Here is a 57,671-nt window from a genome sequence, read left to right as displayed (position 1 = left end):
GGCTGGGCGGCAATACGGGCCAGTATTTCCTGCGCTGGCTGGGTTGGGATGCGTTCGTCATCTCGAGCGATATGGCCGCGGCGTTGCGCGACGCCGGCCTAGACATCGCCGAAAGCCCGACTTCGAAGAAGGACCTGGACAAGATCCAGAGGCAAATCAACCAATGGGCAGCGGAGACGCATCTGCCGCGCCGGCATATTTCACGCATCCTGGCGATGTCGATCGGCGAGAACCATTCGCCGCAAGCGCTGCGCGAATATATGGGCGACGACTGATACCTGGTCGTATCGCCACGATTGAAGTACGTTGATCGGTCCGTACACGGTTGACGTATGTCAATCGGTCCGAATTGGTCCAAACGAACGCCATTGCCCGGGCAATTTTGCCGCGCTAAGTCAGCAGGCATGACCAAGAAGCTCGACATCCTGCGCATAGCCGTCGCCCAGCTCAATCCGACTGTCGGCGACATATCAGGCAATCTCGCCAAGGCCCGCGAGGCGAGGGCGGATGCCGCGCGTCAAGGCGCCGATCTCGTGCTCTATACCGAGCTTTTCCTCGCCGGCTACCCGCCGGAGGATCTGGTGCTGAAGCCGGCCTTTTTGAAAGCCTGCGAAAAGGCGGCACAGGATTTTGTCGCCGACACCGCGGATGGAGGTCCCGGCGTCATCATCGGCACGCCGTTGAAGCGCAAGAGCGGCACGCACAATTCGATCGTCTTCGCCGATGGCGGCAAGATCATCGCCGAGCGTTACAAGCTCGATCTGCCGAACTACGGCGAGTTCGACGAGAAGCGCGTGTTCCAGGCCGGACCCGAGATCCAGGGGCCGGTCAATTTCCGCGGCGTGCGCATCGGAGTTCCGATCTGCGAGGACATCTGGGGCGATGTCGATATCTGCGAGTCGCTGGCCGAAAGCGGCGCGGAAATCCTGTTGGTGCCGAACGGCTCGCCCTATTACCGGGCCAAGATCGATGTCCGCCACCAGGTCGTCATCCGCCAGGTCATCGAATGCGGGCTGCCGATGATCTATGCCAACCAGCTTGGCGGCCAGGATGAGCTGATCTTCGACGGCGCGTCGTTTGCCATTGGCGCCGACAAGACGCTTGCCTTCCAGATGAGCCAGTTCGAGGAAGCGGTCGACGTCACTACATGGAAACGCCAGGGCGATCACTGGGTCTGTTCCGAAGGGCCGATGTCGAAAATCCCGGACCGGGAGGAGGCCGACTATCGCGCCTGCATGTTGGGTCTGCGCGACTACGTAAACAAGAACGGCTTCAAGAATGTGGTGCTTGGTCTGTCCGGCGGCATCGATTCGGCGATCTGCGCGGCGCTCGCCGTCGATGCGCTCGGCGAGGAACGCCTGCGCGCCGTCATGATGCCCTATCGTTATACCTCGAAGGACTCGCTGAAGGATGCCGAGGATTGCGCCCGGGCGCTCGGCTGCCGCTACGACGTCGTGCCGATCTTCGAGCCGGTCGAAGGGTTTCTGCACGCGCTGACGCAGATGTTCGAAGGCACCAAGGAAGGCATCACCGAAGAGAATCTGCAGAGCCGTGCGCGCGGCACCATCCTGATGGCGATCTCCAACAAGTTCGGCTCGATGGTCGTCACCACGGGCAACAAGAGCGAGATGTCGGTTGGCTACGCCACGCTCTATGGCGACATGAATGGCGGCTTCAATCCGATCAAGGATCTTTACAAGATGCAGGTCTACGCGCTGTCGCGCTGGCGCAACAGCCACGTGCCGCCGGGCGCGCTTGGTCCCTCGGGCGAGGTGATCCCGAAAAACATCATCGACAAGGCGCCATCGGCGGAATTGCGCGAGAACCAGACCGACCAGGATTCGCTGCCGCCCTATCCGGTGCTGGACGATATCCTCGAATGCCTGGTTGAGAACGAGATGGGCGTCGACGACATCGTCGCGCGCGGCCATGACCGGGCGACAGTGACGCGCATCGAGCACCTGCTCTACATCGCAGAATACAAGCGACGGCAGGCGGCGCCGGGCGTGAAGATCACCAAAAAGAATTTTGGCCGCGACCGCCGCTATCCCATCACCAATCGTTTCAGGGATCGCAGCTAAGTACCGAAAGCGCGCGGCGGTTCGGCCGGAGACAGCCATGCCCGATTGTGAAATCAGCTTCGACATGTCACGGATCGATTTCCGTGCGACATCGGACCTGTTGATGGCAAGCTATTGGGGCGCCGGACGCAGTGACGAAGTCCATCGCCGCGCCTTTGCCAATTCGCTTTGCGTCGGCGCCTATGTCGATGGCAGGCAAGTCGGCTTCGGGCGCGCGATCACCGATCGCACGGTGTTCGCCTATCTCGCCGATATCATCGTCTGGCCGGAGAATCGCGGGCAAGGCATAGGAAGCCGGCTTGTTCAGGCCCTGATCGACCATCCGGAGGTCAGGACCGTTTTCCATTGGAGCCTGTCGACCAGCGATGCCCATGGCATGTATGAAAAGCTCGGGTTCAAGCCATCAACCGATGGCCGCTACATGCGCTTCGATCGCGTTCCTGAATGAGGCGCGGCTTGCCCGCCATTGTTGCAAAATAATCGCAGTGGTTGGACCAGATACGCTTTTGGCGTCAGCCCGTCTTGGCCATTTATCGGAGCGTCTCTATAAGGACCCCTCCGCAATTGTCTTGCGGGAGGTCCGAATGGCAGTATTTCACATGGTAATGCGAGGCCGCGAAGCCTAGGTCTCATCCGGCGCTCAGCGAAGGTTTGCCCTTCGTGCTGATGCCGGATCGAGCACAGGCTTATGCCGATGCCGGTCGCCGCCCGATTATGGGCGAGACGCCAAATATGCCACTCCGCTTTCCGGGCACTCATTGGCCCCTTGCGCGGCTTCTTCAATTTTCGACCTACTGGGATCGGGCTCGTTTGTGCCCGAATGACATCATGGCTCGTTTTAAGATCGATTTGCGCGCGAGCGCCTTTCGCAGCGTTCTTGGCTTCACGCTTACCCATTGGCGGCGCCAGCCGTGGCGGCTCTCGCTCATCATGGGCAGCTTCCTGCTGTCGACGCTGGCCGATGTGCTGACGCCGCTCTATTCCGGCCGGCTGGTCGACGCCGTCGCCAGCAGCGCTGGCGCCGACGCGATTGCCTGGAATGCCGCGCTGATGGCGTTCTCGATGCTGATGGCGCTCGCGCTGGCCGGCGTTGTGTTGCGCAACCTGGCGTTCATGGGGATCGTCGAGCTGACGTTGAAGATGATGGCCGACATCGCCGCCGATGCTTTCCATCGCGTCCAGCGCTTTTCCACCGACTGGCATGCCAACAGCTTTGCCGGCTCGACCGTGCGCAAGGTGACGCGCGGCATGTGGGCGCTCGACCTGCTCAACGACACCATCCTCATCGCGTTGCTGCCGTCGATCGTCATGCTGGTCGGCTCGACGTTGCTGCTCGGCTGGTTCTGGCCTTTGATGGGTGCGGTCGTTGCTGCCGGTTCGGTGCTGTTCATCACGGTGACGGCGCTGCTGTCACTTGGTTATGTCGCGCCGGCGGCAAGGCTCGCCAACACCTGGGATACCCGCCTCGGCGGCTCTCTGGCCGACGCGGTCAGCTGCAATGCCGTGGTCAAGGGCTTTGGCGCTGAGGAGCGCGAAGAACGCCGCCTCGCCAAGGTCGTCGCCAAATGGCGTGCGCGCACACGGCGCACCTGGGTGCGCGGCACCATCAACGGCACCACGCAAGGGGTGCTGCTGCTGGTCATGCGCGCCGCGGTGATTGGCCTGGCGCTGATGCTGTGGTCGTGGGGGCAGGCGAGCGCCGGCGACGTTGCCTTCGTGCTGACCTCGCTTTTCGTGCTGCAGGGCTATCTCAGGGATATCGGCACGCATATCCGCAATCTGCAGCGCTCCATCAACGATATGGAAGAGCTGGTCGATTTCCAGTCCGAACCGCTCGGCATCGAGGACCGGCCAGGTGCCGAGCCGATCCGGATCACCGAAGGACGGATCAGCTTTGACAACGTCACCTTTCACTATGGCCATCACCGATCGGCGCTTTACCGCGACTTTTCGGTCGATATCGCGCCGGGTGAGCGCGTCGGGCTGGTCGGCCATTCGGGGTCGGGCAAGACCACCTTCGTCAAGCTTATCCAGCGGCTCTATGACGTGAATGCGGGGCAAATCCTGGTCGACGGCCAGGACATCTCGCAGGTGGCGCAAGCCTCGCTGCGCGGGCAGATCGCCATCGTTCAGCAGGAGCCGATCCTGTTCCACCGGTCGCTGGCCGAAAACATCGCCTATGCCAGGCCGAGTGCGACGCAGGAGGAGATCGAGCATGCCGCGAAGCTGGCGAGTGCGCACGATTTCATCACCAACCTGCCGAAGGGCTACGGTACGCTGGTCGGCGAACGCGGCGTGAAACTGTCGGGCGGCGAGCGGCAGCGCGTGGCGATCGCGCGCGCTTTCCTTGCCGATGCGCGCATTCTGATCCTCGATGAGGCGACATCGAGCCTCGATTCGGAATCGGAGGTGCTGATCCAGCAGGCGATGGAGCGGCTGATGGTCGGCCGCACGACACTGGTCATCGCGCACCGGCTTTCGACGGTGAGGGCACTGGACCGGCTGCTGGTCTTCGATCGCGGCAACATCGTCGAGGAGGGCTCGCATGACGAACTGATCCGGCTGAAAGGCGGCATCTACCGCCGCCTGTTCGAGCGCCAGGCGTTGGAACTGACCAAGGGACTTGTGAGCTGAATTGAGGCGGCCTCCCGCTTCGGCCGGAGGCCGCCTCTGTCCGGCACGGTCAGCCCAGCGGGCTGGAGCAGGGCATGCGATCGCAGGGCCGCGGCCAACCCGCCGATCAGCGCCGTGATGCTGGCCGACTTGATTTGCCTGTGAAGTCCTGTCCGGATAGTAAGTCTTGAGACCTCTGTTCATCATACCGACCGAGATACGTTGTTTCTACCAATGGTTGATATATATCCGATGGAGAGCAACCTACGGACGTTCTTCACGATGCATCTTTCTGCGAATGCCGAGGAAAAGTTGGCTGCGCCGTCAGTGCTGGAATCTCAGCATGGCTCGGTTCGTCCGCTCGCTGCCGAAGATCTCGAGCGCGTCGCCGCACTCTTCCTGATGAAGTTTCGCCGGCGGCGGCGTCACCTCCTCGATCGCGCAATCGCCGAGACGGCCGCGTATATGAGAGAGATTTATCTCGACCCTGCCGGCCACTCCGGTGAAAGCAACGCTCTTGTCCAGATCAACCGGCAGGGTCGTCTGGGTGGATTCCTCGGCGTTCTGAAAGCCCGCTACGAGATCAATGGAGCGCCATTGAATGCGGCGATCATCGGGCCGCTCATGGCCGACCCCGGCACCGATGACGGCTCGGCCGGACCGCAATTGCTGCGTGCCTTGCATCAAGGCGAATTCGATCTGCAGCTGACCGATTCAGCCAACCGGACATCCTTGGCCTTCGCGCGCCCGATGAAGTATCAACTCCTGCCGGTGCATTGTCTGGGATGGACATATGTTTTCCGGCCGGCGGGAATGGCCGCCGCCGCACTGCACCGTAAATGGCCTGGCCTACCTCACCTCATACTCGACCCCTTTGCGCGAGCATTCGATGCTCTTGCGAAAAGAAGGTTCGAGCTCCCCGTCCAGCATTCATCGTCGCATCGCACCCACCGTGAGCCGATCGATGCCGTGCAATTTGCCGAGAAGCTGCCGACCCTCCTGTCTGGTTACGCCCTTCGGCCAAGTTGGAAGGATGGGGAATTGCCACGGCTGCTTGCGCTGGCGGCCGAGAAGCGGGCCGACGGCCCCCTTCATTTCGGTGGGACCTACGACGAAACGGGCAAAATGCTCGGTTGTTATGCCTTCTACGGTCAAGCCGGCGACATGGCGAACCTGTTGCAAATCCAGGCATTCGGATCGCACTGGGGCGCGACACTGGATGCGCTTGTCGCCGCCGCATGGGAGATGGGCTGCGTCGGCATCACCGGACAGACGCAGACCAAATTCATCCCCCAGCTCTTTGGCTACAAGAATGTCTTCTTCCGCTATGCCGGGGGAACGATGGTCCGCTCGCGGATCGCCGAGGTCACGGAAGCGGTCCGCTCCGGCGACATCTTTATCGGTGGATTGGTGGGCGACCGCTGGACCCGCCTCAGTTCCGATGATTTCGGCCGCTGATCGCCTTCAACCGGTCGTCGGCCCCAGCGGCTGGCAGCGCTCGGTTACAAAGGCCGTCTCCGGACTGCGCGCCTCCTGAGGCGTCCACCGCCCGGTCTTTTCATTCCAGCCGCCATGTTCTATGTCTGCCGGGCAGCGCGGGGGCGCGTCTTGTCAATCGTAAAAGCATCCGGTACGCCCCGCTCATGACAGTTACCGTTCGTTTCGCCCCTTCGCCGACCGGCCGCATCCATATCGGCAATGCGCGCACGGCTCTGTTCAACTGGCTGTTCGCCATGAACAACAAGGGTCGCTTCATACAGCGCTTCGACGACACCGACATTGCGCGCTCGAAGCAGGAGTTTTCCGACGCCATCCTCTACGACCTGCATTGGCTGGGCATTTTTCCCGACGCCACCGAGTACCAGTCGCGGCGCTTCGAAGTCTATGACGCGGCGGTCGAGAGGCTGAAGACGGCAGGCGTTCTCTATGCCTGCTACGAAACGCCGGAGGAACTCGATCTCAGGCGCAAGGTGCGCCGCACGCGCGGCCTGCCGCCGGTCTATGGCCGCGAGGCGCTGACGCTGACGCAAGAGCAGATCGACGAGTACCAGGCCGATGGCCGCCGGCCGCACTGGCGGTTTCTCCTCCCCAATTTCTCAGGCGATTCACAACAGCCGGAACGCACCGAAATCCACTGGAACGACCTGGTGCGCGGCGAGGAAACCGTCGATCTCGCTTCGCTTTCCGATCCGGTCCTGATACGCGAAGACGGCACCTATCTCTACACGCTGCCTTCTGTCGTCGACGACATCGAGATGGGCGTCAGCCATATCATCCGCGGCGACGACCACGTCACCAACACCGGCGTGCAGATCGCCCTGTTCCAGGCGCTGGCTGCCGAGCCGCCAGTGTTCGGCCACCATAATCTCCTGACCACCGCATCGGGCGAGGGCTTGTCGAAGCGCACCGGCGCACTCTCCATCGAGAGCCTGCGCGAGGACGGCATCGAGCCGATGGCCGTCGCATCATTGGCCGTGCTGGTCGGCACTTCGGAGAATGTCGCGGCGGTGCCGACGATGGGCGAACTCGCCGAACGCTTCGATCCGGCGGCGACATCGAAATCCGCCGCCAAGTTCGATCCGGACGAGCTGTTCGTGCTCAACCGGTCGCTGCTGCACCACATGCCGTTCGCCGAGGCACAGGACCGGCTGATCGTGCTTGGCGTCTCCGGCGAGCAGGCCGAACCGTTCTGGCTGGCGGTGCGCGGCAATCTCGACCGGCTGGCCGATGCGGTCAACTGGTGGCGTATCCTGCGCGAAGGACCGCAGGAGAAGCCGGAATTTTCCGATGACGACCGCGATTTCCTTCGACAGGCCTTCGATCTGCTGCCGGAGGAACCTTGGACCGCGACGATCTGGAAGGACTGGACGGGCAACATCAGGGAAGCGACCGGCCGCAAGGGCAAGGCGTTGTTCATGCCGCTCAGGACAGCCCTTACCGGACTGCCTTCGGGGCCGGAGCTTGCAGATCTATTGCCGCTGATGGGTCGGGAAGGAACGTTGGCCCGACGACCCTGACCTTCCGCTGTTCCGGCGGCAAGGCTGATATCGGCGACGTCACCGGCTTGGCGGAAACCCGCTTGATCGTCTCGCGGTCGAGCCCGCCTTCCTGATTGGCCAGCGTTTCGGGATCGGCACCTGGATCCGGTTTGGAGATCGGCACCGGAATGAACGGTGCGGAGTCCGTCTCGGGTTGCAATTGTTCCGGATTCGGCGGGTTGCCGGCGATGATCTGAAAACCCTGCGCGGCGGCGTTGCAGCCGCAAGCCGGCGGCCGCGATGGCTGCTTGTAGAGATAGGCGGTCGGCAATTCGCTGTAGGGCCGGCCGGTGACAGATGACGTCATCGAGGCCGAATCCTCGCCCATGCCGCGCGAGTAGAAAACCTGCATTTCGGTGCCGGGGCAGCTCGATTCGCAATTCTTCTGGTCACGTTCGAAATCGCCAGCCGAGGCTGAGTTCGACATCGGGAAGAAGTAGCCGTCGCAGGTGCGCACACAGGAGGTGTGGAACTCACCGCCGACGCTCGGAAAATCGGGTATGCCGGGCTGGTTGAGCACCCGGCGGACGCTGCGCTCCTCGCCAGGATCGTCAAGCTGGTCAGGTGGATCTGGCGTATCGAGCTGCTGGCTGTTGCCGCCGAAAAGCTGATCGAACAGGTTTGCGCTGCCGCCGTCGCGGTTGGCTTCCTGCAAAGGCGTCCGCCGAGGCGCTACGATGTCGTCGCGGCAGCCATTGGCGTCAAGCGCCGCCAGGATGCGTCCGCGGTCGCGGCGAGAGCCGCCGCTGGCCAGCCGCTCGCGCTTGTTCTGCAAGGCGTCGAGATTGGCATTCATGCGGTCGATCGTGGCGTTGAGCCCGGCGCATTGATTGAGGTTGCGGCCAAACAGCGAAAAACCGCACCCGGCCCGGCTCGCTTGGCTGCGAGCCTTCGAAATCTGCTCATGCTGCCTGGCAATTGCGGAATCGTATTTCCGGATCAGCGCCGGACCGCCACCGCCGCCGCGCGAGGACGCGGCAAGATCGGCTTCCAGCTGGCGGCAGACCCGCGAAGCAGCCTGTGGCTCGGCCACCCCCCAGGTTGCGGACAACAGGAGGCCAAGCAGCACGGCAGCATGCGCCTGCTTCTTCCCTCCGCTTGCCATCCGCCCAAACTCCGCCTGCCAAATCCCGACTGTTAGCCCCGCAAGGCTACCGTGTTCGCGGTTAACTGCAGTTTACCGCGAAATCCGCGTTCAGCCCAGATTGACGACCGCCTGTGCCTTGTGGGCGGCTTCGACCACGGCAAGCGCCGTCATGTTGACGACGCCGCGCGAGGTGACCGACGGGGTCAATATATGCGCCGGCATGTCGGTGCCGAGCAGGATCGGCCCGACGTGTAGCGCATCCGTCATGGTTCTGAGCGCCGTCAGCGTGATGTTGGCCGAATCGAGGTTGGGGAACACCAGCAAATTGGCTTCGCCCTTCAGCCTCGAATGGGGATACACGCGCTGGCGCAGGTGCTCCGACAGAGCAGTGTCCGCATGCATCTCGCCATCGCATTCAAGGTCAGGCGCGATGCGCGCCAGGATCGCCGCTGCTTGCCGCATCTTCAGGGCACTGGGCGAATCGCGCGAGCCGAAATCGGAATGCGACAAGAGCGCTGCCTTAGGCTCGATGCCGAAGCGCTGGATTTCTTCCGCCGCCAGCACGGTCATTTCGGCGATTTCTTCCGCCGTCGGGTCGACGGAGACGTGGGTGTCGGTCAGGAAGATGATGCCGCGCTGCGAGATCAGCATGGAAAGCGTCGACAGGTCGTGGTCCTTGATGCCGGCGCGGGGGCCGATGATCAAGGTGACGTTGCGCAGGTGCCGCTCGAAGCGCCCTTCTAGCCCACAGACCATGGCGTCGGCATCGCCGCGTTTCAGCGCAAGTGCTGCGATCACCGTGTTGTCGGTGCGGACCATGGTGCGCGCGGCTTCCGTCGTGACGCCACGCCGGCCGGCGAGTTCGATCAAAAGGTCGACATAATGGCGATAGCGCGGATCGTCTTCCGGGTTGATCAGGCCGAAATCGACACCAGGCTTGATGCGCAAGCCGTAGCGCTTCAGGCGCACCTCGATGACGTGCGGGCGACCGATCAGGATCGGCTCGGCGATGCCTTCCTCGAGCACCACCTGGGCAGCGCGCAGCACGCGCTCATCCTCGCCGTCGGCATAGATGACGCGCTTGGCGCTCGACGCCTTGGCGGATGAGAACACCGGCTTCATCACCAGGCCGGAGCGGAAGACGAAGCGGTTCAGCTTGTCGATATAGGCGGCGAAGTCGGTGATCGGCCGCGTCGCGACGCCGGTGTCGCAGGCTGCCTTGGCGACCGCGGGCGCTATGCGCAGGATCAGGCGCGGATCGAAGGGCGAAGGGATCAGGAATTCAGGGCCGAAGATCGGCGTCTCGCCGGAATAGGCGCGTGCCGCGACGTCGGATGGCTCTTCGCGTGCTAGCGCTGCGATCGCCCGCACCGCCGCCATCTTCATCTCCTCGTTGATAGCGCTGGCACCACAGTCGAGCGCGCCGCGAAAGATGTAAGGAAAACAAAGTACGTTGTTGACCTGATTGGGAAAATCAGACCTGCCTGTGCAGATCATCGCATCGGGACGCGCCGCACGCGCCGTTTCCGGCATGATCTCGGGATTGGGGTTGGCCAGCGCCAGGATCAGCGGTTTTGGCGCCATGTGCTCAAGCAGTTCCGGCTTCAGCACGCCTGCCGCCGACAAGCCGAGGAAGACATCGGCGCCCGATATGACGTCGGCCAGCGTGCGCGCCTCGGTGTCCTTTACATAAGGGTCTTTCCAGCGATCCATCTCATCAGTGCGGCCCTTGTAGGCAACGCCGAAACGGTCGGTGACCCAGATGTTTTCGACTTTGGCGCCGAGCGAGACCAGGAGGTTGAGACAGGCAAGGGCGGCAGCCCCGGCGCCGGAGGTGACGATCTTGATGTCCGATATGGTTTTTCCGGCGAATTCCAGCCCGTTGAGCACGGCGGCGGCGACAATGATGGCGGTGCCGTGCTGGTCGTCGTGAAAGACCGGTATGGCCATGCGGGCCTTCAACTGCTCCTCGACCTCGAAACATTCCGGCGCCTTGATGTCCTCGAGGTTGATGCCGCCGAAGGTCGGCTCCAGGGCCGAGATCGTCTCGACCATGCGCTCGATACCGGGCGCGTCGATCTCTATGTCGAAGACATCGATGCCGGCAAACTTCTTGAACAGGACGGCCTTGCCTTCCATGACCGGTTTGGAGGCCAGCGGGCCGATATTGCCGAGGCCGAGAACGGCCGATCCGTTGGTGACGACGCCGACCAGATTGGCGCGCGCGGTATAATCGGCGGCGGTCGCCGGGTCGTCGCGGATTTCCAGGCAAGGGGCGGCGACGCCAGGCGAATAGGCGAGCGCGAGGTCGCGCTGATTGCCGAGCGGCTTGGTCGCCTGGATCTCGAGTTTTCCCGGCCTTGGGTGCTTGTGGAAGTAGAGGGCGGCTTCGTCGAGGTCCGAACGTGCCGTCTTTTTGCTCTCGCCTTCCATGCGGCCGCTCCCTCGAAATCTGGCTGGAGATTCCCTTTTAGCATGCAGCCGTGGTTTTTCGCGACGCTAATTGACGCGCCGAGAGCTTTACCCGGCGGCGCGTCGAAAGCCACAATTAATCAGATGCTTATGTTGATTTTCTGACAGACGATTCCTGCAGTTTCACGGACAAGTTGATCAGAATGCGCTGACGTAGAGACCACCATCGATCGGTATGTTCTGCCCGGTCAGATAGCCGGCATGGACCGAGCACAGGAAGGCGCAGATCTGGCCGAATTCCTCCGGCGTACCGAGCCGCTTGGCCGGAACGTCGGCGCTGATGCGGGTCTTGCGCGCGGCTGCGGCCTCAGGGCTTTCGACACTGCCGGCTTCATGCGGGCCGCGCAGCCGGTCGGTGTCGAGCTTGCCCGGCAAAAGACTGTTGATGGTCACGTTGCGGTCGACAACCGTTCTGGCCACGCCGGCAAGGAACGAGGTCAGGCCGGCGCGCGCGCCGGACGACAGGTCGAGGCCGGGGATGGGCACATAGACCGACAGCGAGGTGATGTTGACGATGCGGCCGAAGCCGCGTGCCGCCATGCCGTCCAGCACGGCCTGCACGAGCTCGATCGGCGTCACCATGTTCTGGGTGACGCCTTCGAGGATCTTTTCGCGATCAAGCGTGCGGAAATCGCGAAGCGGCGGGCCGCCATTGTTGTTGACGAGGATGTCCGGCTCGGGGCAAGCCGCGAGCAGCGCCTTCTGCACCTCCGGCTTCGAGACGTCGCCGACGACTTCCGTCACCGTGACGCCATAGCGCTCGCGCAACTCAGCGGCGGTTTTCGCCACCAGTTCGGCGTTGCGCCCGTTGACCACGACATCGCAGCCGGCCTCGGCCAGCGCCATGGCGCAACCGCGCCCAAGTCCCTTGCTCGAAGCGCAGACGATGGCCTTCTTTCCGCGGATACCAAGATCCATGACGATTTCTCCTGTGATTTGGCCGGCAAGCTAGTCCTTCGGCTGGACCAATCGCAACCGTCATACGGTTGTTGCATGAATCGGGGCATAGGCTCGCGAAAGCAACGGTGAAATCGCGATGTCCGGCCAAGAGCCCCGCACTTTCCGCAGCATGTTCATCTCCGACGTCCATCTGGGCTCGAAGGCGGCCAAGGCCGAGTTCCTGATCGATTTCCTTCGATATCACGATGCCGATATCATCTATCTGGTGGGTGACATCGTTGACGGTTGGCGGCTGCGGCGGAGCTGGCATTGGCCGCAAAGCCACAATGACGTCGTGCAGAAACTGCTGCGCAAGGCGCGCAAGGGCGCCAGCATCACCTACATCGCCGGCAACCATGACGAGTTCGCCCGCCAGTTCCAGGGCGTGCATTTCGGCGGCATCGTCGTTGCCGATCGCGCCATCCACGAGACCGCCGACGGCAAACGCCTGCTCGTCATCCACGGCGACCAGTTCGATACCGTCGTCCACAATGCGCGCTGGCTCGCCTATCTCGGCGACCACGCCTATGACGCGGCCATGCTGGTCAATCGCGTGGTGACGCGGCTGCGGCAACTGCTCGGCCTGCCGTATTGGTCGTTTTCGTCCTGGGCCAAGCACAACGTCAAGAAGGCGGTGAACTTCATCGGCTCGTTCCAGACCATGCTTGCGGACGAGGCGCGCCGTTCGCATGTCGACGGCGTCATCTGCGGCCACATCCATCATGCCGTCATCGAGAATTTCGGCGATGTCCAGTACATCAACACCGGCGACTGGGTGGAAAGCTGCACGGCGGTGGTCGAGCATTTTGACGGCCGCATGGAAATTCTGACCTGGGCGAAGGTGCTGCCAGAGTCGCTGGACGAGCCCTTTATCCCGCTGCTCATCGAAGATCGGGTAGGGCAGGCAGCATAGTCCGAAGTCTTTTCGGGCTTCGGAATCAATCGATTAGTCCAAACGGTTTCGCCCGGTTTTCGTCCATGTTAAGGGATCGACACGCGTTGCCGTCCGGTCGAATACAGCGCGATTGGATCGATTCATGGCCCTGCCGCAGCTCTCGCCCGAACAACTCGTCAAGCCGCGCCATTTCGAACTGCGCATGAGCCTGATCTTCGCGACGCTGTACGTGCCGCTCGGAACGCATTTGCCTTATTTTCCCCTGTGGCTGCAGGCCAAGGGTTTTCACGCCGAGCAGATCGCCGTCATTCTGGCGGCGCCGATGTTCCTGCGCGTGGTGACGACGCCGTTACTGACCGCGCTGGCCGACCGTGCCAGGGACCGCGCCGATGTCTATGTCGCGCTGATGGCTGCATCACTGCTCTTGTCGGCAGGCTATTTCCTGCCGCCGACCTATGCGATGGTGCTGGCGGTCTCATTGGCGCTGACCATTGTCTGGACGCCGCATTCGCCGATCGCCGATTCGCTGGCGCTTTCGGGTGTCCGCCGCTTCGGTTCGAACTACACAAGCATGCGCAAATGGGGCTCGATCTCCTATCTCTGCGCCAATGTCGCCGGCGGCTTCATTCTGTCGGCAACCGGTTCGCAGGCCGTTCCGGTTGTCATTCTGGCGGCGTTTGCCGCGGCCCTTGCCGCCGGGCTGCTGGCGCCGCGTCTAGGCCGTCCGCGGCGCGCCTCACCGCTGTCGGCCGCCGACATCCAGCATTCGGCGCCGAAGCTTCTCAACCCGTATTTCCTGTATTTTTCCGTCGGCGTCGGCGTCATCACCGCCAGCCACGCATTCCTCTACGGTTTCGTCTCCATCTATTGGAAATCGATCGGCATCAGTGATTCGGTTGTCGGTCTCTTATGGGCTTGGGGTGTGGTGTCGGAAGTCTGCATGTTCATGATGTTCACCCGCTTTTTTGACCGGTTCTCCGTCGTGTCGATCATGGCGATGGCGGGGATCGGCTCCATCGTGCGCTGGATCGCCTTTCCGCTGGTCTGGCCGCTCGGCCTCGGCATTCCCGGTTTCTTCGGTGTCCAGTCGCTGCACTCGGTCTCGGTGGCGCTTGGGCTGATCGGCCTACAGAAGATGATCGGCGAAACCGTCTCCGAGGAGCGGACAGGTGCCGCGCAAGGCATTGCCTATTTCTCCAACGGCTTCTTCATGGCGGTGGTGACGCTGGCGTCCGGCCCGCTCTACGACCGTCTCGGCGTGGACGGCTTCTTTGCCATGATCCCGATCGCCTTGATCGGGCTGGTGCTCATCGGGCTTGCTGCGCGCTCAGCCCCACAGCGCCACATCGGGCGGTGACACCAGCGATCCCTGGTAGATAAGGCCCGGTACCCGGTCGCGGGCAAGCAGCAGCGGACCGTCGAGGTCGACGAAATCGGCATGCTGGGCAAGCAGCACCGCTGGCGCCATCGCCAGTGACGTGCCGACCATGCAGCCGACCATCACGCCGAAACCGAGTTCGCGGGCGCGATCGCGCAGCACCAGTGCCGCTGTCAGGCCGCCCGACTTGTCGAGCTTGATGTTGACGGCATCGTAAAGACCGACAAGCGCTTCGAGATTCCCAGCCTCGTGCACGCTTTCATCGGCGCAGATCGGCACGGGATGGGCGATATGGCGCAGGATCTCGTCACGACCGGCCGGCAGCGGCTGCTCGATCAGCGCGATGCCTTGTTCGGCGGCAAAGGCGAGGTTCGCAACGATGTTGTCGTCGCTCCAGCCCTCATTGGCGTCGAGGATGATGCGGCTGTCTGGCGCTGCCTGCCTGACCGCGCGGATGCGGGCAATGTCGTTGTCGCCGCCGATCTTGACCTTGAGCAGCGGCCGCGCGGCATTGGCGCGGGCCTGCGCCGCCATCGCCTCCGGCTCGCCCAGCGACAGCGTGTAGGCGGTTTCGAGCGCCTGCAAGGGAAGAGCACCTATCGCGACTGCTACCGAGGTTCCGCTGAGCTTTGCCTCCAGATCCCACAGGGCGCAGTCTATGGCGTTGCGGGCGGCTCCGGCCGGCATCGCATCGAGCAAGGCGGTCCGGCCGATGCCACCGGCGATCCGGCCACGCATGGCCTCGATCGCGTCGCGCACGCCCTCCATGGTCTCGCCATAGCGCTTGTAGGGGACACATTCGCCGCGGCCGAAGTGGCCGCCGTCGCCGATCGTGCAGGAGATCACCTCGGCTTCGGTCTTGGAACCGCGCGAAATGGTGAAGGTTCCGGCGATGGGAAAACGCTCGGCCTCGACCGAAATGACACGCGCCATATTTTTCTGCTCCTGCTATGCGACAAGCGTTGTCGGCAAATCGACAGGTCAGACCCGTCAGGCTAAACAGGACGCCATGTTGACCATCGGCAAGCGCGACGCAAGCGGCACGACCGCAGGGGAGGCTGACCACGAACCGCGCGTGGCGATCGGCGAGGAGGATGGCGTTCTTGGCTGCGCTTTCTCCGGAATCTGGACCACAAGGACCGTCGCGGTCATCGACGCCGACATGCGCAAGATCGAAAAGCGAAGCGGCTTCAAAACCTTGGCGCTCGATGTTTCCAAGATCGAGAAGATGGACACCGCCGGCGCCTGGCTGATCGACCGGCTGGTCAGCGCCTTCGAGAAGAAGGGCGTCGAGATCCAGATGCAAGGCCAGAGCGAGATCGCTTCGATCCTGCTCGAAGCTGTCGGCGAGGCCGTGCGGCGCGAGCCCGAATCCGGCCCGGCGCGACCGCCCAACATCGTCATTCGCGCGCTGGAGGCGGTTGGCCGCCGGGTCTACGAGATGCGCGACGATTTTCTCGCCTCGATGAACATCCTCGGCGCCACCATCCGTGGCGCGCAGATGAAGCTCGGCCGTGGCCATGCCGTCAACCCGGCGGCGATTTTCAACCAGATCGACCGCATGGGCGTCGGCGCCATTCCGGTGGTGGTGCTGATGTCGGCGATCGTCGGCGCCATCGTTGCCCAGCAAGGCGCCTATCAGCTCAGCTATTTCGGCGCCGATATCTTCGTCGTCGATCTGGTCGGCGTGCTGATCCTGCGCGAGCTTGGCGTGCTGATGACGGCAATCATGATCGCCGGCCGCTCCGGCAGCGCGATCACCGCCGAGATCGGCTCGATGAAGATGCGCGAGGAGGTCGACGCGCTGAAAGTCATCGGGCTCAATCCCATCGGTGTCCTGGTCTTTCCGCGCCTAGTGGCGCTGGTCATCGCCTTGCCGTGCCTGACCATTATCGCCAATTTCGCCGCGCTCGGCGGCGGCATACTGGCTGCCTGGCTCTATTCCGACATCCCGCCGGCCGCCTTCATCGACCGCCTGCGCGTCGCCATCGATCTCAGCACCATCTTTGCCGGCCTGATCAAGGCGCCGTTCATGGCCATGATCATCGGCACGATTGCCTCGGTCGAAGGCATGAAGGTCGGCGGCAGCGCCGAATCGCTCGGCCAGCATGTTACCGCTTCGGTTGTGAAGTCGATCTTCGTCGTCATCATCCTCGACGGACTTTTCGCCATGTTCTACGCAGCGATCGAGTTCTGAGATGAAGCTGCGAAACAGGAAAAGGGCAGGCGCATTGGCTGATGACGCGGGCGAGGGCGACATCGTGCTATCCGCGCACGACATCAGCGTGTCCTTCGCCGACAAGCTTATCCTCGACAGACTGTCGCTCGACATAAGGCGCGGCGAAATCCTTGGATTTGTCGGCGCCTCGGGTGCCGGCAAATCCGTTCTGCTGCGCACCATTCTCGGCCTGACGCGCAAGCAGTCGGGTACGATCAAGCTGTTCGGCGTCGATATCGAGAAAGCTGATGATGCCGAGCGTCTGCGCATCGACATGCGGCTTGGCGTGCTGTTCCAGCACGGCGCGCTGTTCTCGGCGCTGACAGTGCTGGAAAACGTCCAGGTGCCGATGCGCGAATATCTCGACCTGCCGCGAAAGCTGATGGACGAACTGGCGATGCTCAAGATCGAGCTGGTCGGACTGCCGCCCGATGCGGCGCAGAAATTCCCGTCCGAACTGTCCGGCGGCATGATCAAGCGCGCCGCGCTGGCCCGCGCGCTGGCGCTCGATCCCGACATCGTCTTCCTCGACGAGCCGACATCGGGCCTCGATCCGATCAGCGCGGCGGAGTTCGACGAGCTGGTGGTCAAACTGCGCGATACGATGGATCTGACCGTCTACATGGTGACGCATGATCTCGACACGCTGTTCACCGCTTGCGACCGGGTGGCCGTGCTCGGCAAGAAGAAAGTGCTGGTCGAAGGCACCATCGACGACATGCTGAAGAGCGAGGAACCGTGGGTAAAGTCCTATTTCCGCGGAAAACGCGCCCGGCAACTTGATCTTGCGGCGCGCGCATAGCCATAAGTGAGACAATGGAAACCAGAGCCAACTACGTCATTGTCGGCATCTTCACGCTGGCCGCGATCCTGGCGGCGTTTGCCTTCGTCTACTGGACGGCGGCGATCGGCGACAAGGGCGAGACGACGTTGCTGCGCGTGCGCATTCCGGGCTCGGCGTCCGGGCTTGGCCGCGGCAGTTTCGTGCTGTTCAACGGCGTCAAGGTCGGCGACGTCAAGCGCGTCTATATCGACGTCGACAATCCGACGGTTGCCATCGCCGATACCGAGATCGACCGCATGACGCCGATCACCAAATCGACGCAAGCCGATATCGGGCTTGCCGGTCTGACCGGGCAGGCCAATATCGAACTCAAGGGCGCCGATCCCAAGGAGGTAAAACTCCTCGACCAGGCGGAAAAGGAAGGTAAGGTCGCCGAGATCGTCGCCAACCCGTCGGCGGTGACCAACCTCTTGCAGACGGCGCAGAATATCTTCACCCGCGCCGACAAGGTGCTGACCGAGCTCGAAGGCTTCACCAAGGACGTTCGCGGGCCGCTGACGCAGACCGTCCAGAATGTCCAGACCTTCTCCGATGCGCTGGCCAAGAATTCGGACGGGATCGACAAGTTCCTGTCCGCCGCCAGCACGCTGGCGGATGAGCTGAAAGGCGTTTCCGGCAAACTCGACGGCACGCTGAAAGCAGCCGAAGGCCTTCTCAACGCCGTCGACAAGGACAAGATCAAGAGCATCGTCGCCAATGTCGACGCGGTAACCGGTAACCTCAAGGAGACGTCGAAGCAGCTCGACGGCGTGATCAAGAACGTCGATACAGCCGTGGGGTCGGTCAACGATTTCGCCAAACGGACGCAAGGCACGCTGGCCAAGGTCGACAACGTGCTCGACGGTATCGATCCCGCACAAGTGCGCTCGGCGCTCGCCAACATCCAAAAGGCCAGCGAGAGCGCCGACAAGGCCGCCGCCGACATTGCGGAGGTGACCCACAAGTTCGCCAACCGGGCCGACGACATCGACCAGACGATCAAGGATGCAAAGCAGCTCGCGCAACGGCTCAACGATGCCTCGGTGCGCGTCGATGGCATTCTTGCCAAGGTCGATACCTTGCTCGGGTCGGGCCAGGCCGACGGCGTGATGGCGGATGCCAGGGCGACGCTGAAGTCGTTCAAGCAGGTTGCCGACACGCTGAATGCCCGCCTTGGCGTCATCACCGACAATCTGGCGCGCTTCTCGGGACAGGGGCTTTCGAATGTCGAGGCTTTGGTGCAGGACAGCCGCCGTTCGATCAGCCGCATCGAAGAGGCGGTCACCGATCTCAGCCGCAATCCGCAGCGCATCCTTTCGGGTGGCGACGGCGAGGTTCGGCAATTCGATGGCAGGGCGCGGCGTTGACTTCGGCGACGGCGCGCCCCAGAAACATGAGCCGCGAAGACGGGTCGATCTTACGATCCGGGGACAACGGGGATCGCGCGTGAAGTCTGTGTGGGTGAAAACGGGCGGGTTGACTTCGGCTGCGGCACTGCTTGCCTTGACGCTGGCCGGCTGCGCGGCGTTGGGCGGCAAGCCCGCGCCGCTCGATACGTTCGAGCTGTCAGCGCCTTCGGTCGACGCGCAGGGCCATAGCCGCCGGCAGATCCTGATCGCGCAGCCGTCGGCGCTCAAGGCGCTGGACAGCCAGAACATCGTCATCAAACCGTCGGATCGCTCGATCCAGTATCTCAAGGGCGCGCAATGGGCCGACCGGCTGCCGCTGATCGTGCAGGCGCGGCTGGCCGAGACGTTCCAGCGCTCGGGCAGCTTTGCCGGCGTCGGCAAGCCGGGCGAGGGCCTGGCGATCGACTATCAGGTGATCGTCGAAATCCGGTCCTTCGAGGTGCGTGTCGACGGCGGCGAGCATGCCGAGGTCGACCTGTTCGTGCGCATCCTGAACGATCGCAACGGCGAGGTCCGTGCCTCCAAGAGCTTCACCGCAGCCGCACCCGTCTCGGGCAGCGGCAATCCTGCCTATGTCAGCGCGCTCGACAAGGCGTTCGGCGACGCCGCCGGGCAGATCGTGAGCTGGACGGATTCGGTGATCTGAGCGCGGGGGCGCCGGAATCCCACAAAGCTTCATCCCTCCAGGCTTCTCTACCTACAAGCGGTCGAAGATTTCCGGGCGGAGCTTTCCGGTCTTCATCAGGTGCTGCAGGGTATAGGTCACGGAAAGTGCGTCATCGAGCGCGTCGTGCCCCTGCAATGGCGGGTGCTCGACGCCGTAGTAATCCGCAAGCTTGTTGCTCGGCGTTCTCGCCAGATCCTCGATCGGCATTCCGGCCGCGATCAGCAGCTTGACGGCATTGTCAAACCGGGTGGCCGGGATCGGAGGCTGAATGCCCGCGACATAGCAGCTGATGGCGATCATGTTCAATTCGTCCTTGCCCCAGGACCAGAATCGCGACCCGTCGGAAAAGCGATCGACGTCGGCGAGCGCATCTCCTAGCGCCACGCCTTCGGTCTCCAGATCTTCCTCGGTGATGCCGGTCAGTTTGGCGAAGAACGGGTCGAGGGCGTATCTCTGACCAAACCGGTCGACCGGTCTGACATAGGCCTTGTGTGTGCCGAGCAGGGGAAAGTCACCTTCAAGTCCAAGCCTGACCGCGCCAATCTGTGCGATGACGGGGTCGGGGTCGTGGGCCGCGCACCAAAATCTGCGTTGGGAGCCCTCAAGGCAAAGAAACTCACAGTCGAAGATGATTGCCGTCTTCACAGTCAGCATCCTCATGAAGCAGGACAACGTTTCGCCGACAGTCTTGCGGGTGTCGCGAAATCGGATTTTGGCGTCGAGACGTTTCTCGAATGCAAGAGGCGGGGCCGTGGCCCCGCCTCTTCAGTTCCGTCGTATGCCGGCTAGTGCAGGCGACCGCTGGCGTGGGCTAGCATTGTGTAGACCTTGCCGGTGTCCGACGTCAGGTAGGTCTGCGCCATGATGTTGTCACGGTCGTTGCGCGAGACATCCTTGAGCAGCTTCTCGAAATCGTCGCAGTAGCGGTCGACGGCGGCGCGGAACTCGGCCTCGGCCTGATACTTGCGACGAATCTCGTCGAACGTCTGCTGTCCCTTCAGCGTATAGAGCCGCCGCGTGAACACGTCACGTTCGCCACGCCGGTAGCGGTTCCACAGCTCGATCGAAGCATCGTGGTCGATGGCTCGCGCGATATCGACGGAGAGCGAGTTCAGCGATTCCACGACATGCAGGGGCGAGCGCTGGGCAGGGGTAGCGCGCTGCGCTTCCACGGGGGCCGTAGGGGCTGCCGACCTGAGGTCCTCATCGTTCGATGCCGCGGTAAGCAGATCGCGCACCCATCCGCCCTGAGGCGTGCGGGCGCTGGCATCGCCGCGCGGACGCGGTGCCGCCTCGGCAGGACGCTCAAGGTCGAGCGTGCCTCGCAATGCAGGGCCGCCCAAGGGCGCCTGAGGCGTGCGCAGGTCCGGCTGCGGTGCCGGTGCGCGGCGCGGCGGCTCGGCAGCGCGTGCGGCCGGCGCTTGCGGCGCCGGGCGCAGGTTGCGTGGTTCTGATCCGTCACCGCCGCCGCGGCCGGACTTGGCCACGATGTCCGAAAGCTCCTTGAGGGCGTTGATCTGCTCGGAAACGGCGCGGCGGATGGCCGAGGTCGATTCCTTTGCCTCTTCGGGCATTTCGATGACGCCCTTCTTGAGCTCGGCCCGGGTCAGGTCGAGTTCGCTTTTGATCGAGCCCGCGGTGCGCCGCATCTCTTCGGTCGCATCGGCGAAGCGCTTGGTTGCCGAATCGACGACGTCGGTGATGGCGTTGCGGATCTTGTCGGCCGATTCCATCGTCTTGCCTTCGGCGTTCTGCAGCGTCTGGCCGACGAGATTTTCGAAGGAGCGCATGACCCTTTCGAGATCTTCCGACTTCTTGACCAGGCCGACGGCAAGGTCCTCAAGTGACGACTGCCGTTCGAGCGTGTGTTCGAGGTTGCTCTGGGCCGAGCTCAACAGGTCCGAAGCGCTGGAGAGCAGGCGGCTGTGCTCGTCGAACTTGGTGGCGATCGACGCCACCTCGCGCAAGGTGGACGACGACAGTTCCGTCAGCCTTGTCGTGTTCGAATCGACCAGTCGCGCCGAGCTGGCGAAGGTCTGCGCCGCTTTCTCGGTGGTGGCGGCGAAGCTTTGCGTGCTGCCGCTCAGGCGTTCATCTACCTGGCCGAGATTGACCGCGGCCTGCTCGATCAGCTGGCCGAGCTGCGAACTGGACTTGGTCATCCGGCCGATGAGATCGGCGACGCTGTCGGACAGCGACGAGCGGGCGCCCTCGACCGCCGACAAGGTTTCGGCGGTGCGGTTCGCGAGTGCGTCGACAAGCGCGGCATTCTCGCTGCGCAGCTTCTCGGTGGCGCGTTCGGTGACCTCTTCCATGCTCTTTTCCAGGTCCGAGCCGCCCTGGGCGAAACGCTCGACCAAGGGCCGTGCGGTTTCGTCGAGGATCTTCGACATTTCGGCCGAACGTGCGGCGAGCATGGTGTTGAGTTCGCGGGTGTTGGCGCCGATCGTCTTGGCGGCATCGTTGGTGCTCTGGCCGATATGCTGGCCAACCGCCGTGAAGGTCTCGGCGATCACATTGGCGCGCGAGACGAGTTGCGCCTCGGCATTCGACACCTGTTCGTTAAGCTTCTGGCCCATCGTCTCGGCCGTGAAGGCGAGGCGGTTCTCGACGCCTGAGACCTGCTCTTCGACACGGGCGGCCGCGGCCGCCGCGCTCGAGGCGAGCCGCTCGTCGGCGCCGGCAAGCGCCTGCTCGATTTCGCGGGCGTGCACGGCCATTTCCTGGCCAGTCCGCCTGGCGCGTTCGGCGACCCTTTGCTCGGTATCGGCAAAGGCACCGACGATGGTCTCGGCATGCTCGCCGATCGTGGTGGTGCTGCTGGCGATGCGCGACACCAGACGTTGATCCGCGTCGTCGAAGATACGGCCGATTTCCGAGGCACGGCTCGACAGCGCTTCCGAACCTTCGGCAATGCGCGAGACGAGCTGCTGGTCGGCGGCATCGAAGATGCGGCCAAGGTCCGATGCGCGTGCGGCAAGCGCTTCGGCAGATTCGCCGATGCGCATACCGAGCCGCTGGTCGGCGCCTTCGAAGTTGCGCAGGATGTCGCCGGCGCGGGCGGCCAGCGACTGGGCCGTTTCGATGGCGCGGGCGACCAGCTTCTGGTCGGCGGCATCGAACGTGCCGGCAATCTCGCTTGCACGAGCTGCCAGATGGTCGGCGGTGTCCTGAGCCCGCGCGGTCAGCTGATCGGCGGTTTCCTGGGCGCGGGCGGCGAGCTTCTGGTCCGCCGCTTCGAAGGTGCCGGCGATCTCACTTGCGCGAGCAGCCAGCTGATCGGCGGTTTCGTGGGCGCGGGCCAGCAGCGAGCTGGACGTGTCGTCCGCACGGGCAAGCAAGGCGCTCGACGTATCTTCCGCACGGGCGTGCAGGCGACGGTCTGCATCCTCGAAGGTGCGGGCGATGTCTTCGGCCCGCGCCAGCAGGGCGGCGGAGGTCTGCTCGGCGCGCTCGGCGATCTTGCGGTCGGCGTCGCTGAACGCGGCACCGGCCTGCTCGTGCAGGGTGCTGGTGACTTCCAGCACCTTCTCGCGCAGGGCGCCGGCGACAAACACGGCGCTCTTCTCGAGCACGGCGCGGACGTTGTCGACGCCTGTCGAGAGCGCACGCTCCATGGTGCCGGCGCGCTCCTCGATGATGCCGGTCTGACGGCTGAACGCCTGCTCGATCTTCTCGACGTCTCCCGCAATCGCGGCAGAGATGTCCGAGCTTCTGGCGGCGATCTGGTCGATGTGGCCGGAGAGTGAGCGGTCGACGTCCTTGCGGGTTTCGGCGAGCTTGCCGAGATCGTCTTCCAGCGCGCGGGTCAGCATATTGCGACCTTCGGACAGCTTGCCGACATGTCCGGCGATGACGTCGTCGATATCGCTGCGGCTTTCGGTCAGCTTCTGCAGGTCAGCTTCGAGGGCGCGTTTGAGAATGTCGCGGCCCTCGGCCAGTTTCTCGACCTGGCCGGCGACCAGGCCGTCGATGCTGGAGCGGCTTTCGGCCAGCTTGGCCAGATCGGCTTCCAGCGCGCGCTTGAGAACGTCGCGGCCTTCGGCGAGCTTCTCGACCTGGCCGGCGACCAGCCCATCGATGCTGGAGCGGCTCTCGGCCAGCTTGGCGAGATCGTCCTCGAGCGCCTTCGACAGGGTCGAGCGCTCCTGGACAAGCCTTTCCGCGTGGCTGTTGACGAGGCCACCGACGTTTTCCAGATCGGCCTCAAGTGACCTCGACAGTGTTGAACGATCCTGGGCGAGCCGTTCGGAATGGCTGTTGACCAGGCCGTTGACGCTTTCGAGATCGGCCTCGAGCGCCCGGGCGAACTGTGCCCGGTCATCGACCAGCTTCTGCGACTGATCGGCAATGGTCCCCTTGATCGCATTGAGGTCGGATTCCAGAGCGCGCCGCAGGATGTCGCGACCCTCGGAAAGCTTCTCGACCTGACCGGCGACGAGCCCGTCGATGCTGGAACGGCTGTCGGCCAGCTTGGCGAGATCTTCCTCAAGGGCCCTCGACAGGGCGGAGCGGTCCTGGACGAGCTTGTTCATGTGATCGGCGATGACGCTGTTCACATTCTGCAGATCGGCTTCCAGGACCCGGGAAAGCTGACCGCGATCCTCGGCCAGCTTTTCCGACTGGCTCGATATAACGCCCTTGATCGTGTTCAGGTCGGATTCCAGCGCGCGCTTGAGAATGTCGCGGCCTTCGGCCAGCTTCTCGACCTGACCGGCGACCAGACCGTCGATGCTCGAACGGCTTTCGGCCAGCTTGGCAAGGTCGGCTTCAAGGGTCTGCGACAGCAGGCTGCGGTCTTCGGCGAGGCGTCCTGAATGCCCTTCGATCAGGCCGCGTATGCCGGACAGATCATTGTCGAGCGAATGGGAAAGCTGCGTGCGGTCCTCTGCCAGTTTGGCGGAATGGGTTTCGATGAGGCTCTTGATGCCGACGATGTCGTTTTCCAACGCCTTGGCGAGCACGGCGCGGCCTTCGGCGATCTTTTCCACCTGACCGGCGACCAGACCGTCGATGTCGGCGCGGCTGTCGGACAGTTTGCCGAGATCGGCTTCCAAAGCGCGCGACAGGATGTTGCGGCCCTCGGCGAGTTTTCCGACATGGCCTGCGACCATTTCATCAATGATCGTACGAGCTTGCACCAGTTTCCCGGAGTCTTCGTTCAAGGCAGTGGAGAGCCTGTTGCGACCTTCTTCCAGCCTTTCGAGATGGCTGCCGAGCGATGCATCGATGGCCGCCCGTGATTCATTGACCTTGCGCAGATCCTCTTCGAGAGCACGCGAGATCAGGCTGCGGCCTTCGGCCAGCTTCTGTACCTGGTTGGTCACCGCCGCATCGATGCCGGCGCGGCCCTCGGCGAACTTCGCCAGGTCGGCCTCCATGGCCGCGGCCATGCGCTCGCGGCTTTCGGACAGTTTCCTGCTGTGGTTCTCGACAGCTTCCTCGATGCCGACGCGGGCGTCGGCGAGCCGCTGGATGTCGCTGTCGAACGAACGCGACACGACGTGGCGGGCGGCTTCCATGCGCCCGGCGAAGTCGCTGGCGCGGGCTTCGAGCATGGAGGAGGTCGAGGTGACGATGTCGGCCATGTCGGCGCCGATCTGGGTCTTGCCCTGATCGATCATCGCCGACAGCGTGTCCTTGCTCTCGGCGAAGGTGTGCGCGATTTCACGGGCGCGCTCGACCAGCGTTTCGTTGATCTGGCGGGCGCGGGCCTCGAGTGCCGCATTGAGCTTCTGCGTTCCGGTGTCGAGCGCCTCGGCGCGGGTCTGGAACTCGCTGATCAGTGCCTGGCCGCGTTCGGCGAGCGTGCGCTCGATGCCGTTGAGGCTGGCCTCGAATTCGGAATTGAGGGTGCGCGCGGCACCGCCGAGCAGCGACACCATGCCGGTGGTGCGATCGTCCAGCAGATCGGTCAAGGACCGCGTCAGGCCGTCCGTGGTGTCCGTCAGCTTGGCAATGCGGGTGTCGAGCAGGCTGGCGAAGGCCTCGCCCGAGGTCGACAGCCGGTCGGTGATCGAATCGAGCCGGCCTTCGACCGAATCGAAGATCGACATCGAGCTTTCGTTGATGCGATCGATGAGCGTGTCGCCGGAATTGGTGATCGTCATCGACAATTTGGTCGATGCATTGAGGATCGAGTCGCGGATGATGTCGGAGGCGGCGCCGATCTCGTCCTTCAGCGTCTCATGCGCGCCGGTGATCGAGGCGCGAACGCGCTCGGCATGGGTGACGACCGCTTCGCGCTCGCTGCCGAGCCCGTCGACCAGCGAACGGATGCGGGATTCATTCTCGGAATAGGAGCGTTCGATCTGGTTGACTTCGCTGTGGACCAGCGTTTCCAGTTCGACGGCGCGGGCAAGCGTGCGTTCGATGCCTTCGCCCATGGCCGCGACCTCGCGACGAACGGCCTGGCCGATCATCATGACGCGATCCTGGGCTAGGTTTTCCGGTTCGGTCAGGCGGAAGGCCACTTCGGTCATCGACTGTGCGGCGATGCGCATTTCCTGGGCGCGGCGAATCATGGCGGCGAAGGCCCAGAACAGAATGACGGGCACGATGGCCGCGACGGCGAGGCCGATCAGTTCCGGACGGGCAAGGAACTGGTCGAGCGTACGGATTCTCCAGATGCTCGGTCCGAAAAGCAGATTGGCCAAACCGCCGGCGCCGGCGAACCAGGCGAGCGAAACGAAGGCGACGACCCAGTAAATGGTGTTCGAGGCACGCCTGTTGAGGCTGTGCAGGAGCGTCTTGTAATCCTTCTGGCGATCGTCATTGGCCGGCGCGAAACCCGCGGGCTGGGCGCCATTGCGTGTTTCCACGGGGCGCAACTCGGCAGGCTTGGCTTTTGGCGCGGGTTTTGCGGCCTGGTTCTGATTGACCACGGGCTCCGGGTTCTGTTCCGGCTTATGATTGCGTCCCTCGCGCGCCAGCTCGTCGGCCGCCTGGGATATCTGAGCTTCCAGATCCTCCATCGAAGCCGCGATGTCGAGGTCGCCGCTGCCGATCTCGTTGCTGAGGTCGAGATCGAGCGCCTTTTCCAGTTCCCTGGCCACGTCGCTGTCGAGAGTTCTCGTCGTCGTTGGTTTCTTTGCCATGCCTTCGCTACCCTGTACTAGCTGCCGCGGGCTTATAATTCTGTTTGTCTTGCCCCGCGCAGGAGGCTGAAAATGGACCCCTCGTATCGTAATGACACAGGGGGGTAAAGAAAACATGCATTCCGCGGGATACGTAAAACTTTAAATATAAGGTTAACGGAACTGTGATTTGGGCGCCGCTTTGGCAACATTTTTCCCGGCCATTCATTAACCCGTTGTCCATTGGATTCGCCTAGGTTTTTGGGCGAATCGAAGAAACGGAGTTCGAGTTTATGCGTGGCGAAAGCGGCATTGCCTTCTCAATGCCCGGGGGCGACGTATCCGGACCAAGGCGGTCACGGCCGGTCGATTTGGCACACCTTGCCCGCCAGACGATGGGCGACCGCAGCCTTGAGCAAGAGGTGCTGGCGCTGTTTGTACAGCAGGCGCTGTCCGTGCGCGACAGAATAGTCGACGCCGACATCAAGGACCGGCTTCTGCTCGCCCATGGATTAAAGGGTTCGGCACGGGGCGTCGGCGCCTTTGCCATCGCCGATTGCGCCACCGAGATCGAGCACCGGCCGGAAGACGGCCAGACGCTCAAGCGGCTTGGCACGCTGATCGACGAAGTGCGCGATTTCATCGCCGCCATCAACCGCTGAATCCGCGCCGAACCCGATTTGCGGAAAAACGTCATCGGGCGGCGCTTTCATGCGGCAGTTGACTTGTCAGCCGGAGTGATTATCTCGGCTGGAACTCCCTTCAGGTGACAAATGACCAAGCTGACTTTCATTGCCCATGACGGCACGCATTTCGACATGGACGCCGAGAACGGCTCTACGGTCATGGAGAACGCGATCCGCAACGCCGTGCCCGGGATCGAGGCCGAATGCGGCGGTGCCTGCGCCTGTGCCACCTGTCACGTCTATGTCGACGAAGCCTGGACGGCTGAAGTCGGCGAGCCGGAAGCGATGGAAGAGGACATGCTGGACTTCGCCTACGACGTCCAGCCCAACTCGCGCCTGTCATGCCAGATCAAGGTCCGCGATGCGCTTGACGGCCTGGTCGTACGGGTGCCTGCCCGCCAGGGATAAGCGGTATCTTTGCCAACTGATTTTTCCCGCTGTGGCTTGGCAGCGGAGCGATGGTCATGCAGTGTCCTGCTGTTTCACTACAGCGCCGCGCGTCCTCTTGGAGGCGCAAAGGACGCTGTAGCACTTTTATTTGCGCATGATCCTTTCCGAAAATCGATCCGATTTTCGGGGTCATGCGCAGTGAGGCACAGGCATGACCGACATCACCAGGACAGACGTGCTTATTGTCGGGGCAGGGCCGGTTGGCCTGTTTGCCGTGTTCGAGCTCGGCCTGTTCGACATGAAGTGCCACCTGATCGACATTCTTGATCGGCCGGGCGGCCAGTGCGCGGAGCTCTATCCGGAAAAGCCGATCTACGACATTCCAGGCTGGCCTTCGATCTCGGCGCAGGGGCTGGTCGACAAATTGCTCGAACAGATCGCGCCGTTCAAGCCTGATTTCAGCTACAACCGAATGGTTTCCAGCCTGGAAAAACTGGAGGACGGCAGTTTTCGCGTCACCACCGACGAAAATGAGGTGTTCGAGGCCAAGGTGGTGGTGATTGCCGCCGGCGGCGGCTCTTTCCAGCCCAAGCGTCCGCCGATCCCCGGCATAGAGCCCTATGAAGGCAAGAGTGTCTTCTATTCGGTGCGCCGGATGGAGGATTTTCGAGGCCACGACCTCGTCATTGTCGGCGGCGGTGACTCGGCACTCGACTGGACGCTGAACCTGCAGCCGGTGGCAAAGAGCGTGACGCTGGTGCACCGGCGGCCCGAGTTCCGTGCCGCCCCCGACAGCGTCAACAAGATGTATGCCATGCAGGAAATGAAGCAGCTGGAGTTCCAGGTCGGGCAGGTGACCGGATTGACCGGTGCCGACGGCCAACTGTCATCGGCCACCATCAAGGGACCGGACGGGGATGTCGAGGTGCCTTGCACGCGCATGCTGCCGTTCTTCGGCCTGACCATGAAGCTCGGACCGATCGCGGAGTGGGGCCTCAACCTTCACGAGAACCTTATTCCGGTCGATACCGAGAAGTTCCAGACATCGGTGCCCGGTATCTTCGCGGTCGGCGACATCAACTGGTATCCGGGCAAGCTGAAGCTGATCCTGTCGGGCTTCCACGAAGTGGCGCTGATGGCGCAGGCCGCCAAGCGCATCATCAGCCCCGGCGAGCGCATCGTTTTCCAGTACACGACCTCATCGACCAGCCTGCAGAAGAAGCTCGGCGTCTCCGGCTGAAGCTTACTCGGCGAGGATCGGCGCCGCATTGTCGGCGTAACCGCGAAGCTCCTTTTCGGGCATCAGCGTCAGCGTGATCAGCCCCAGCAGCAATGTAGCGGCGGCGACGGCAAAGATCATCACGAACGGCTCGACCGTCGCGCTATGGCCCACGATCCGCATGCCTTCACCGGCAAGCGGCAAGCCGTAACCCAGAGCGACCGCGCCGAGCATCGCGACACCAAGCGCACTGCCAAGCGACCGCAGGAATGTCAGCACGCCCGTCGCGACGCCGAGATGCACGCGATCGACGGCGTTTTGCACCGACACGGTGGTGACCGGAAACGTCGTTCCGGTTCCAAACCCGATGCAGATCGTCAAGACCTCTACCTCCAGCAGCGTTGCATATCCTGCGACGACGGCCAGCAGGCAGAGGCACAGCATGCTGAAGACGACGCCCACCATTGCAATGCGCTTGTAGTGGGTGAAATGCGGTATCATGCGCCCGCTGAATGCCGCGCCGCCGACGGTCCCCAGCAAAAGCCCAAGCATCGCGATGCCCGACTCTGCTGCTGACAGGCCAAGCACCGTCTGAAGATAGACGGGCAGGTACACAGCCATGCCGACGCTTGCGGCCTGAAGCAGGAACATCGAAAGCGTGCCCGCCAGAACGATTGGATTGCCAAGCACTTCGAGTGAGATGAGCGGCTCGGCGGCTCGCATAAGCCGCAAGGCAAAAGCGCCCCAGAAAATCGCCGAACCGCAGAGAACGCCGATGACTTCAAGCGAAATCCAGGGATAGGCGCTGCCGCCCCAGTTCAATGCGAGCAGCAGCAGCGCCGTGGCAATGATCAGAAGCAACGCGCCCAGGCCGTCGATACGATGGCGCTTTGCGGCAACGGGCAGTTTCTTGAGCGGCTTGTTGATGATCGCCATCGCAAGAACACCAAGCGGAATGTTGATCCAGAAGATCAGTGACCAGTGCAGGTGCTCGGCGAAAGTGCCGCCGAGCAACGGACCGGCAACGCTGGCGACGGCCCATGTGCCGGAGAACCAGGCGGCATAGCGTGCCCGCTCGCGCGGCGGAACGAGATCGCCGACGACGGTCTGCGTCAAAGCGAACAAGCCGCCGCCGCCGGCGCCCTGGATCGCCCGCCCGACAACCAGCACAAACATGTTGGGAGCCATCGCACTGACCAGCGATCCCGCCAAAAAGATCAGGATCGCGGCATAGACGGTTGGCCGGCGTCCGTAGACATCGGAAATCTTGCCGTAGAGCGGGGCCACGGCGGTAGCGGTCAGGAGATAACCGGTGACGATCCATGGCAGATAGTGTGCGTTTCCGAGCGCATGCCCGATGGTCGGCATGGCCGGCGCGACAATGGTCTGATCGAGTGCCGCCAACAGCATCGACAACAGCACGCCGCCGATAATGGCGTTCTTTTCGCTCTCTGTTATCGGCGTGCCGGTTTCCGCCATCGTTTTGTTATCGACAGCCTGGTCCATGATCGTTCATCCATAAGCTTGCGATTTGACCGGCGCTGTTCAGCCGTTCCGGTTTCTCGACCGTGCGGATCGCATTGGTGTTTTATGCTCGCGTCTGGCGAGCCTGATATATGTCGTCCCATATAGGCCGGTTTCGACAGCGGCTCGAAAGTTTTTCGAATCTGGCACTACGCTTCGGCGAATTTGGCTTCAGTTCGGGTGCGTTCAGGTCGGCGGCAGTCGGCCGTTCCCGATGCGCTCCATGCGGTAGCGCAGCAGCCGCAAGATGCGGCTTTCGAAATTGACGCTTTCGACGCGGTCGAACTGAAGCTGGGCGCGGTCGTGCCTGGCCAGGACAGCCGCGGTGATCGCGGCCGCCTTGGCCTTGGCGGCGTCGCAGTTCTTTTGCGGGTAGGTGGCCTTCAAGGCCTCTTCGAGTTCGCCGCCATGGTTCTTGGCGATTTCGACATGGCGCTCCTCATGGCGCTTGATGTCGGCGGACAGCGTATCCCAGAACAGCCTGACATCGGCATCTGCTTTGCGCGGGCGGCGCCACTCGGGAAGGATCACCTTCACCTTGACGGTCACCACCGCGTCGGCGATCCGGCAGGAACTCGGCGTCTGCGCGTAGCTGATACGGGTGGTGAAGGCCATTTGCGTGGCGCCCGGGTGCCGCGTGCCTGTGCTTTTCACCTCCGGCCCGCGTTTGGAGAGTTGTGCCTCGATGTCGTCGAGCGTGCTGCCGCCGATGGCGAAATAGCTGTACGTCTTGACGAGATTGGCGGCAGCCGCCGGAAGCGGGGTCATGGCGAGCAGCAGCGCGCAAGCCAAGGATTGTTTCACGCCCAAGGACGGTTTTTTTATGCCAAGCATGGATCGTTTCATCATGTTGCCTCTTCGACCACCTTGCTTTACGGCCGTTGCCGGCGCAATGAAATTGATCCGCCAGGGATCACACATGATTGATGAACTCCATGGTCGATGAGCAATGACGGCCAGGCGATGGCAGTTGGCGCATGGACGCCATCTCGACCTTGGCGGCAAGGCCGTGGTCGTCGGCATCCTCAATGTCACGCCCGATAGCTTTTCCGATGGCGGCCAGTTCGACGCCCCTGAAAAGGCGCTGGCCCAGGCGCGCCGCATGATCGGGGAAGGGGCACTGGTTGTCGATGTCGGCGGAGAATCGACGCGCCCAGGTGCTGCCGCGGTATCGGCGAGCCAGGAACAGGCCCGCATCCTGCCTGTGATCGAAGCGCTGGCGGGCGTGAGCGAGGTGCTGATTTCGGTCGACACCTATCGCGCCGACACGGCGCGGCTGGCGGTTGCCGCCGGCGCGCATATCGTCAACGATGTCTGGGGTTTGCAGCGCGAGCCCGATATTGCGCGTGTCGCTGCCGACACCGGCGCCGGGCTTGTCATCATGCATACCGGGCGGGATCGCCAGAAGCTGCCGGATGTGATTGCCGACCAACTGACGTTCCTGCGAAAGTCGCTGGAAATCGCCCGCCAGAACGGCATCGCCGACGATCATATCGTGCTCGATCCCGGTTTCGGATTCGCCAAGGAGACGGCGGAGGAAAATCTCGACCTGATGGCACGCTTTTCGGAATTGCATGCACTCGGCTTGCCGCTGATGGTCGGTACGTCGCGAAAACGCTTCATCGGCACGGTCACCGGCCGTGATGCCGCCGACAGAGGGGTCGGAACAGCGGCGACCAGCGTTATATTGAGGCTCCAGGGCGCCGATCTGTTTCGCGTCCACGATGTCGCATTCAACGTGGACGCTTTGGCGCTTGCGGATGCTATGCTGGCGCGTCAGACGGACCGGGCGAGAAACTGAGCGATGTATGTCATCCGCATGAAGAACTGCGCTTTCTTTGCCCGGCACGGCGTGCTGGACGAGGAGGAAAGGCTCGGCCAGCGCTTCTATGTCGATGCCGTTCTCACCGTCGATCCAGGCCGGGCGCTTGCCGAGGATTCCATCGAGGATACGGTCCACTACGGCATTGCATTCACCGTCATTGAAAAGATCATCACCGGGCAGCGCCGTTTTCTGATCGAGTCGCTGGCGCTCGAAGTGGCCCGTGCGCTGACGGCGCGTTTTCCGCAGATAAAGAAAGCCGAGATCACGGTGCGCAAGCCGAACGCACCGGTGCCCGGCGTGCTCGATTATGTCGAGGTGACCGTTGTCTGGCCCGAATAGTACCGTTTATCTCAGCCTTGGCGGCAATCTTGGCGATCCGGCGAAATCCATGGGCGCGGCGCTGCGAATGCTGGATGCCGACGCGGATACGCGCGTCACCGGCGTCTCGTCGCTTTATCGCACGCCGCCCTGGGGCAAGCTCGATCAGCCGGATTTTCTCAATGCGGCCGCCGAGATTTCCACCGTGCTTGCACCGCGTGCCTTGCTCGACCTCTGCCTCGATGCGGAGCGCAAGCTGAAGCGGGTCCGGGAGGAGCGCTGGGGGCCGCGGCTGATCGATATCGACATTCTGGTGTTCGGCGACCGCGTCATCCACGAGACCGGGCTGGAGGTGCCGCATCCGCGCATGCTGGAGCGCGCCTTCGTGCTGGCGCCACTGGCCGAGATCGCGCCCGGCCTGGTTGTCAGCGGCCGCAGCATCACCGACCGCCTGGTCGCCGTCGATACTTCAGGCATCGAGCGATTGTCGTCCGGCCGGGATTGGTGGCTGGCCTGATTTCTGGGCAAGGCGACGGCCGAACTTTTAGCCCGAGAAGCCGCCACCATCCAGGAACGCCTGCTCCTGCACCGTGGTTTCGCGGCCGAGCATCCTGTTTCGATGCGGAAAACGGCCGAAATGCTGAATGATGTCGCGGTGTTCGACAGCGTATTTCAGGTAGGGCTCGGCCCTGGCCTGCGTCAGCTCGACCGAAATGTCCTGGTCGGCCAGCAGTTCCGAATGCTCGTACGGCAGGTAGAGGAAAACGCGGAGTTCTTCCTCGAGTGCCAGGTCATGGCCGGCCGCGACCGCCCTCTCTGCGAAATATCTGGCGAGCGGATCGGTCGCGTACATATGGCCGGTGCCGCGAAAACAGTTCCGCGGAAACTGATCGAGCAGGATCATCAGCGCCAGCGCGCCTTCGGCATGTTCCAGCCAGTCGTCGCATTCACGCCGAGCGGCGGCATAGTGCAGGCCGAGAAAGCGGTCGCGGAACTCGGCATCGAATGCTTCGTTCTTCTCGAACCAGGCATCCTCGCCGGCATCGCGCCAGAATTTGGTGACCGATAGGGCCCGGCTGTCCAATTCCATGCATAGTTCCTTGTTCAATCGGCGGGTTCGGACTTGTGCAGCACACCCGCGGTCTCTTCATTGAGTGCCTGACCAGGCCGGCGCGGCGTGGAGAGCGGTGTCGGAATCGGCGTGCCGATATTGCCTCTCAGGAAGCGCTGTCCGGCGCGAATGCCTTCGGCAAGCTGGGTTTCGAAGCGATCGGTGTCGCGGCGCCTGACGTCTTCGATCGTTTCAGCCACGTCTTCGGGATCGACGCCCAGCGATTCCAGTGCCGAGCCGCCGAAAACAAGTGCGGATTCGAAGGTTTCGCGCAGTTGGTAGTCGACGCCGGCACGGATGAGCTGCAGCGCCGTTCCACGGTCGAATGCGCGGGCCAGGACTATGAGCAGTGGGAATTCGGCCTTGATCAGCTGGGCGATGCGAACAGCCACATCGGCCTTGTCGACGCAGATCAGCACGGCGCGCGCCCGGCCGGCACCGGCGGCATGCAGGATGTCCAGTCGCGTGCCGTCGCCATAGTAGACCTTGAAGCCGAAATCGGCCGCCGCCTGGATCATTTCGACGTCATTGTCGATGATCGAGACGTCGATGCCGCGCAGCAGCAGCGGCTGGCTCGCGATCTGGCCGAAGCGGCCGAAGCCAATGACCAGCACGCTGCCGGTCAGGCCATCGGCGACATCGACGCCGTCGAGCGACTGCTCGTCGCGCGGCGTCAGATAGCGCAAGGCGATGATCGCCAGCGGCGTCAGCACCATGGAGATGATGACGATCGCCGTCAGCGTCGCGTTGGCCTGGCCGTCTATGATGCCGACCGCCGCGGCCGCCGAGTAAAGGACAAAGGCGAATTCGCCGCCTTGTGCCATGAAGACCGCGCGCTCAAGCGCTTCGCGGTGGCCTGACTTCAGGATACGGGCGACGATGTAGATGCCGAACGCCTTCATCACCATGTAGGCGACGACATAGACGGCGATCAGCCGCCAGTTCGCCGCGACCACATGCAGGTCGAGCGACATGCCAACGGCAAGAAAGAACAGACCGAGCAGGATGCCGCGGAAGGGTTCGATGTCGGCTTCGAGTTGGTGCCGGAAGGTCGATTCGGACAAAAGCACGCCGGCCAGGAAGGCACCCATCGCCATCGACAGGCCGCTGAGCTGCATGGCGAGGGCTGACCCAAGGACGACCAGAAGTGCCGCGGCGGTCATCACCTCGCGGGCACGGGCATCCGCCAGGATGCGGAAGAACGGGTTGAGCAGATAGCGGCCGGCCACCACCAGGCCGACGATCGCGGCGAGGCCGATGCCGACCTCGGACAGCCGCTCCGACAGGCTGGTGTCGGCTCCACCGGGTGCCAGGAACGCGATCAGGGCCAGCAGGGGCACGATGGCAAGATCCTCGAGCAGCAGGACCGATACGATGCGCTGGCCTTTCGGCGCGGCGATTTCACCGCGTTCCTCCAGGAGTTGCATGACGATCGCCGTCGAGGTCAGCACGAAGCCGGCGCCGGCGACGAAGGATTGCGCGATCGGAAACCCTCCCGCCATGCCGACACCGGTCAGCAGAAGCGCGCAGACGCCGACCTGCAACGCACCGAGGCCAAAGATCTCACGGCGCAGGCCCCACAGCCGCGATGGCTGCATTTCCAGCCCGATGATGAACAGGAACATCACCACGCCGAGTTCGGCGACATGAAGAATGGCTTCCGATTCGGAAAAGACGCCGAGGCCGAACGGGCCGATCACCACGCCGGCAGCCAGATAGCCGAGGATCGAGCCGAGGCCCATGCGCTTGAAGATGGGGACGGCGACGACACCGGCAGCAAGCAGCGCCACCACCTGAACCAGATCACTGCCCGATGCTTCCGCCGCCATGCCTCTTGTCCCTGTGTCGCACAGCACTCCTTGCATGCAGTTGGAGCGGGAGGCAAGGCGAGAAATCTGCCGGGAAAGGTAGGGTGCCGTTGCAGCGATTCCCCTGGTGGAACAACGGTCCCCGCTTGCCTGCCGGACGTTCGGCATCTATATCTCGTATATGCCTGACTATTCGTCCCGGCCGTCTTCGACGCCACATATCCCGATGGATGCGCTCAGCGAAGTTTTACAAGACTTTCGCTTGAGTGGTGTCAACTATGGTCGCTGCGAGCTCCGGCACCCATGGAGCATAGACTTTCCGCAACAACAGCTGCTTCGGTTTCACTTTGTCGGCCAGGGCCCGTGCTGGATTCATACTGAATCGCAAGGCTGGCAGGAGTTGCGCGATGGCGATCTGGTGCTGCTGCCGCAAGGCATCGCCCATCGGCTGGCGAGCGCGCCGGACGTTGCAGGGGACTCGCTCGAAGGTTGCCAGGTGATCAAGTTGGGGGGCAACGTCTGCGAAGTGGTACGGCAAGGAACGGGAGCGACGAGCACCCTTTTCTGCGGCTCCATGGCCTTGGACTCCTATGCGCTCAACCCATTGATCACGTTGATGCCGCCTGTCATCAAGGGTTGCGACGTGGCCGGCAATGACCCGGTCGTCGGTCCTTTGCTGGCGGCCATGACGGTGGAGGCCTCGCAACCGCAGATGGGCAGCGCCACGATTCTGTCGCGTATGGCCGACTTGCTGACGGCCCGGCTCATACGCTGCTGGGTCAATTGCAACGGAGCCTCGACCACCGGTTGGCTCGCAGCCATCCGCGACCCCCATATAGGCCGCGCTTTGGCGGCCATGCACCGCGACCCCGGCCACAACTGGACGCTGGGAAGCCTGGCCGGCGTGGCAGGCCAATCGCGTTCGATTTTCGCCGAGCGTTTCAGTGCGGTATTGGGAGAGGGTGCCGCACACTATCTCGCCCGCCTGCGTATGCAGCTTGCCCGCGAATTGCTGGGCCAAAACGGCTTGTCGGTTGCCGAAGTCGCTACCCGTTTGGGCTATGATTCCGAGGCATCCTTCGCGCGAGCGTTCAAGCGCATCACCAATGTCTCGCCGGGCGTTGTGCGTCGCACAATTCCCGGACGAATGGATATGAATTTCGGATTCTAAGATACATATCATCCGAGCGGACTCGCCTATTTAAGACCTCCAAACTTTGGAGATCTTTCCGTGACTAACACAACATTACAGCTTGAAGACGCCGCGATTGGCCTTGATGCCGATGCACCAGCCGCGTGGAGCGCAGCCACTTGGTTCGCGGTCATTTCATTGGCGGCCACCAGCTTTGCCCTGGTGTCTGCCGAATTCCTGCCCGCAGGTCTGCTGACGCCAATGGCACGCGATCTCGGCATCAGCGAGGGGACGGCCGGCCAGGTCGTCACCGCCACCGCTTCCGTCGGCGCCGTGACGGCCATGTTGAGCAATGTTCTCATCGGCCGCTTGAACCGCAAGGCGGTGCTGGTTGGTCTCAGCGCCCTTGCGGTCGGTTCCAATATCCTGGCGGCGCTGGCGACCGATTTCTGGCTGTTGCTGTTGGGCCGGGCCGGACTGGGCATCGCTCTCAGCGCTTTCTGGGCACTTTCGGTCGCCGTCGTGGCGAGGCTGGTTGGCGCCAATGCGACAGGTCGGGGCATGGCGATCGTCACCCTCGGCGTCTCGCTTGCCACCATTGCCGCACCGTCGATGGGCGCGCTGATCAGTGACTGGATAGGGTGGCGCAGTGCCATGGCCATGACGGCGGGGCTGGCCGCGCTTGCCATGTTGCTGCAGTTTCTCAGCCTGCCGACCTTGCCTGCAACGGCAAGCAACAGCCTTGCAGATGTATTTCGGCTGACCCGGCGGCGCGGCATCCAACTCGGCATGCTGGCTATTGTTTTGCTGATGACGGGGCATTTTGCCGGCTCGGTCTATGTGCGTCCCTTCCTCGAACAGGTGACACTCCTTACAACCGGACCGATTGCCCTGGCTCTGCTCGGGTTTGGCATCGCTGCCGTGATCGGTAATGTTGCCGGCGGCCGCATGGCCGACACCAACATCCACATGGCCCTCGCAGTCACCGCAGCGTTGATGGCGGTTGCGGCACTTACTTTGGTGCTTTGGGGCTCGCATATCGGCGTTGCCTTCGGCTTCGTTACGCTGTGGGGTTTCGCCTTTGGCATGGCGCCGGTGGTGCTGCCGACCAATATGTCGCGCGCGGCGCCTGATGCGCTGGAGGCAGCGGGCAGCCTGATGGTCACCTCTTTCCAAATTGCCATCACCATCGGCGCGGTTGTCGGCGGCTATGTCGTGGACACCTATGGCGCGACTGGGCCTTTGACTCTGACTGCTATCCTTGCCGCATCGACCGCCGTCTTGGCGCTGCTGCAGCCGCGCAGCTGAACTTTGCTGCCGCTGATAAAATAGCCTGAATCCGGGCCGCCGCCGATGTTGCAGGCGCGATACACAAGTTGAGGCCGGGAACACGTTGCATCTTGCCGCAATCGAAGGCTAAGGACGCTCGGCTTCGGCCATTGGAGGGTGATCGGCGATCAAGTCGCGCCCTTTTTGAGGAGATGACTGACATGAAGAAGTTTTTGTTTGTTGCCGTCGGCCTGGCGGTGCTTGCCGGTTCGGCTTGCTCGAAGGCGCCCGAGTGCACGGCGGAAATCGCGACCAAGAAGGCGCAGGACATGGCTACCGCGCTGCAGGAAGCGATTACCAAGGACCCGTCCAAAGCGGCTGATCTGACGGCCAAGGTCCAGGCGGTGACAACCAAGTATCAGGGCGCTACGACATTGGCCGACGCCTGCAAGGCCTATGACGAACTGACGGCCACGATCAAAGGCTAACGCCCTGATTCGATTGGATCAAACGAGGCGGCGACCGTTGGGTCGCCGCCTTTTCTTTTGAATTGTTCAGTTCGGCGCGATGGAGCCGACTTCGACCGCGTCGACGCGCTTCAGGCTCATGCCGATCACCGGCACCAGCTGGTCGTCGACGCGCACGGCAATAGTCACCGTCATCGAATTGTCGTCAGGGATGCGAGCCTGCATGACGCCGCGCAGCTGGTTGCGGTTGATGGTGAAGACCACTTTGCGGGCATCGACGACGTTGCCGCCGATGATGTCGAGGCCGGAACCGGTCGCGCCACCCATGAAGCTGCCCTTGTAGCCCTCACGGCCCTTGCGCTCGATCTTGGCCGACATCGGCTGGGTGAACATGCCGACCCGACAGCCGCCGTCGAGCGACATGCCGACCTTGCCGTCGGGCGTCGAGCCGGTGAAGCTGCAGTTGAACTTCGTGCCTTTGTACTTGCCGGCGACGATTTCGCCGGGACCGATCCACTTGCCTTCGGCGGACTGGAAGAACTGCTTGTCCGGCTCCGCCGCAGAGGCCACTCCGGCAATGCCGACGACTGCCGTAATCACCGTTGCCAGGGGCAGGACACTGGATAGAATTACGCTTTTCATCGACGACACCCGGCAACAAAGATGCTGTTTGGAACCCGTCTGACCATGAACAAGATTGGTTAATGCTTCGTCACCGCGGGGCCGCCGCAAAGCAGTCCGGTAACAATTCCGAAGGTCCAGACACTCCAGCCCGGCTCACTTGCCGGATGGGGTCGTTTCACCATCTTTCCTGGTTGCGAACGATGTCAGCGCCGAGAGGAAATCACCAAGTCCGGGACGCTTGGCGGCGCTGAAGGGCAGGGGTCGCGCCGTCTCCATCGCGGCAATGCCGATGCGTGCCGTCATCATGCCGTTGACGACGCCCTCGCCAAGCTTGGCCGAAAGGCGCGCGGCCAGGCCGTGGCCGACGATCTGCTGGACGAAACTGTCGCCGATCGCGATCGAGCCGGTAACCGCCAGATGCGCCAGCACGCTGCGCGCCAGGCGGAAGAAACCCAGCGTTCCCGGCCGTCCGCCATAGAGTTCTGACAGGCGGCGAATAAGCCGCCCGGCCTCGAACACGACATAGGCGACATCGACCAGTGCGCGTGGACTGACCGCCGTCACCAGCGAAACGCGTTTGGCGGCTTCGAGAATCATCACCTTCGCCCTGGCATCGAGAGGGCCGAGAATTTCAGCCTCGGCCAAGCGCACGAGATTGCCGCCGTCGATGATTTCGCCGCGCAGTTCGGCCAGCGCGCGCCGGCCGGCCGCGGTCTCGGGTTTGGCCGCGACAAAGGCCGACAATTCGTCGACGACCGATCGTGCCGCCTTGGGATCGTCGCGGGCGATCGCGTCGAGCGCACGCTTCTGCAGCTTTTCGACCTCGGCAAGGCGGGCGATCGCCAGGAACTCGCGAATCAGGATCACCATAAGCGCCAGCACGGCGATGGCAGCCATGCCCGCGGCCAGCCAGCCCAGCCATTCGGCGCGCGCGAAGAGGTCGCGGATGAGCTGGTCGGTCCACAGGCCGACAGCCAGCGAAACCAGCACGCCAAAGGCGCCGAAGAAGATGCTGCCGAGCAGTGAGCGTTTTCTGGGGGCGATAGCCGGCGGCGGCTCCGCGGCAATGATGTCAGGCTCGTCGAAGACATCGACTTCCGCCGGGATGACCATCGCGACATCGGTCTTCATCGGCCGGGTTTTGCGCTGGGTGTCGGTCTGGATACGGCGCGCCTCCGGCGCCTCCTGCCTTGGTTCGGCTTCCGGCTCGATGCGGAATGCCGCCGGCTTGCGGGGCGCGGTCATGCCAGATGATCTCCGATCAGGAACTGCAGGGCACGGTCGAGCCTGATATGCGGCAGCGACAGCGTGACGCCTTCGGCCGTGCGTTCGAGCTTTGGCGGACGGAAACGGACGAAGCGGATTGCAGGATCCGCGGCATCCTGCTTGTGATCGGCTCCCGAAAGATCAAAAACCGCATCAATTTTCTCCGGTAAATCACCGGGAAATATGGCTGTTTCAGTCTTTCCATTGAAGGTTTCGCCATTGATCTTCTCGCCGGCGATCGGCGTGCCGATAATGACTGGCAACGTCTCTCGGCCTTGCTTGACGGTGCCTTCGCGCGTCGCGCGCACCGCCGCCATGGCGACCACATCGACATCGGCGCCGGTGAAATTCGCCCGTGCCACGGCGCGGTCGGCAAGCCGCCGCACGATCGCCTGCAGCCGGTCATGGCTTTCGTGATGCAGATGGTCGGCCTTGGTGGCGGCAACCAGGATGCGGTCGATGCGCCGCGAGAACAGATCGGTGAGGAAGCTGCCCCGGCCAGGGCGAAAACAACTGAGGATCTCGGTCACCGCGCGTTCCAGGTCGGCCATGGCGCCGGGGCCGGCGTTCAGCGCCTGCATGGCGTCGATCAGCACGATCTGGCGATCGAGGCGCGTGATGTGTTCGCGAAAGAAGGGTTTGACGACATGCGTCTTGTAGGCCTCATAGCGCCTGTCCATCATGGCGTGCAGCGACCCCGGGCGCGGACGCTTGTCGCCGATCCCGACCAGTGGCGCGAAGGTCAGGGCCGGCGAGCCTTCGAGATCGCCCGGCATCAGGAAGCGGCCGGGCGGCAAGGTCGAAAGCGCCCGCTCATCGAGCTTGCAGGCCTTCAGATAGGCGGCGAAGCTTTCGGCCAGGCGGCGCGCCGTCATCTCGTCGGCATCGGCGTTCGGGTCGATCCCGGACGACAACGCCCGCCAGCTCTGCGAAAGGTCCTCGCGCACCGGCAGAACGGCCATTTCGAAGGCTTCCTGCGAAAAATCGGCGAAGGATTTGCCGAGCAGCGGCAGATCGAGCAGCCATTCGCCGGGATAGTCGACGATATCGACCGACAATCTGCCGGAGGAAAACATGCGGCTCCAGCCGGAAGCCGATTCATATTCGATGGTCAGCCGCAGTTCCGAAATGGCGCGCGTCGAGTCGGGCCAGGCGCGGTCGTTGACCAGAGCGGCGATGTGATCCTCGTACTGGAAGCGCGGCACCGCGTCGTCCGGCTGCTGCTCGAGGAAGGCGCGGGCGATGCGCCCAGATTTCTGCGCCTCGAACAGCGGCAGGCGGCCGCCATGGATCAAATTGTGGACAAGGGCCGATATGAACACCGTTTTGCCGGCGCGGGACAATCCCGTCACGCCGAGGCGCAGCGATGGGGAAAAAAGCCCGGTGGCGCGGCCCGACAGCGTGTCGAGGGCAATCCTCGCCTCGTCGGTGAAGGTGGTCAGCGATGATGCCAAAATTTGCTCTCTCGGACTTCGGTCCGTCCGATATAGGCTCTGCAACCTGGCTTTGAAATGGCTTCAGAGATCGGCCGGCGTCAGGAACGCTTCGAGATAACCGGTGCCTTGGGCGGCGCTGGCAAGATCGCCGTCGAAGCGGACGACCGCCAGGCCTGCGGTCGGGAACCCATGGTTCAGCGTGACCCGCGCGGTCTCGTCGCCGTCGCCCGAAACTGCCATGGTGAGGTCTTCCATCATCGGGTTGTGGCCAATGACCAGCAATGAGCCTGATCCGCCATTGTCGCGGATAAGGTGGAGGTACCCGGCCGCGTCCGCGCTGTAGAGCGCGTCGAAGAACAGAACCCGGCCGGTGTCGGTCTGGCCGGCCAGGCCTTCCAGCGTCTCCTTGGCGCGCTTGGCATTGGAGCAGAGCGTCCGGTCCGGAACATAGAGGCGGGAGCGCATGGCGGCCCCCACCATTTCGGCATCGGCGCGGCCGGACGCATCGAGCGGACGGTCGAAATCGCGCATGCCGGGCAGTGCCCAGCCAGCCTTTGCATGTCGCAACAGATAAAGCCTGCTCACCCAACCTCCGAATGCCGAAGCCTCCCGGGATTAGCCACGAGAACGGCGTTGCGCACAATGGCCCGTGCTCTTCAAACACGGCGAATCACCCAATGCTGCTTGCTGCAAAGGCGCTTGCGTATCGGCCCCGGGATCAAGGCCGATCTCGGAAAGCATGAGCCACCGGATCCAAAGTGTCTCGGCGGAGTTTGTACCAAAGCGACCGTACGCGGCTGCAAAGACGCGTGGCGGGGTACTTTAACAATTGCGTGAAACAGCGGCCGATTGCGCTTGTGCAGGCGTCGGACGACGAATATATAGGCGCCAAATTTGGGGCAGTTTGGGTGAGTCGAATGAACGACATCGTTACCGCCGATTACGTACCCTCCGAAGACGAGCCGTTCATGAACGAGCGGCAGAAATCCTACTTCCGCTCAAAGCTCGTTACCTGGAAGAATGACATATTGCGCGAAGCGCGCGAAACACTGGAAATCCTGCAGCAAGAAAACGCCAACCACCCCGATCTGGCCGATCGCGCCTCTTCGGAAACCGACCGCGCCATCGAACTCAGGGCTCGCGACCGTCAGCGCAAGCTCATCGCAAAGATCGATTCCGCCCTGCAGCGCATCGACGAAGGCACTTACGGCTATTGCGAAGAGACCGGCGAGCCGATCGCGCTGAAGCGGCTCGATGCGCGTCCGATAGCGACATTGTCGATCGAAGCGCAGGAGCGGCATGAGCGCCGCGAAAAAGTCTATCGCGACGACTGAAGGTCAAGGCCGGCGGCTCACGGCCGGCTGTCCTCGAACGAACTCGATTCTGAAATGGCCGGTTTTCCGGCCATTTTTATTGGTGCGGCATCCACCGCTCAGGGCGGGCGAAGGCAGCAAACCCTTGATATTTGGCGCTTCGGACGAGGTGGTTCGGCAGTGGACCAGTGGACCGGCGACGATGTTTCGCGGTGATAGCGACCCGGCGGTCGCTCATCTCTTCTGACTGGAGAGTTCGCCGAGAAGCTTGGTCATCTCGTCGTCGAGCGACGGCGGCGCCGCCGGCTTGCCCACGGGGCCGCCCGAACGGGGCTGGTCCAGCGACACTTCGAGTTCCCTCATCAGCGTGTCGTCGATGCTGTCCTGCACCGGCTGCGGTGGTGGCGGCGCGTGCCGGGCGGTGTTGGCATTGGCGGAGCCGTAGGCCGGCAACGGCGTGACATTGGTCGGCTGATAGCTTTGCGTTGCCGGCTTCGGTGCAGGTGCCGGCGGCGCCGTTGTACGCGGGCGGGCGGGCGGCGTCGTGTTCACCGGCTGTGGAGCGGGAGCCTGTCTCGCCGGCGGCGGAGCGGGTTGCGGCGGACGCGGTCTTGCCGGGGCCGCGGCGGCCGGAACCGGCTGCAAGCCGCCATCTCCGGTCAATGCCGGCCGGCGTAGCGCCGAAAGTCGGATATCGCGCTCGACGACGACGTCGGTCGGGCCGCCGATCAGAAGCAGGTGCTCGATATCGTCACGGCGTATCAGCACCAACCTGCGGTGACTGTCGACGGCGGTGGCATCCATGACGGCCAGTCGCGTCTTGCGGTTCCGGCCACCGGCGACGAAGGTTCCGAATGTCAGGTTGCGCACCAGCTTGATGATAACGAGAACGATAACCAGCAGGACAAGCGCTGCAAACGTCCACAACAATGCTGCGGCATAACCGGGACCTGCCACGCTATCGAGCCATTGCATTGGGTTCCCCTGATCGCCCTTGGAAGTGAAGAGACACTAGACCGTTGCAGCGGGCCACCGCAAGTTGCGTTTCACGCTGGTGAACAGCTAGAAAACTCCGAAGCCTGGAATACATCATTTTTATCCGACATTTGCCGCCCAGGCCTTTTCCGGACTTGGAGAATGTGATTCAACCCGCTAGGGGCGGGTGTCGGAACACCGGAATTCACGAGCAGGGGGCACATGGCCAAGGAAGCGCGCGGCGATTTCTATCCGGTACCGATCGTCGACCAGAATACGCGACCCGGCGCGGTCACCCGGCTTATCATTTTCATCGTCGTTCTGACGGGGGCGGCGATCGTCTTCGGGCTTTTCCGCGAGCGCCTCGGCGATCCTTTCCTGCTCGGCATGCTCGGCGTGCTGGCGATGATCGGCGTCGGCTTCCTGTTCGCGACGGCGATCGGCTTCGTGCAGGTCACGCCACGCTCGACAGGCGACGAACTGTCGAAATCCTTCGTCGATTCGATGTCGCAGGGGCTTCTCGTCACCGACACCAAGGGCCGCGTCGTCTACGCCAATCGCGCCTATGCGGATATGACCGGAGCATCGTCCGCTGCCGACCTGAAGACCGTCGAGGGATTGCTCTCGGATGTCCCTGAAGCCTCGGTGACGATCTATCGCCTGGCGTCCGGCCTGCGCGACGGCCAGCCGGGCGACGGCGAGTTTAGGCTCGCACAGTCCATTCGGCCCGGTGCCGAGCCTGGCGCCCGCTGGTACCGGGCACGCGCCCGCGCCTTCAGCGTTCCAGGCCAGCGGCTGCCGATGCTGGCCTGGCAGCTTGCCGACATCTCGCAGGAGCGGGCCGAGCAGGAGCGCTTCTTCCTCGACCTGCAGAAGGCGATCGACCACCTCGACCACGCGCCGGCCGGCTTCTTTTCGGCCGACCAGGAGGGCCGCGTCACCTATATCAACGCCACGCTCGCCGAATGGCTGGGCATCGACCTCACCAGCTTCACGCCCGGCGCCGTGTCTCTGTCGGAGATCGTGGCTGGCGACGGCATGGCGCTGGTCCGCTCGGTCAAGGCCGACCCCGGCACCACACGCAACGCGGTGATAGATCTCGACCTGACGACCATGACGGGCGAAGCGCTGCCGGTGCGCTTCATGCACCGCGTTTCAGCCAGCCGCGAAGGATTGAACGGGCCGACACGCACGATCGTGCTCAACCGCACGCAAGGCGAGGATGCCTCCGCCGATTTGCGGGCTTCGGAAGTGCGCTTCACCCGCTTCTTCAACTCGACACCGATGGCGATCGCCGGCGTCGACCACAATGGGCGCATCCTGCGTACCAATGCGCCGTTCCTGTCGCTGTTTTCGTCTGTCGTCGATCGCGACGCCGTCGACCGTCGCGTACGGCTCGACACGGTGATCCACGAACGCGACCGGCCGGCCTTCGCGGCTGCCTTCGAGAAAGCGCAGCAGCGGCAGGCCGACATCGAGCCGATCGACACGCTTTTGCCCGGCAACGACGAACGGCACATCCGCTTCTACGTCAACGCCGTCGCCGACGGCACCGGCGGCGAGGGGGCCGAGGAGTCGGCCATCGTCTACGCCGTCGAGACAACGGAGCAGAAAGCGCTCGAAGGGCAGATGGCGCAAAGCCAGAAGATGCAGGCGGTCGGCCAGCTTGCCGGCGGCATCGCGCATGATTTCAACAATGTGCTGACCGCCATCATCATGGCGTCCGACCTTTTGTTGACCAACCACCGTCCGTCGGACCCTTCCTTCCCCGACATCATGAACATCAAGCAGAACGCCAACCGGGCGGCTTCGCTGGTGCGGCAGCTTCTGGCCTTCTCGCGCAAGCAGACATTGCGGCCGGAAGTGCTCAATCTGACCGACGTGCTCGCCGATCTCAGAATGCTGCTCGCCCGCTTGGTCGGCAACGACATCAAGCTGAAGGTCGACCATGGCCGCGACCTGTGGCCGGTCAAGGTCGATATCGGGCAGTTCGAGCAGGTGGTGGTCAACCTTGCGGTCAACGCGCGCGACGCAATGCCGGCGGGCGGCGATCTCACCGTGCGCACCCGCAATGTGACCGCCGAGGAGTGCAAGGCCTTTTCCTACCGCGAACTCGCCCCGGCGGACTATGTCGTGGTCGAAGTCGAGGACACCGGCAGCGGCATCGCGCCCGACGTGCTGAAGAAGATTTTCGAGCCTTTCTTCACCACCAAGGAAGTCGGCAAGGGCACCGGCCTTGGCCTGTCGATGGTCTACGGCATCATCAAGCAGACCGGCGGCTTCATCTTCTGCGATTCCGAAGTCGGCAAAGGCTCGACTTTCCGCATTTTCCTGCCGCGTCACATCGCCGAAGCGAAAAAAGCAGGCGAGCCCGGCGATGCGCCGGCAGCGCCGGCAAAGGTCGCCGACCCGGCCAAGGATCTGTCGGGCTCGGCCACGGTGCTGCTCGTCGAGGACGAGGATGCCGTGCGCATGGGCGGCATGCGGGCGCTGACCTCGCGTGGCTACACCGTGCACGAGGCATCATCGGGCGTCGAGGCGCTGGAAGTGTTCGAGGCGCTGGGCGGCAAGGTCGATATCGTCGTTTCCGACGTGGTCATGCCGGAAATGGACGGACCGACACTGCTCGGTGAATTGCGCAAGCGCCAGCCGGACATCAAGTTCGTCTTCGTGTCCGGCTACGCCGAGGATGCATTCGCCAGAAATCTCCCGGCAGATGCGCATTTCGGCTTTCTGCCCAAGCCGTTTTCGCTCAAGCAACTGGCGACGATCGTCAAGGACGTGCTCGAGTCTTAGAGCCTTCCCCATGTTCCTCCTTGCACAACGCCGTGACAACGCCATGATTGCGGGTGAAACGGCAGGAAGGCTTAGGGGAGCAACTTGTGACGCCGCACAACGAAGCGGACAAGGACGACTACGCCGACACGGTGTTGTTGCCGGGTGATCCGCAGCGTGCCGAGTGGATGGCGCAAACGTTCCTGGAAGCGCCGCGCTGCATCAATCGCCGCCGCGGCACGCTTGGCTTCACCGGGCTGTTTCGTGGCAAGTCCATCAGCATTCAGGCGACGGGCATCGGCGTTTCATCATTTCTGATCTATGCGCATGAACTGCTGGACCATTATGGCGCCCGGACGTTGATCCGCACCGGCACCTGCGGCAGCCTGACCGCAAAGGCGAAACTGCGCAGCCTTGTCATCTCACAATCGGCACAGGCGGAAAGCGCCCAGAGCGGCCAGGTTTTCGGCCTTTATCGACCCGCTGGCCCCGACCCGGCGCTCCTTGCATCGTCACTGGCCAAGGCGGTAGAATTCGGCATCGACCATCATGCCGGCCTGACGGTGTGCAGCGACATCTTCTATCACCCGGAAGGGCGCGCCCGTTTTGCCGATGCGCGGGCGGAAGGAGCCCTGGCCGTGGACATGGAAACCAGCGCGCTCTATCGCATATCAGAGCATTTCGGGGCGCGTGCGCTGTCGATGTGTGTCGTGGTCGACAACATCGAGACCGGCGAACAGACCGACTATTCCGAGCGCCAGGAATTGTTCGCAGACATGAGCCGTCTGGCGCTCGCTGTCGCAGCAGAAAGCTAGAGTACGGGTCTACCGGGTCAGCCCCTTGCGTACGGCAGCGACATTGTCAGAGGAGACCGCCGGGGCGGCGTTGCCCCAGCTGGCGCGCACATAGGTCAGGACGTCGGCGACCTCCTGGTCTTTCAGGCGCCAGGCCAGGGAGGGCATGGCGGGCGTAGTCGGTGCATCAGCCGTGTGCACGGCCTGGCTGCCGGCAAGGACGAGCCGGGCCAATGTTTCGGAACTGCCCTGCGCGACGATCGAATTGCCGGCAAGGGAAGGGAAAAGCACGCCTGACCCGGCACCATCTCCACCATGGCAAGCCGAGCAATTGTCGCGATAGATTGCCTCGCCCGTTGCCATCCGTGTCGCGTCAGGCTTTGCCGGTTGGACGCTGTCGACATCCGAGCCCAGGCTCTTGAGGTAGACTGCAACCGCCTTGAGATCGGGATCGGTCATTTTCGACGTGGAGTTCTCGATGGCCTCCGCCATCGGACCTGATGCAATCGAATGCGCGTTGACGCCGGTCTTGAGGTATTGGACCAGATCCTCCTGAGACCATTTCCCAAGGCCCGATTGCGCATTGTTGGTGATGTCGGGGGCAAACCAGCCTTGCAGGGAGGCACCTTGCAGGAACTCGCTGTCCTTGTCGGCGCCAAGGAAAGATTTGGGCGAGTGGCAGGTGCCGCAATGTCCTGCACCCTGGACGATATAGGCGCCGCGATTCCACTCCGCCGACTTGGAGGAATCCGGCTGAAAGCTTGCCTCGGTAAAGTTGAGGGCATTCCAGCCCAGCATCGCCAACCGGATGTTCAACGGGAAGGGCAGCTGATTGGCCTCGACCTTATTCGATACCGGTTCAACCGTCGTCACATAGGCCCACAGGTCGGAAATGTCCCGATCGTTCATCCTGGTATAGGCGGGGTAGGGCATTGCGGGGTAGAGCCGCACGCCATTGTGGCCGACGCCTGACTTCATCATGCTGCGGAAATCGGCTTCCGACCAATTGCCGATGCCCGTTTCGCCGTCGGGGGTTATGTTGGGCGGGACAAGCATGCCGAACGGCGTTTCGAGCGGCAGTCCGCCAGCCAGCGGTTTGCCCCCGGCCTGCGTATGACAGCCTGCGCAGTCGCCGAGCACGGCCTGATACTGTCCACGTATGATCTGGTCCGCCTGGTCGGCACTCCGTGCCGGGCCCGCGTTGAGGGCCGCGGCGCCGATGGCGAGCGTGAAAACGAGCTTGTTCATGCCTGCACCAGGGGTGCGCCGGGATTGCGCAGATATTGATTGCGGATGGCATCGGCGGCGCGGAAAGCGAGCGCGCCGACGGTTCCTGTCGGGTTCTTGCCGGCATTCTGCGGGAAGGCCGACGCGCCGATGACGAAGACATTGGGGACGTCCCAGCTTTGGAGGAAGGTGTTGACCGCGCTCTTCTTCGGGTCCGTTCCCATGATGGCGCCGCCCGTATTATGGGTGCTCTGGTAGGGGACGCTGTCCCAGCCCTTCTTGCGGCGGCCGACGGCGTACTGCTTGCCGCCGAGCGCCTTGGCGATTTCCTCCATCCGGTCGCAGACATAGTTCGACATGCGAATGTCGTTGTCGGGAAAATCAAACGTCATGCGCATCAGCGGACGACCGAAACGGTCCTTGTAGGTCGGGTCGAGGTCGAGGTAGTTGTTGCGCGTCGCGTAACTGCTTCCCTGGGACGAGTAGCCAAGCGTGCTCTTGTAACCCTCGACCGTTGCCTTCTTCCAGGCGCTGCCCCATTTCGGCGTGCCGGGCAAGGTCGGCCTGGTTCCGATCGGGCGCCCGTTGGTGGGAATGCAGTTGATGCCCGCGCCGCCGACGAAGTCCAGCGCGCCGTGGTCGAACGCGTCACCATTGTAATCGTCGATCGTCTGGCCGAGCGCGCCGGCGGCGATGAACGGGTTGAAGTTCTTGTCGTCGAAGAACACCTGCACGCCGGCATTTGTCTGGTAGCAGTAATTGCGCCCAACCGTTCCTTCGCCACTGCCGGGATCGTAGATCTTGCCGATACCGGACAGCATCATCAGCCGGGCATTGTGCAGGCCGTAGGCGCACAGCAGCACCAGATCGGCCGGCTGGAAATATTCCTCGCCTGACGTGTCGACATAGGTGACGCCGCGCGCCGACTTGCCTCCGGGAGCCAGATCGACATGCAGAACCTCGCTGTCGGTGCGAACTTCGAAATTGGACTTCTTCATCAGCACGGGAAGGACGGTGGTCTGGGCGCTCGACTTCGAATAGTTGGCACAGCCGAAGCGTTCGCAGAACCCGCAATAGGTGCATTGACCCATGGCGATGCCGAGCGGGTTGACATAGGCCCGCGACATGTTGGCGGATGGGGTCGGGAAGGGATGCAGGCCGATCGACCGACCGACCTCGGCGAACAGGGTTGGCGCGTAGGTCATCTGCATCGGCGGGTTCGGATAATCCCGCGACCTTGGATCCTCGAACGGATTGCCGCCTTCCTGCAAGTGCCCCTTGATATTGCCGGCCTTGCCCGAGATGCCTGCCAGATACTCGAACTGGTCGTAATAGGGCTCCATCTCCGCGCCGGTCACGCCCCAGTCCTCGACCTGGAGATCGGCGATTCTCGATGCACCATATTTCTTCGTCAGATTGGTCTTTATCTGAAAGTCCGAATCCCAGAACCGCCAGGTGTGGCCGTTCCAGTGGACGCCGGCGCCGCCGACGCCGTTGCCGGGGAGGAAGGAGCCGAAATCGCGCATCGGCAGCGCCTTCTGCGACGGGTCATTGCGCACCGTCATGGTTTCGACGGTCGGCTGCAGGAAGAGGTCGCGCCGGATGCTGTAGCGCAACTCGTCCTGCGCATAGCCGATGTTGAAATCGGTTGCCGTGTCGCGCCAGGGGCCGCGCTCTATGGCCACCACGTCCAGGCCCTGATCGGTCAATTCGTGGGCCAGAATGGATCCCGTCCAGCCGAGGCCGACGATAACGACGTCTTTGCGAGGCAGTATCTTGGTCATGATCAGGCGCCTTTGCCGAGCCATTCGGGACGCCCGATGATCGAGACAGGCGGCTGCGGATATGGCTGATTGTGTTTGCTGACATGGTCGCGGTAGTCGTAGCGGGCACCTGGAAAACCAAGCATGCGCCACGAGACCATGTCCTTGTTGCCGCCATAGACGGGGTCGGCAAAGAACCCTTCCATGGTGTTCTGCAGCAGAAGCCCGAAGAAACCGGGCCCCTTGACGCCATTGGGCAGGTCGACTTTCCCGGCCTCCATTGCCGTCAGGAAGGCATCCTGTTCGGCCGGTGCGAGCTCGACGAATGTCTTGCCGTCCCGCTGTTTCAGGAAGGCGTCGATGGCGGCAAGCCCGGTGCGGTAACGCTGCGCCGGATTGGCCTCGCCCTGATAGCCCTGGGTGGGCAGTCCAGGCAGAAACGGGCCTTGCGTGTAAAGCCGGCTCGACGCTCCGAACGCCCCCATCAACTGCCTGTCGATATAGACGGCGCAACCGGCTTCCTTGCCGCCCATGCTGAGCTCGTCGGCCGGAATGATGCGGTCGACGATCGCCTCGACAAGGGCTGCTTCCTGGGCTGAGAAAAAGTGCCAGCCGCCGGCCACGACCTGCGTGGGTGGATCGGATGCCATTGGCGTCCAGGGCAAAGTGCCCGAGAACGATCGCGCAAAACCGGCCGATGTCGCGGTTGCCGTAAATATTGCGACCGAGGACAGGAAAAGACGCCGATTCATTCGAACAGGATTGCGATGGTTCATATTAGGAATCTCGAAAATAAGAGAACGCACCCGGGAAGTGACGCCCAAGTAATCATGACAACGATAGTTAGGTTAATCCGCAGATCGAATGCCGATAGACTGCGAGATGAAAATGACCTCGTCAACCACATCACAAAATCGTTAGCGAGGGTTCGGTCAACTGCCGATCGGGTCTGGGTGTGTTGTTGAAGCCGGATGGCTGCCCGAAAGTCGGGCCACGATCCCGCGAAGCATCCGGCCTACCTGCCCGGATCCTGGACCGATAGAAACAGCGTCGTGCCATCAGGCATGAATCAGGAACCAGCCACTGACCGGGTGGCGTTCGAGGTCGCGGTCAATGCCAGGCCCACCGCGACGCATCACCAGGCTCTCAAGACCCTTGATCATACTTGCTCAGCTGGCAAGCAGGCTAATGAGTTTACGACCTGGACGACACCTTGTAGACTGAACACCATGGCGCTCAAACGGATGGACAACATAGGAATCGTCGTCGATGACCTTGAAGAGACGATTGGTTTCTTTGGCGAGCTCGGCCTTGAGCTCGAAGGGCGGGCTACGATCGAAGGAGAATGGGCCGGACGTGTCACGGGACTGGGCGATCAGCGCGTCGAGATTGCCATGATGCGGACGCCGGACGGCCACAGCCGGCTCGAACTGTCCCGTTTCCTCACGCCGCCTGTCGTCGCGGATCACCGCAACGCCCCGGTAAACGCCCTGGGCTACCTCCGCGTCATGTTCACTGTGGACGACATTGACGGGACGCTCGAAAGGCTCCGCAATCGCGGTGCGCGGCTCGAAGGCGAAGTCGTCCAGTATAGAGACGTGTATCGGCTATGTTACATTCGAGGGCCTGGAGGGCTTCTCATCGGGCTCGCCCAAGAACTCAGCTGAGCGCAATACGCTAAGCGGCCTCCCGCTTCGGCACCATCTGCTCATCCATTCCTGGCCGATGCCCGCGCAGATAGAGCGCGCAGGTGGTGCGCAGCATCGACGCAAAGTTCGGGATGGCGCCGTTGATCTCTATGGCTTCGTCATAGAGCTTGGAGATGAATTTCGGCGTCGTCAGGTTCTGGTTTTCGGCGATCTCGTCGAGCAACGCCCAGAATGTTCCTTCAAGCTGGATGCTGGTCGAGTGGCCGTCGATGCGAATCGACCGGTTGATCTGGCGATAGCCTTCGGGATCCTGGCCCGCAAACACCCTGCACATCCGACAAACCTCCCATGATTGTTGGTCTTGGGTGGACGGGCGTGCAGTTTGATACTGCTTGACCTGTCCCCACATGCATTCTCGGGCAAAATCGCCGCCACGGCAATCGGACTTTTGTCCCTGTTGGCGATGGAGGACGGTTCACGGCTTCGGGCGTGGTAACCGGCTGCCACCACCTTTTGTCCGTGCCGCGCATAATCGTCTCCACACCAGAGCGGAGACTGATTTGGCCAAGGCGATCCACAGCATGATCCGGGTTCTCGAAGAGGCCCGATCGGTCGATTTCTACAGAAATGCATTCGGGCTCGATGTCGCCGACAGGCTGGACTTCGAGACATTCACGCTCATTTACCTCAGCAACGAAGAGTCGGGGTTCGAACTCGAACTGACCGTGAACAAGGATCGGCAAGAGCCTTACGGGCTCGGCGACGGCTACGGTCACCTCGCTGTCTCGGTCGCCGATCTCGACAGCGAACATGACCGTCTCGGTGCGCTTGGCCTCAATCCGAAGAAGATCGTCGAGTTCAACCGCGACGGATCGCTGATCGCCCGCTTTTTCTTCATCGAGGACCCCGACGGCTACAAGATCGAGGTTCTGCAACGCGGAGGTCGCTTCCAATAGGAGACATCGCAGCCGCCTCTGAGGGGCGGCGCGCCAGCAACGGCGTTCTGAGCAGAGCGCACATAGCAAGCAGGGAGGAATAAAATGGTCACGATCTATGACGCGAAGCCTGGGCTTTCCCGTCGAGAGCTTCTCAGACGCGGCGGCATCGGCGCGCTGCTCGTCATCTCCGGCAGCGCCGTCATCAGCCCCGAACATGCCTGGGGGCTCGAGACATCGGCACTCAAGCCCGAAACCATGGCGACGCTGATCCAGATGGCGCGCGACATCTATCCGCACGATCAGGTTCCGGACAAATATTACGCCATTGCCGTGAAAGGTCATGACGAGCAGGCCGGCAAGGACGCCGCCTACAAGACGATGCTCGAGGATGGCATCGCCGACCTCGACAAGAAGTCCGGTGACGGCGGCTACCGCGGCCTTGGCTGGGAGGAGCAGCGGGTCGCCGTGCTGAAGCAAATCGAGGCGACGCCATTCTTCCAGGCCATCAGAGGCGGCCTCGTGGTCAGCCTCTACAACCAGAAAGAGGTGTGGCCGATCTTCGGTTACGAGGGCGAGTCCTATTCCAAGGGCGGCTACATCGCGCGCGGTTTCGACGACATCGAGTGGCTCTGAGCCCCGTCGTTCCTGAACCCGCAAACAGAAATCATGGGAGGAAACCATGGCAGCTTCATTTGATCTGAACAACGACGGCGTGGTCGTCATCATCGGCTCGGGTGCCGGCGGCGGCACGCTCGGCAACGAACTCGCCCAGAAGGGTGTCGACGTCGTCATCCTGGAAGCCGGCGCGCGCCACGAATACGAAGACTTCATCAATGACGAGTGGGGTTCGTTCAGCCAGCTCGCCTGGACGGACAAGCGCACCACGTCGGGTGACTGGCGTGTGGCCAAGGACTTTCCCAACCTGCCGGCCTGGATCGTCAAGTCGGTCGGCGGTTCGACCACGCATTGGGCCGGAGCCTCGCTGCGCATCCAGGAGCATGAGTTCAAGACGCTGTCGACCTACGGCAAATTGGAAGGCGCCAACCTGCTCGATTGGCCGATCACGCTGGCCGAGCTGGAGCCCTACTATGCCAAGGCTGAAGCCAAGATGGGCGTCACCGGCACCAATGACTGGCCGCGGCTGCCGGGCAACAACAATTTCAAGGTGCTGAAGGCCGGCGCCGACAAGCTCGGCTATAAGGAATGCCACACCGGCAACATGGCGATCAATTCGGTCGATCGTGACGACCGCATGTCTTGCCAGCAGACCGGCTTCTGCTTCCAGGGCTGCAAATGGGGCGCCAAATGGTCGACGCTCTACACCGAGATACCCAAGGGTGAGGCGACAGGCCATCTCGAAGTCAGGCCGAACGCCATGGCGATCAAGATCAACCACGACGCTAGCGGAAAGGTGACCGGCGTCGTCTACGCCGACAAGGACGGCAAGCTGCAGGAGCAGAAGGCGCGCATCGTCGCGGTTGCCGGCAATTCGATCGAGAGCCCGCGGCTGCTGCTCAATTCGGCGTCGGGAAAATTCCCGGATGGGCTTGCCAACTCGTCGGGTCAGGTCGGCAAGAACTACATGCGTCACACCACCGGCTCGGTCTATGCCATCTTCGACAGACCGGTGCACATGTATCGCGGCACGACCATGGCCGGCATCATCCGCGACGAGGCGCGGCACGATCCGTCTCGTGGGTTCGTGGGTGGCTACGAGTTCGAGACGCTGTCGCTCGGCCTGCCGTTCATGGCGGCGTTCCTCGATCCGGGCGCCTGGGGACGCTCGTTCACCGCCGCACTCGATCACTACGACCACATGGCCGGCCTGTGGATCGTCGGTGAGGACATGCCGCGTGCGGAGAACCGCATCACGCTGCATACCGACGAAAAGGACGCCCACGGCATGCCGATCGCCGACGTGCATTTCGACGACCATCCGAACGACACGGCGATGCGCAACCACGCCTACAAACAGGCCACGGCACTTTACGATGCGGTCGGCGCCACCCGCACCTTCCCGACGCCGCCCTATCCGTCGACCCACAATCTCGGCACCAACCGGATGAGCGAGAAAGCGGAAGACGGCGTCGTCAACAAGCACGGCCAGGCGCACGACATCAAGAACCTGTTCGTGTCCGACGGCAGCCAGTTCACCACCGGGGCCGCCGAAAACCCGACCCTGACGATCGTGTCGCTCGCGATCCGCCAGGCCGACTACATCGCCGCGCAGATGTCGGCCAAGACGATCTAGTCACATCCTCCCGACAGACTGCTGGCGCGGAACCCGCAAAGGTTCCGCGCCTTTTTTCCTGCCGCCTCATTGCTTGGTGCAGGTCGAGGCGGTGAAAGCGCCGTCGGGCTGCTTCATGATGATGTCGAAGGAAGGCGCGGTTTCACCGTCCAGCGTCGCCTGGGTCAGCGACAGTGAATTGCCGCCGGCGGTATATCCGCCCAGCGGCCCCAGCCACGAGATCACGCCGTTTGCGTCCATTTGGTAGTTATAGCCCTGCCGCGCGGTGCCGAAGGCGCCGAGGCTGGTGTAGACGGGGCCGCTGTAGACGTTCCCCTTGATGGTGATGTCGCCGAGGCTGAGGAACATGCCAAGCAGGTACACTTCGCAATGATAGGCGCCGTCAGGCATCTTGCCGTCGCTGAAATCGGCTCGCGCTGCGCCGGTTGCTGCCGTCAGAAGTACTATGCCGATGAAAATACGTGAAATACCTGAAACCATGACGTCGCTCGCTTGAAGAGCGAGCTTGCCCTATTTTTGCATCGCGCCGCAACATCGGTCGCCTGAGGCACTGGTGAGATCAAAATCTAGGCAAATTTCGCAAATGTTCGAAAAATAGGCAATGACTGCGCAAGCTGCGCAAATTTCTCTCAATCGATTTCTGGCCACCTCTCTTTGTTTTGTAAGCCCTATATTCCAAGGTGCTGATATCTCTAATTTATTTGTGCCCTTTCGGGATCGCCGGAGCGGTTGGCATGGGGGTTGCTTTGTAGTGCTGCGGTGCAATCAACCAGCTTGGGAGTCCGTAATATGAGGGGTAATTTCTCGACAATAACAAAAATGTTTTCGGCGAGCGTGGTCGCCGCCGGCCTGTTGATGTCCGCTCCGGCGAAGGCCGCCGACGACACGATCAAGGTCGGCATTCTCCATTCGCTGTCGGGGACCATGGCGATTTCGGAGACGACGCTGAAGGACGCCATGCTGATGCTCATCGACGAGCAGAACGCCAAGGGCGGCCTGCTCGGCAAGAAGCTCGAGGCGGTCGTCGTCGATCCGGCTTCCAACTGGCCGCTGTTTGCCGAAAAGGCGCGCGAGCTGATCTCCAAGGACAAGGTCGCGGCAGTGTTCGGCTGCTGGACCTCGGTGTCGCGCAAATCGGTGCTGCCTGTTTTCAGCGAGCTCGACAATATCCTGTTCTATCCGGTCCAGTATGAGGGCGAAGAGAGCGAACGTAACGTGTTCTACACGGGTGCGGCGCCGAACCAGCAGGCAATCCCGGCGGTCGACTATCTGATGAGCGAGGATGGCGGTTCGGTGAAGCGCTGGGTGCTGGAAGGCACCGACTACGTCTATCCGCGCACCACCAACAAGATCCTCGAGGCCTATCTGAAGGCCAAGGGCGTGGCGGCTGAAGACATCATGGTCAATTACACGCCGTTCGGCTTCTCCGACTGGCAGACCGAGGTTTCGGCGATCAAGAAGTTCGGTTCGGCCGGCAAGAAGACCGCCGTCGTCTCGACCGTCAACGGCGACGCCAACGTGCCGTTCTACAAGGAACTCGGCAACCAGGGCATCAAGGCCGAGGACATTCCGGTCATGGCCTTCTCGGTCGGCGAGGAAGAGCTTGCAGGTCTCGACACCGCGCCGCTGGTCGGCCATCTCGCCGCCTGGAACTATTTCGAGAGCATCGATACGCCCGAGAACAAGAAGTTCATCGCCGACTGGCACAAGTTCATCAAGAACGACAAGCGCACCACCAACGACCCGATGGAGGCCCATTATATCGGCTTCAACATGTGGGTGAAGGCGGTCGAGAAGGCCGGCACCACCGATCCGGACAAGGTCATCGACGCCATGATCGGCGTGTCGGTGCCGAACCTGACCGGCGGCTATTCGACGATGATGCCGAACCACCACATCACCAAGCCGGTGCTGATCGGCGAAATCCAGGCCGACGGCCAGTTCGAAACCGTGTCGCGCACGCCGGGCCTGGTGATGGGTGACGAGTGGTCCGACTATCTGCCTGATTCCAAGGACCTGATCTCCGATTGGCGCGCGCCTCTGTCCTGCGGCAACTTCAACGTTGCCACCGGCAAGTGCGGCGGCAAGGGCACGAACTGATTCCTCCCAGGGCTGACCTAGTCAGGCCGCGCGCGTGCCGGCCGGGTACGCCCCCCGGCGGGCAGTGGGGTTTTAACAAAACCGCGCCCCCCCCCCCCGGGCCCGGGGGGGGTTG

The 57,671-nt window shown here is 62.7% G+C and carries 49 protein-coding genes and 1 pseudogene (1 of these 50 running past the window's edge); 30 read left to right on the top strand and 20 right to left on the bottom strand.

Going from position 1 to position 57,671, the window contains the following annotated elements:
- The 6 genes and pseudogenes from NKH52_RS20805 to gltX all read left to right on the top strand — a co-directional run.
- Positions 1-275: pseudogene (locus tag NKH52_RS20805) on the top strand (DNA-3-methyladenine glycosylase I) (its annotated part extends 268 nt beyond the left edge of the window); the annotation flags it as partial.
- Between the two features lie 129 nt (positions 276-404).
- Positions 405-2,081: an NAD+ synthase gene (locus NKH52_RS20800; protein ID WP_352732982.1), complete on the top strand. Its 1,677-nt coding sequence runs from the start codon at positions 405-407 to the stop codon at positions 2,079-2,081.
- A gap of 37 nt (positions 2,082-2,118) precedes the next feature.
- On the top strand, positions 2,119-2,529 hold the full coding sequence (locus NKH52_RS20795; RefSeq protein WP_352732979.1) for a GNAT family N-acetyltransferase: 411 nt from the start codon (positions 2,119-2,121) through the stop codon (positions 2,527-2,529).
- A gap of 380 nt (positions 2,530-2,909) precedes the next feature.
- On the top strand, positions 2,910-4,715 hold the full coding sequence (locus NKH52_RS20790) for an ABC transporter ATP-binding protein (protein WP_352732977.1): 1,806 nt from the start codon (positions 2,910-2,912) through the stop codon (positions 4,713-4,715).
- 231 nt (positions 4,716-4,946) lie between these two features.
- On the top strand, positions 4,947-6,152 hold the full coding sequence (locus NKH52_RS20785) for a hypothetical protein (protein ID WP_352732974.1): 1,206 nt from the start codon (positions 4,947-4,949) through the stop codon (positions 6,150-6,152).
- Between the two features lie 185 nt (positions 6,153-6,337).
- Positions 6,338-7,711 (top strand): glutamate--tRNA ligase, encoded by a 1,374-nt coding sequence (gene gltX / locus NKH52_RS20780; RefSeq protein WP_352732972.1) that lies wholly within the window; start codon positions 6,338-6,340, stop codon positions 7,709-7,711.
- Here gltX and NKH52_RS20775 read toward each other — a convergent pair.
- The 3 genes from NKH52_RS20775 to NKH52_RS20765 form a co-directional block, all read right to left on the bottom strand.
- Positions 7,629-8,837 carry a DUF2865 domain-containing protein gene (locus NKH52_RS20775; protein ID WP_352732969.1) on the bottom strand — a complete coding sequence of 403 codons (1,209 nt, stop codon included), beginning with the start codon at positions 8,835-8,837 and terminating at the stop codon, positions 7,629-7,631. The genes gltX and NKH52_RS20775 overlap by 83 nt on opposite strands.
- Before the next feature lie 90 nt (positions 8,838-8,927).
- Positions 8,928-11,252 (bottom strand): NADP-dependent malic enzyme, encoded by a 2,325-nt coding sequence (locus NKH52_RS20770; RefSeq protein ID WP_352552978.1) that lies wholly within the window; start codon positions 11,250-11,252, stop codon positions 8,928-8,930.
- A 177-nt stretch (positions 11,253-11,429) separates the two neighbouring features.
- Complete coding sequence (locus tag NKH52_RS20765) at positions 11,430-12,209, bottom strand: SDR family oxidoreductase (protein WP_352732966.1); 780 nt, start codon at positions 12,207-12,209, stop codon at positions 11,430-11,432.
- A 118-nt stretch (positions 12,210-12,327) separates the two neighbouring features.
- On the opposite strand from NKH52_RS20765, the gene NKH52_RS20760 reads away from it, so the two are divergent.
- On the top strand, positions 12,328-13,143 hold the full coding sequence (locus NKH52_RS20760; protein ID WP_352732963.1) for a UDP-2,3-diacylglucosamine diphosphatase: 816 nt from the start codon (positions 12,328-12,330) through the stop codon (positions 13,141-13,143).
- Between the two features lie 124 nt (positions 13,144-13,267).
- On the top strand, positions 13,268-14,482 hold the full coding sequence (locus NKH52_RS20755) for an MFS transporter (protein WP_352732961.1): 1,215 nt from the start codon (positions 13,268-13,270) through the stop codon (positions 14,480-14,482).
- On the opposite strand, the gene dgcA is transcribed toward NKH52_RS20755, so the two are convergent.
- Positions 14,453-15,436, bottom strand: coding sequence for an N-acetyl-D-Glu racemase DgcA (gene dgcA, locus NKH52_RS20750; protein WP_352732960.1), 984 nt, complete (start codon positions 15,434-15,436; stop codon positions 14,453-14,455). The two genes, NKH52_RS20755 and dgcA, sit on opposite strands and share 30 nt — an antisense overlap.
- Before the next feature lie 76 nt (positions 15,437-15,512).
- Between dgcA and NKH52_RS20745 the strand changes: the two genes are divergently transcribed.
- The 4 genes from NKH52_RS20745 to NKH52_RS20730 all read left to right on the top strand — a co-directional run bounded on the left by NKH52_RS20745 (position 15,513) and on the right by NKH52_RS20730 (position 19,599).
- Positions 15,513-16,700, top strand: coding sequence for an MlaE family ABC transporter permease (locus NKH52_RS20745; protein WP_352732958.1), 1,188 nt, complete (start codon positions 15,513-15,515; stop codon positions 16,698-16,700).
- 1 nt (position 16,701) lies between these two features.
- Positions 16,702-17,523, top strand: a complete 822-nt coding sequence (locus NKH52_RS20740) for an ABC transporter ATP-binding protein (RefSeq protein ID WP_013531884.1) — start codon at positions 16,702-16,704, stop codon at positions 17,521-17,523.
- Between the two features lie 14 nt (positions 17,524-17,537).
- On the top strand, positions 17,538-18,911 hold the full coding sequence (locus NKH52_RS20735) for an MlaD family protein (RefSeq protein ID WP_013531883.1): 1,374 nt from the start codon (positions 17,538-17,540) through the stop codon (positions 18,909-18,911).
- A gap of 79 nt (positions 18,912-18,990) precedes the next feature.
- Complete coding sequence (locus tag NKH52_RS20730; protein ID WP_502908075.1) at positions 18,991-19,599, top strand: ABC-type transport auxiliary lipoprotein family protein; 609 nt, start codon at positions 18,991-18,993, stop codon at positions 19,597-19,599.
- A 51-nt stretch (positions 19,600-19,650) separates the two neighbouring features.
- Here the strand turns inward: NKH52_RS20730 and NKH52_RS20725 are convergent, their stop codons facing one another.
- Both NKH52_RS20725 and NKH52_RS20720 read right to left on the bottom strand, forming a co-directional pair.
- Entirely contained in the window at positions 19,651-20,265 is a 615-nt protein-coding gene (locus NKH52_RS20725; RefSeq protein WP_352732953.1) for a 3'-5' exonuclease, read from the bottom strand.
- 140 nt (positions 20,266-20,405) lie between these two features.
- A complete protein-coding gene (locus tag NKH52_RS20720) occupies positions 20,406-26,717 on the bottom strand; it encodes a coiled-coil domain-containing protein (RefSeq protein ID WP_352732951.1) in 6,312 nt (2,103 codons plus the stop codon).
- 272 nt (positions 26,718-26,989) lie between these two features.
- Here NKH52_RS20720 and NKH52_RS20715 point away from each other — a divergent pair, with 272 nt between their 5' ends.
- The 3 genes from NKH52_RS20715 (at position 26,990) to NKH52_RS20705 (ending at position 29,012) form a co-directional block, all read left to right on the top strand.
- Entirely contained in the window at positions 26,990-27,358 is a 369-nt protein-coding gene (locus tag NKH52_RS20715) for an Hpt domain-containing protein (protein WP_023813039.1), read from the top strand.
- Positions 27,359-27,469: 111 nt separating this feature from the next.
- Positions 27,470-27,790, top strand: coding sequence for a 2Fe-2S iron-sulfur cluster-binding protein (locus NKH52_RS20710; RefSeq protein ID WP_013531878.1), 321 nt, complete (start codon positions 27,470-27,472; stop codon positions 27,788-27,790).
- Between the two features lie 193 nt (positions 27,791-27,983).
- Entirely contained in the window at positions 27,984-29,012 is a 1,029-nt protein-coding gene (locus NKH52_RS20705) for an NAD(P)/FAD-dependent oxidoreductase (protein ID WP_013531877.1), read from the top strand.
- A gap of 3 nt (positions 29,013-29,015) precedes the next feature.
- Here NKH52_RS20705 and NKH52_RS20700 read toward each other — a convergent pair whose 3' ends face one another.
- Positions 29,016-30,497 (bottom strand): MDR family MFS transporter, encoded by a 1,482-nt coding sequence (locus tag NKH52_RS20700; RefSeq protein ID WP_352732948.1) that lies wholly within the window; start codon positions 30,495-30,497, stop codon positions 29,016-29,018.
- A 204-nt stretch (positions 30,498-30,701) separates the two neighbouring features.
- Entirely contained in the window at positions 30,702-31,361 is a 660-nt protein-coding gene (locus tag NKH52_RS20695; protein WP_352733081.1) for a DUF922 domain-containing Zn-dependent protease, read from the bottom strand.
- On the opposite strand from NKH52_RS20695, the gene NKH52_RS20690 reads away from it, so the two are divergent.
- Genes NKH52_RS20690 through folK form a run of 4 tightly spaced genes read left to right on the top strand, consistent with a single transcriptional unit; the run spans position 31,282 to position 33,175 of the window.
- Positions 31,282-31,461, top strand: a complete 180-nt coding sequence (locus NKH52_RS20690; RefSeq protein ID WP_196815348.1) for a hypothetical protein — start codon at positions 31,282-31,284, stop codon at positions 31,459-31,461. The two genes, NKH52_RS20695 and NKH52_RS20690, sit on opposite strands and share 80 nt — an antisense overlap.
- Before the next feature lie 3 nt (positions 31,462-31,464).
- Complete coding sequence (folP, locus tag NKH52_RS20685; RefSeq protein WP_352732945.1) at positions 31,465-32,316, top strand: dihydropteroate synthase; 852 nt, start codon at positions 31,465-31,467, stop codon at positions 32,314-32,316.
- A 3-nt stretch (positions 32,317-32,319) separates the two neighbouring features.
- A complete protein-coding gene (gene folB, locus NKH52_RS20680; protein WP_023813034.1) occupies positions 32,320-32,679 on the top strand; it encodes a dihydroneopterin aldolase in 360 nt (119 codons plus the stop codon).
- Positions 32,663-33,175, top strand: coding sequence for a 2-amino-4-hydroxy-6-hydroxymethyldihydropteridine diphosphokinase (folK, locus tag NKH52_RS20675; protein WP_127272685.1), 513 nt, complete (start codon positions 32,663-32,665; stop codon positions 33,173-33,175). Before folB ends, folK begins: the two co-directional genes overlap by 17 nt.
- 27 nt (positions 33,176-33,202) lie before the next feature.
- On the opposite strand, the gene NKH52_RS20670 is transcribed toward folK, so the two are convergent.
- Entirely contained in the window at positions 33,203-33,748 is a 546-nt protein-coding gene (locus NKH52_RS20670) for a DUF924 family protein (protein WP_127295930.1), read from the bottom strand.
- Between the two features lie 14 nt (positions 33,749-33,762).
- Positions 33,763-35,598 carry a monovalent cation:proton antiporter-2 (CPA2) family protein gene (locus tag NKH52_RS20665; protein ID WP_352732943.1) on the bottom strand — a complete coding sequence of 612 codons (1,836 nt, stop codon included), beginning with the start codon at positions 35,596-35,598 and terminating at the stop codon, positions 33,763-33,765.
- 160 nt (positions 35,599-35,758) lie between these two features.
- Between NKH52_RS20665 and NKH52_RS20660 the strand changes: the two genes are divergently transcribed.
- The 3 genes from NKH52_RS20660 to NKH52_RS20650 all read left to right on the top strand — a co-directional run bounded on the left by NKH52_RS20660 (position 35,759) and on the right by NKH52_RS20650 (position 38,466).
- Positions 35,759-36,748 carry an AraC family transcriptional regulator gene (locus NKH52_RS20660; RefSeq protein ID WP_023813030.1) on the top strand — a complete coding sequence of 330 codons (990 nt, stop codon included), beginning with the start codon at positions 35,759-35,761 and terminating at the stop codon, positions 36,746-36,748.
- Positions 36,749-36,808: 60 nt separating this feature from the next.
- Positions 36,809-38,017 (top strand): MFS transporter, encoded by a 1,209-nt coding sequence (locus NKH52_RS20655; protein ID WP_352732940.1) that lies wholly within the window; start codon positions 36,809-36,811, stop codon positions 38,015-38,017.
- A 182-nt stretch (positions 38,018-38,199) separates the two neighbouring features.
- Positions 38,200-38,466, top strand: coding sequence for a hypothetical protein (locus NKH52_RS20650; RefSeq protein WP_127271315.1), 267 nt, complete (start codon positions 38,200-38,202; stop codon positions 38,464-38,466).
- 66 nt (positions 38,467-38,532) lie between these two features.
- Here the strand turns inward: NKH52_RS20650 and NKH52_RS20645 are convergent, their stop codons facing one another.
- The 4 genes from NKH52_RS20645 to NKH52_RS20630 form a co-directional block, all read right to left on the bottom strand.
- Complete coding sequence (locus tag NKH52_RS20645) at positions 38,533-39,087, bottom strand: hypothetical protein (RefSeq protein ID WP_023813027.1); 555 nt, start codon at positions 39,085-39,087, stop codon at positions 38,533-38,535.
- Positions 39,088-39,222: 135 nt separating this feature from the next.
- Positions 39,223-40,314, bottom strand: coding sequence for a YcjF family protein (locus NKH52_RS20640; RefSeq protein ID WP_352732937.1), 1,092 nt, complete (start codon positions 40,312-40,314; stop codon positions 39,223-39,225).
- Positions 40,311-41,789 carry a YcjX family GTP-binding protein gene (locus NKH52_RS20635; protein ID WP_352732935.1) on the bottom strand — a complete coding sequence of 493 codons (1,479 nt, stop codon included), beginning with the start codon at positions 41,787-41,789 and terminating at the stop codon, positions 40,311-40,313. The genes NKH52_RS20640 and NKH52_RS20635 overlap by 4 nt, the downstream gene beginning before the upstream one ends.
- Positions 41,790-41,852: 63 nt before the next feature.
- Entirely contained in the window at positions 41,853-42,356 is a 504-nt protein-coding gene (locus tag NKH52_RS20630) for a SixA phosphatase family protein (RefSeq protein ID WP_127295923.1), read from the bottom strand.
- Positions 42,357-42,688: 332 nt separating this feature from the next.
- On the opposite strand from NKH52_RS20630, the gene dksA reads away from it, so the two are divergent.
- Positions 42,689-43,105: an RNA polymerase-binding protein DksA gene (dksA, locus tag NKH52_RS20625; RefSeq protein WP_013531862.1), complete on the top strand. Its 417-nt coding sequence runs from the start codon at positions 42,689-42,691 to the stop codon at positions 43,103-43,105.
- A gap of 213 nt (positions 43,106-43,318) precedes the next feature.
- On the opposite strand, the gene NKH52_RS20620 is transcribed toward dksA, so the two are convergent.
- Positions 43,319-44,059, bottom strand: coding sequence for a flagellar biosynthetic protein FliO (locus tag NKH52_RS20620; protein ID WP_127295922.1), 741 nt, complete (start codon positions 44,057-44,059; stop codon positions 43,319-43,321).
- A 222-nt stretch (positions 44,060-44,281) separates the two neighbouring features.
- Here NKH52_RS20620 and cckA point away from each other — a divergent pair, with 222 nt between their 5' ends.
- Together cckA and NKH52_RS20610 are read left to right on the top strand one after the other, a co-directional pair.
- Positions 44,282-46,855 carry a cell cycle histidine kinase CckA gene (gene cckA / locus NKH52_RS20615; protein WP_024503530.1) on the top strand — a complete coding sequence of 858 codons (2,574 nt, stop codon included), beginning with the start codon at positions 44,282-44,284 and terminating at the stop codon, positions 46,853-46,855.
- Between the two features lie 86 nt (positions 46,856-46,941).
- On the top strand, positions 46,942-47,649 hold the full coding sequence (locus NKH52_RS20610) for a purine-nucleoside phosphorylase (RefSeq protein WP_352732930.1): 708 nt from the start codon (positions 46,942-46,944) through the stop codon (positions 47,647-47,649).
- A gap of 9 nt (positions 47,650-47,658) precedes the next feature.
- On the opposite strand, the gene NKH52_RS20605 is transcribed toward NKH52_RS20610, so the two are convergent.
- Genes NKH52_RS20605 through NKH52_RS20595 form a run of 3 tightly spaced genes read right to left on the bottom strand, consistent with a single transcriptional unit; the run spans position 47,659 to position 51,268 of the window.
- On the bottom strand, positions 47,659-48,876 hold the full coding sequence (locus NKH52_RS20605) for a cytochrome c (protein WP_352732927.1): 1,218 nt from the start codon (positions 48,874-48,876) through the stop codon (positions 47,659-47,661).
- The gene (locus NKH52_RS20600; RefSeq protein WP_352732925.1) at positions 48,873-50,639 is read right to left on the bottom strand and encodes a GMC family oxidoreductase; all 1,767 of its coding nucleotides are present in this window, start codon (positions 50,637-50,639) and stop codon (positions 48,873-48,875) included. Before NKH52_RS20600 ends, NKH52_RS20605 begins: the two co-directional genes overlap by 4 nt.
- Positions 50,640-50,641: 2 nt before the next feature.
- The gene (locus NKH52_RS20595) at positions 50,642-51,268 is read right to left on the bottom strand and encodes a gluconate 2-dehydrogenase subunit 3 family protein (protein ID WP_224619294.1); all 627 of its coding nucleotides are present in this window, start codon (positions 51,266-51,268) and stop codon (positions 50,642-50,644) included.
- Between the two features lie 579 nt (positions 51,269-51,847).
- Here NKH52_RS20595 and NKH52_RS20590 point away from each other — a divergent pair.
- Positions 51,848-52,285: a VOC family protein gene (locus NKH52_RS20590; RefSeq protein WP_023813016.1), complete on the top strand. Its 438-nt coding sequence runs from the start codon at positions 51,848-51,850 to the stop codon at positions 52,283-52,285.
- Between the two features lie 10 nt (positions 52,286-52,295).
- Here the strand turns inward: NKH52_RS20590 and NKH52_RS20585 are convergent, their stop codons facing one another.
- Positions 52,296-52,601 carry a ribbon-helix-helix domain-containing protein gene (locus tag NKH52_RS20585; RefSeq protein WP_023813015.1) on the bottom strand — a complete coding sequence of 102 codons (306 nt, stop codon included), beginning with the start codon at positions 52,599-52,601 and terminating at the stop codon, positions 52,296-52,298.
- Positions 52,602-52,827: 226 nt separating this feature from the next.
- Here NKH52_RS20585 and NKH52_RS20580 point away from each other — a divergent pair, with 226 nt between their 5' ends.
- The 3 genes from NKH52_RS20580 (at position 52,828) to NKH52_RS20570 (ending at position 55,456) form a co-directional block, all read left to right on the top strand.
- Positions 52,828-53,223, top strand: a complete 396-nt coding sequence (locus tag NKH52_RS20580) for a VOC family protein (RefSeq protein ID WP_352732921.1) — start codon at positions 52,828-52,830, stop codon at positions 53,221-53,223.
- Positions 53,224-53,307: 84 nt separating this feature from the next.
- Positions 53,308-53,838 carry a gluconate 2-dehydrogenase subunit 3 family protein gene (locus tag NKH52_RS20575; protein ID WP_352732918.1) on the top strand — a complete coding sequence of 177 codons (531 nt, stop codon included), beginning with the start codon at positions 53,308-53,310 and terminating at the stop codon, positions 53,836-53,838.
- Between the two features lie 46 nt (positions 53,839-53,884).
- Positions 53,885-55,456 carry a GMC family oxidoreductase gene (locus tag NKH52_RS20570; protein WP_352732915.1) on the top strand — a complete coding sequence of 524 codons (1,572 nt, stop codon included), beginning with the start codon at positions 53,885-53,887 and terminating at the stop codon, positions 55,454-55,456.
- 66 nt (positions 55,457-55,522) lie between these two features.
- On the opposite strand, the gene NKH52_RS20565 is transcribed toward NKH52_RS20570, so the two are convergent.
- A complete protein-coding gene (locus NKH52_RS20565; protein WP_352732913.1) occupies positions 55,523-55,936 on the bottom strand; it encodes a hypothetical protein in 414 nt (137 codons plus the stop codon).
- Positions 55,937-56,245: 309 nt separating this feature from the next.
- Between NKH52_RS20565 and urtA the strand changes: the two genes are divergently transcribed.
- On the top strand, positions 56,246-57,556 hold the full coding sequence (gene urtA / locus NKH52_RS20560; RefSeq protein WP_127258859.1) for an urea ABC transporter substrate-binding protein: 1,311 nt from the start codon (positions 56,246-56,248) through the stop codon (positions 57,554-57,556).
- Positions 57,557-57,671 lie beyond the last annotated feature (115 nt).

Source organism: Mesorhizobium sp. M1066, from assembly GCF_040318635.1.
In the GTDB taxonomy this organism is placed as follows: Bacteria; Pseudomonadota; Alphaproteobacteria; order Rhizobiales; family Rhizobiaceae; genus Mesorhizobium.
This window is presented reverse-complemented; position numbering and strand designations above follow the sequence as displayed.

Excerpts from the sequence above, each read along its gene's own strand:
- NKH52_RS20800 (WP_352732982.1), top strand. The coding sequence starts at position 405 with ATGACCAAGAAGCTCGACATCCTGCGCATAGCCGTCGCCCAGCTCAAT.
- NKH52_RS20795 (WP_352732979.1), top strand. The coding sequence starts at position 2,119 with ATGCCCGATTGTGAAATCAGCTTCGACATGTCACGGATCGATTTCCGT.
- NKH52_RS20790 (WP_352732977.1), top strand. The coding sequence starts at position 2,910 with ATGGCTCGTTTTAAGATCGATTTGCGCGCGAGCGCCTTTCGCAGCGTT.
- NKH52_RS20785 (WP_352732974.1), top strand. The coding sequence starts at position 4,947 with ATGGAGAGCAACCTACGGACGTTCTTCACGATGCATCTTTCTGCGAAT.
- gltX (WP_352732972.1), top strand. The coding sequence starts at position 6,338 with ATGACAGTTACCGTTCGTTTCGCCCCTTCGCCGACCGGCCGCATCCAT.
- NKH52_RS20775 (WP_352732969.1), bottom strand. The coding sequence starts at position 8,837 with ATGGCAAGCGGAGGGAAGAAGCAGGCGCATGCTGCCGTGCTGCTTGGC.
- NKH52_RS20770 (WP_352552978.1), bottom strand. The coding sequence starts at position 11,252 with ATGGAAGGCGAGAGCAAAAAGACGGCACGTTCGGACCTCGACGAAGCC.
- NKH52_RS20765 (WP_352732966.1), bottom strand. The coding sequence starts at position 12,209 with ATGGATCTTGGTATCCGCGGAAAGAAGGCCATCGTCTGCGCTTCGAGC.
- NKH52_RS20760 (WP_352732963.1), top strand. The coding sequence starts at position 12,328 with ATGTCCGGCCAAGAGCCCCGCACTTTCCGCAGCATGTTCATCTCCGAC.
- NKH52_RS20755 (WP_352732961.1), top strand. The coding sequence starts at position 13,268 with ATGGCCCTGCCGCAGCTCTCGCCCGAACAACTCGTCAAGCCGCGCCAT.
- dgcA (WP_352732960.1), bottom strand. The coding sequence starts at position 15,436 with ATGGCGCGTGTCATTTCGGTCGAGGCCGAGCGTTTTCCCATCGCCGGA.
- NKH52_RS20745 (WP_352732958.1), top strand. The coding sequence starts at position 15,513 with ATGTTGACCATCGGCAAGCGCGACGCAAGCGGCACGACCGCAGGGGAG.
- NKH52_RS20740 (WP_013531884.1), top strand. The coding sequence starts at position 16,702 with ATGAAGCTGCGAAACAGGAAAAGGGCAGGCGCATTGGCTGATGACGCG.
- NKH52_RS20735 (WP_013531883.1), top strand. The coding sequence starts at position 17,538 with ATGGAAACCAGAGCCAACTACGTCATTGTCGGCATCTTCACGCTGGCC.
- NKH52_RS20720 (WP_352732951.1), bottom strand. The coding sequence starts at position 26,717 with ATGGCAAAGAAACCAACGACGACGAGAACTCTCGACAGCGACGTGGCC.
- NKH52_RS20715 (WP_023813039.1), top strand. The coding sequence starts at position 26,990 with ATGCGTGGCGAAAGCGGCATTGCCTTCTCAATGCCCGGGGGCGACGTA.
- NKH52_RS20710 (WP_013531878.1), top strand. The coding sequence starts at position 27,470 with ATGACCAAGCTGACTTTCATTGCCCATGACGGCACGCATTTCGACATG.
- NKH52_RS20705 (WP_013531877.1), top strand. The coding sequence starts at position 27,984 with ATGACCGACATCACCAGGACAGACGTGCTTATTGTCGGGGCAGGGCCG.
- NKH52_RS20700 (WP_352732948.1), bottom strand. The coding sequence starts at position 30,497 with ATGGACCAGGCTGTCGATAACAAAACGATGGCGGAAACCGGCACGCCG.
- NKH52_RS20690 (WP_196815348.1), top strand. The coding sequence starts at position 31,282 with ATGGCGAGCAGCAGCGCGCAAGCCAAGGATTGTTTCACGCCCAAGGAC.
- NKH52_RS20695 (WP_352733081.1), bottom strand. The coding sequence starts at position 31,361 with ATGAAACGATCCATGCTTGGCATAAAAAAACCGTCCTTGGGCGTGAAA.
- folP (WP_352732945.1), top strand. The coding sequence starts at position 31,465 with ATGACGGCCAGGCGATGGCAGTTGGCGCATGGACGCCATCTCGACCTT.
- folB (WP_023813034.1), top strand. The coding sequence starts at position 32,320 with ATGTATGTCATCCGCATGAAGAACTGCGCTTTCTTTGCCCGGCACGGC.
- NKH52_RS20670 (WP_127295930.1), bottom strand. The coding sequence starts at position 33,748 with ATGGAATTGGACAGCCGGGCCCTATCGGTCACCAAATTCTGGCGCGAT.
- NKH52_RS20665 (WP_352732943.1), bottom strand. The coding sequence starts at position 35,598 with ATGGCGGCGGAAGCATCGGGCAGTGATCTGGTTCAGGTGGTGGCGCTG.
- NKH52_RS20660 (WP_023813030.1), top strand. The coding sequence starts at position 35,759 with ATGCCTGACTATTCGTCCCGGCCGTCTTCGACGCCACATATCCCGATG.
- NKH52_RS20650 (WP_127271315.1), top strand. The coding sequence starts at position 38,200 with ATGAAGAAGTTTTTGTTTGTTGCCGTCGGCCTGGCGGTGCTTGCCGGT.
- NKH52_RS20645 (WP_023813027.1), bottom strand. The coding sequence starts at position 39,087 with ATGAAAAGCGTAATTCTATCCAGTGTCCTGCCCCTGGCAACGGTGATT.
- NKH52_RS20640 (WP_352732937.1), bottom strand. The coding sequence starts at position 40,314 with ATGACCGCGCCCCGCAAGCCGGCGGCATTCCGCATCGAGCCGGAAGCC.
- dksA (WP_013531862.1), top strand. The coding sequence starts at position 42,689 with ATGAACGACATCGTTACCGCCGATTACGTACCCTCCGAAGACGAGCCG.
- NKH52_RS20620 (WP_127295922.1), bottom strand. The coding sequence starts at position 44,059 with ATGCAATGGCTCGATAGCGTGGCAGGTCCCGGTTATGCCGCAGCATTG.
- cckA (WP_024503530.1), top strand. The coding sequence starts at position 44,282 with ATGGCCAAGGAAGCGCGCGGCGATTTCTATCCGGTACCGATCGTCGAC.
- NKH52_RS20605 (WP_352732927.1), bottom strand. The coding sequence starts at position 48,876 with ATGAACAAGCTCGTTTTCACGCTCGCCATCGGCGCCGCGGCCCTCAAC.
- NKH52_RS20600 (WP_352732925.1), bottom strand. The coding sequence starts at position 50,639 with ATGACCAAGATACTGCCTCGCAAAGACGTCGTTATCGTCGGCCTCGGC.
- NKH52_RS20595 (WP_224619294.1), bottom strand. The coding sequence starts at position 51,268 with ATGGCATCCGATCCACCCACGCAGGTCGTGGCCGGCGGCTGGCACTTT.
- NKH52_RS20590 (WP_023813016.1), top strand. The coding sequence starts at position 51,848 with ATGGCGCTCAAACGGATGGACAACATAGGAATCGTCGTCGATGACCTT.
- NKH52_RS20585 (WP_023813015.1), bottom strand. The coding sequence starts at position 52,601 with ATGTGCAGGGTGTTTGCGGGCCAGGATCCCGAAGGCTATCGCCAGATC.
- NKH52_RS20575 (WP_352732918.1), top strand. The coding sequence starts at position 53,308 with ATGGTCACGATCTATGACGCGAAGCCTGGGCTTTCCCGTCGAGAGCTT.
- NKH52_RS20570 (WP_352732915.1), top strand. The coding sequence starts at position 53,885 with ATGGCAGCTTCATTTGATCTGAACAACGACGGCGTGGTCGTCATCATC.
- NKH52_RS20565 (WP_352732913.1), bottom strand. The coding sequence starts at position 55,936 with ATGGTTTCAGGTATTTCACGTATTTTCATCGGCATAGTACTTCTGACG.
- urtA (WP_127258859.1), top strand. The coding sequence starts at position 56,246 with ATGAGGGGTAATTTCTCGACAATAACAAAAATGTTTTCGGCGAGCGTG.